Below are 57671 nucleotides of genomic sequence, written 5' to 3'. Positions count from 1 at the left end.
TGCCATAAGACCGGCTCACCGAATTGTCGCTGTGCAGCCAGTGCAGCTTCTGCGGGTGATAACCCGGTGGCTTCGCAGATGTCCTCGTTGGACATCTCGCTGAAATGGGTGAATTCACCGGCAAAATCCGGTTTGACCTTTTCGAGTAATTTCAGCCAGTACATTTTCGATGAGGTGAAAGATTTGCACCAAAATCCATCCTGCCACACGGTACCGGCTGGCTTTTTCGCGAAAAAACCATGAGGAATGTATGCTGCTGCGCCGTTTTCTACGATAAACGGGCCGGTCAGGCCAATGGTTTCCCGCAATTCAAGCAATTCAACAAAGGTCTTGCTGGTGGTAGGGATGACGGGAATATTTCGCTCTGACAGTGAGGTCAGCGTAGGCTTTGCAGCTTCAAAACTGTATGTATGGTGGTCAAGCAACGTACCGTCCATGTCAGTGAAAATGAGTGTATTCGCTGTGTCCATGACTACTTCCTGATGACGTTTTTAATGACTCTGTTTTCATCTAACTCAAATACCTGATTACACTTTGCAGGCAGGGAATTAAACGCATGTTCTGTGAGTCTCTGATAATGTTGTATGAAACGAAGGATTTGTTCATCGCTCATTATACCGCTTCCGGTTTTTCCGGTTTTCGCGGCCAGTTTGTGTTCCTGTTCACACCGCCATTTGTAAACATGCTCAAAAGACGGACCTTTTAACATTACCCAATACTGCATTTCATCGTATAAAGATTCATAATCTGCAGCAATTTTATCATTCACATATCCCCGCCATGTGCCATCCGGGTCTTCGGTACGCTCAAGATCATTAACCGGCTCTTTAAGTGCGTCCTCAGATTGCGCTGACACGCCCCAACACCAGCCTTCAATTAACACAATATCAGGTGGAGAGGTGATTACCGGCCACGCAGATCCTTCAAAAGGATCATCGTTGGCTTTATTAAAGCGGGGCAGAGCAACGCTGCCTGCAGATTTTAACGCTGTGAAAGTGCTATCAGCCAGAACCGTATTGTGCGTACCGGGTACGCCTCTGGTGCAAAGCAAGGGATGTACGTTGGCAGCAAGTTCTTGTCGTCTTGCACGGGAGAGATAGAAATCGTCAAGGGAGATCGTGACGGCTGACAGCCCGTGCTGGTGGGTGAAGTAGTGGATAAGAAAGTCGCATAATGTGGATTTCCCTGATCCCTGGCAGCCATTAACACCGACGAAAAATGGCCCTTCTGCACCATTTTTGTGCGAAAGGATTTCGTCTGCTAACGGTATGAACCATTCTTGTGCAATGGCCTGGTAAGTGTCCGGTAACTGGTGCTCGTTCAGAAAGCCCGTAATATCCATGTTACTACCTGTGTGACGTGCTGTTTCAGCACAGTTTATAAAGTAGTAACTACAACAATTATGCCAATCCGGGTCAGGAATGCTCGCAGACCGGTGCCAGGAATTGGCAACAGTCTGCAAACGAACAGGACATAAAGTTACTTTTTCGTGGCTATCAGCACTGCACGTTGTGGTGCAGGATAACCTTCAATGGTTCTGCTGATGTCATCAGGATCCAGAAAATCTTTTAAAGACTGAGACGTCATCCATTCTGTGGTGCGCTGCTCATCAAGAGACGTGGTGTTGATATCAGCGACCTTAATATTTTCAAAACCCAGCCTGCTCAGCCACACAGTGAGTGCCTTTACACTTGGCAGAAACCAGACGTTGCGCATCTGTGCATAACGTTCGCCTGCCATCAGTACGGTTTGTTCATCACCTTCCACTACCAGTGTTTCAAGCACCAGTTCGCCGCCTTTGCGTAACTGATCTTTTAGTTGGGTGAGAAACTGTACCGGATCTTTTCTATGGTATAGCACACCCATTGAGAACACAGTATCAAATGCTTTTAATGCCGGCATCTGCTCAATGCCCAGGGGTAAAAAATGGATATTGGCGGCAGGAATAAAATGCCTGATAGCCTGAAACTGAATTAAAAACAGTTGAGTCGGATCGATGCCATAAACGCCGGCAGCATCTTCTCCCAGCATACGCCACATGTGATAGCCGCTACCACAACCCACATCCAGAACATGACGGTTGGCAAGCGGGCTGATATGAGGCAGTACCCGATCCCATTTCCAGTCTGACCGCCATTCTGTATTAATATGAATGCCGTGAATGTGATAGGGGCCTTTTCGCCAGGGCATAAACTGTTTCAGCAGACCTTCTATCTGTTTCTGCTGATATTCGCTGATGTCAGCGGCGCTACCCGCAGTAACACTGTGTTTCAGTTCTTTTGAACTGACAGTGGTCTCAGGAAGTTTTTCCAGCAATTTACACCATTTACTGAATTCTCCGTGAAGGTGTCCCCTTTGCCATTCGCTGATTTGTGCCGGCAGCGTTTCAAGCCAGTGTGCCAGAGGCGTGTCCAGCAACTGACGGTAACATTCAGTGAACCAGGGATCAGAAATACGTCGCATCAGGCAATGTCTCCACCAGCCTTAATGGCCACCATTGAGGTAAAGTTATAGCATTTGAACCACATCACCACATCTTCAAACCCTACTTTTTTCAACCGGTTTTCGTGAGTCTGATAGCTGTCGGTGAGCATCACATTTTCAAGCGCTGCCCGTTTCTGGCTGACTTCCAGTTCACTGTAACCATTATTGCGCTTAAACTGATGATGCAGGTCGATAAGCAGATGATTTCCCTGTTCACTGGGATGCTGAATTTTCTCTGACAAAACGAGGATCCCACCCGGGTTAAGGCCGTTGAAAATTTTGCTCAGCAGCGTTTCTCTTTGCTCCGGCGGAATAAATTGCAAGGTGAAATTCATGATCACCATAGATGCATTTTCTATTTTGGTGTCCAGAGCAGATTCACAATGGAGTGTGACAGGGTTAGGTAAATGAAAACTGGAAATTACCCGTTCACAGCGCTCAATCATTGCCGGAGAATTATCAATACCGGTTATCTGACAGGACAAATGATCCGTGTTGCGTGCAACAGAAAGACTGGCAGCCCCCAGAGAACAGCCGAGATCATACACATTGCTGCCATCAGTAACTCTGGCTCTGGCCAGTTCTCCGATGGTATGCAGAATCGTCTGATAACCCGGTACTGAACGTTGAATCATATCGGGAAATACGTCAGCTACGTGTTCATCAAATCGGAAATCATTGACGGTTGTCATATGGCTGGCAAAAATATTATCCGGCTTTTGCACTGAAAGACCTTACTGATTAGCTAAAAAACGGGGCAGATTTTAAAGGATTGCCACGTTTTTTTCATTTAAAAGGAAAAATTTCTTGATTATAAAGCGCCTTAAGTTAATTTGACTTTATATCATTAGCCTAAAGTATTACCCTATAGTAACAGGAAAAATTACATAATTCGGGCACCGCATTATATGACTCGTATATTAGTTGCAGATGATCATCCACTGTTCAGGGAAGCATTAAGTGCTGCACTGGAACCGTATTTCAAGGACGCTGAAATTCTTGAAGCGGACAGTCTTGAATCCATGATGACCGTGTTAACTGAAAATCACCACATTGATTTACTGTTATTAGATTTAAATATGCCGGGAGGCGAATACTTCAACGGTCTTATTTCCGTTAAAGATGTTTATCCGGAATTACCCGTCGCGGTTATCTCTGCCAATGAAAGCATTGATGTTGTCGCTCAGGTTATGGGATTGGGTGCACAGGGCTTTATTCCCAAATCATCGCCCACAAAGCAAATTGCTGAAGCAATCGTGACCATTAAAGGTGGTGAAAACTGGGTACCGGAAGAGATGAAAGCGGACCTGGAAAACGTTGATGAAGAACTCACTCAACTGTTGAAACGATTCCGTGAACTGACGCCGAAACAAATTCAGGTGCTGAGCTTCCTGCGTGCAGGTTTAATGAATAAGCAAATTGCCCACGAAATGAATGTGACCGAAGCGACTATCAAGGCACACATCAGTGCAATTTTACGCAAGCTTGAAATTAACACCCGGACTCAGGCTGTACTGCTGATGGACAAATTGCAGTTCAGTTAATTCTCCCGAGGAATAAAAAAGGCCGCATCATTTTGATGCGGCCTTTTAGTTTCAGGCAGTATTTAAGCCATTGTATTCACTTTTGCAATGAGTTCTTCGTTGTCGAAATCATCTACATTGATAGTACGCAGGCGGCCGGCTTCGGCTCTGGTAAGTAACTCAGCTTCTTCTTCGTCAATAATACCCTCTGATAATGCTGCATCAGCCAGTTTATCCAGACCGGTAAAGGGAAGACGGGCTTTTCTGGCCTTACAAATTTTATCGAATACCGGCTCAGCAGCCAGCACGTCATCCAGTGTTTGCTCCAGATCACCAAACAGACTGCCTTCCTCCCGTGTGAGGTACTGTCCGTCACCGAGTCGGGTACGCACTGTGCCGGGCGTTTGCAGAATGGTTGCGATCTGGTGCTCCAGTTTGTCATCGGGACGTTTACAACGTCTGCCAAAGGGTAATATCAATACTCTTAATGCCACAGCCATTGCTTTGTTAGGGAAGTTACTGATAAAGGTATCCAGTGCTTCTTCAATGTCGAACAAGGTGTTTTGCAGTGCCCAGTGCATCAGCGGAGCATCTTCCTGTAACCGGCCTTCTTCATCAAAACGTTTCAGCGTTGCACTTGCCAAATATAAGCCACTGAGAATATCCCCCAGTCGGGCAGATAAACGCTCTTTACGTTTCAGTTCACCACCAAGCAGACCCATTGACACGTCAGTCAGAAATGCCAGGTTAGCACTGTAACCCTGGAGTAACTGGTAATAGCGACCGGTGTCGTCATTAAACGGCGTGCGGTGAAATAAACCACCTGTGAGTGAGAACCACAGGCTTCTTACTTTATTTGCAGCGGCGAATCCCAGGTGACCAAATACCGCTTTATCAAATTCCCGGAGTTGTTCAGATTTATCCGTCATTGCCGCAGCCTGAATTTCAGACAGTACATACGGGTGACAACGCATAGCGCCCTGACCGAAAATCATCATATTGCGGGTAAGAATATTGGCACCTTCCACGGTAATGGAAATGGGCGCGCCCTGGTAACCGCGGCCAAGATAATTATTTGGCCCGAGCATAATGCCCTTACCACCGTGAATATCCATAGCGTCGTTTATGACCTGGCGCATTTTCTCCGTCAGGTGATATTTGCTGATGGCAGATATCACGGACGGTTTTTCGCCTAAATCTACACCTACCGTGGAGAACCGGGTGACGGCATCCATCAGGTAAGCATTACCGCCGATACGGGCAAGCATTTCCTCCACGCCTTCCATATGACCAACGGGAATGCGGAACTGACGGCGTATACGTGCATAGGCGCCGGTTGCCAGTGCCACTGATTTTGCACCGCCTGCGCCGGTAGAGGGCAGGGTAATGCAACGACCCACTGATAAACACTCCATCAGCATGCGCCAGCCTTTGCCCGCCATTTTCGGTCCACCGATAATGAAGTCCAGGGGCACAAATACGTCTTCACCTTTAAGCGGCCCGTTCTGAAAGGGGGTATTCAGCGGGAAATGACGACGGCCAATTTCCAGTCCTTTCGTTTCTCTTGGGATCAGAGCACAGGTTATGCCTGCGGTTGTCTGACCTTCCAACAGCCCTTCAGGATCTTCCAGCTTAAATGCCAGTCCGATAACCGTTGCCACCGGTGCGAGAGTGATATAGCGCTTATTAAAATTAAGACGCATGCCCAGAATTTCTTTTCCTTCCCATTCACCACGGCAAACGACGCCGGTATCTGGGATGGCGCCGGCATCGGAACCTGCTTCAGGCCCGGTAAGTGCAAAACAGGGAATTTCTTCTCCGTTAGCCAGCCGGGGCAGATAATAATCCTGCTGCTCTTTAGTGCCGTAATGTTGCAGCAATTCGCCGGGACCAAGAGAATTCGGAACGCCTACTGTACTGGATAACACTGCAGAGCAACCCGCCAGTTTCTGCAATACTCTCGATTGCGCGTAGGCTGAAAATTGTAAACCGCCATATTTTTTCTTAATGATCATGGCGAAGAATTTATGCTCTTTCAGATAGGCCCAGATTTCCGGCGGCAGATCAGCGTTCTGATGATTAATTTGCCACTCATCAACCATATGGCATACACGGTCTACCGGACCATCAAGAAATGCCTTTTCTTCCGCGGTCAGACGGCCTTTAGGAATTGCATGGAGTTTGTTCCAGTCAGGTTTGCCGGAGAACAACTCACCGTCCCACCACACTGTACCGGCATCAATGGCTTCCTGTTCAGTTGCGGACATTTCCGGACTGACTTTTTTGTAAAAAGCGAGCAGGCGTGATGAAATGAATTTTCTGCGTACATCCGGCATAGACAGTGGAACAGCAATGATGAGGAAGAGTAGCCAACTGAAGAAACCGATGCTTCCGGTGATTGTGCCAAGCACCATAATGCCCGCCAGTAAAGACACGGTAGACGTTAAGCTCATACGCTTATACGCGGCTACACAAACGGCCACCATGAATATGATAAACCACGCGAGTTCACCCATACATTGCTCCTTAACAGTATGAAATATGCTGAATCAGTAAGTTGGACTGAGGTCAGACCAGAGTATGATGCTAAAACTAATGTCTGTCACATCAAAGGTCAAGAAAGAGAACACAAAAATTTTACAACTTAACGTAGATTAAAGATGACGGTAAGCACTGAGCTTGATATCACCCTGTTCATCACCGTCTTTAAATTGCTGCAGGCGGACCAGATTATAATCCAGAGCGGGGGCAAACCAGGCAAATGTTTCCCGGCTGCTATTATTGTCGCGAAGAATTTTTACCTTAACAGTGTCAAGTTCGCCGTAAGGCAGTGACAGTTTTTCTTCACCGGTAACTTCAATACCATAATTTTTCCGTTCGCCACGGTAGTTAATGAAATCATAAGACAGGGTTGTTTTGCCTGCGGCCAGTTGTCTGGCGAGATCAATACGGTAAAGTTGATTATCGGTTTCTCCCTGCCATGGCAGAGTCTCACCACCTTCGATTTCTATCTGCTTGTCAGGGAAACTGGCAAACTTAACCGAAAGCTGTTTATCGGGTCCGGTACCCGTGCGCTTATAGTAGTAGGAGAAAGGCAGAATTGTATCTTCCGAGGCAAAAAACACGGAGTGTTCAAAACGTTCGTCAGATAAGAAGAATTTGGAAACGTCTGAAGAATAGGTGAGGGAGTATTGTTCGTCGCTCAGATATTCAAGCTTGATTTTGGCTTCACCCACATCATCACCCCATTTATAAGCGGTATAATGCGCTTCAAAAGGAGTAATAACAGGTTTGTCTTCTGCAGATGCCGGTACAGAAACCAGCATCAACAAAAGTGACAGCAGAAACCCTGCCGGTTTAGTCGTTGGCGTAACCTTCCGGCGGAAGAATTTTATCATCAAGCACAGCCTTATTATCTTTCATTGTCAGACGACCGGCGACAAACCACTTCAACACTAACGGATAAATCCGGCGTTCCTGTTCCTGAACCCGTTCAGCCAGTTCATCTGCGGTATCATCTTCAAATACCGGTACTCGACTCTGGATGATTACCGGACCACCGTCCAGTTCAGGAGTCACAAAATGCACACTGACACCGTGTTCTTTGTCGCCGTTATCAATCGCACGTTGATGGGTATGTAACCCTTTGTACTTTGGCAACAAAGACGGGTGGATGTTCAATAATTTACCGGAAAAATGTTCAACAAATTCAGGCGTAAGAATACGCATGAATCCGGCCAGTACCACGCCATCCGGGCTAAAACTATCAATCAAAGATTGCAGTTTCGCGTCAAACTCATCGCGGTCTGAAAAATCTTTATGATTCAGGCAATGTGCAGGGATGCCGGCTTTTCCGGCTCTTTCAAGGCCAAATACATCGGGGCGGTTTGAGATCACCGCCACAATTTCAGCCTGCAACTGACCGGCTTCGATACTGTCGATCATAGCCTGCAGATTAGACCCGTTACCGGAAATCAATACGCATAAGCGGGGTTTAGCGGTAGTCATTACTTAATTTCTACCTGTTCTTCGTCGCCGCTGCGATCTTCAATATGACCCAGCAACCAGGCTTGTTCTCCGCCTTCATTCAGAATACGGACGGCTTCATCTGCATCGTTTTCATCGACAACGAGGATCAAACCAACGCCACAGTTGAAGGTACGGTACATTTCATGTTGCGTAACGTTACCGTTTTCCTGCAACCAGTTAAATACGACAGGCCATTGCCAGCTTGACTCATCTACTACAACTTTGGCGTTTTCAGGCAGCACACGGGGAATATTTTCCCAGAAACCGCCACCGGTGATGTGAGAGATGGCCTCTACTTTTACTTTTTCCAGCAGTGCCAGTACCGGCTTCACATAAATACGGGTTGGCGCAAGAAGATGATCGATAAGCGGCTTACCATCAAGGTCTGCATTCACGTCTGCTTTGCTGACTTCAACGATTTTACGGACCAGTGAGTAACCGTTTGAATGGGGGCCGGACGAAGCCAGAGCAATAATTTTCTGACCAGCTTTTACGCCGCTGCCGTCAATCACTTTATCAGCTTCTACAACACCTACGCAGAATCCGGCAATATCGTAATCGCCGTCGTGGTACATGCCGGGCATTTCTGCTGTTTCACCGCCAATGAGTGCACAGCCAGCCTGTTCGCAGCCTTCACCGATACCGGTGACCACGTCTGCAGCCACATCTACGTCCAGTTTTCCTGTAGCGTAATAGTCGAGGAAGAATAACGGCTCTGCACCCTGAACAATCAGATCGTTAACACACATAGCAACCAGATCGATACCCACGCTGTCATGACGGTTGGCATCCATCGCTACGCGCAGTTTAGTTCCTACACCGTCGGTGCCGGATACCAGTAACGGACGTTTATACTTCGCGGGCAGTTCACATAACGCACCAAAACCACCAAGGCCACCACGGACTTCCGGACGGGTTGTTTTTTTAGTAACAGATTTAATACGTTCAACCAGCTGATTTCCGGCATCAATGTCTACGCCTGCATCTTTATAACTAAGTGACTGTTTGTTTTCGCTCACGAGTATGGCCCTGGTGCGGTGATTGGAAAGACGCGGATTCTACCAGTAAGTTGCAGTAAGTCCAACAGGGCGCAGGGGGGAATTCGGCTGCTGATCTGTCCTGATGCTATTCTTTTACATTTTAGTGGTGAAATATTCCGGTAAATAACACACAATACGTTTTCGCATAGTCCAGGTACGGGTTTCACGGAGCGGCGTTAATTCTTCATGCTTTTTCAATTATCTTCCTTTTCTTTAGTGTTCATTGTTGTTTCTCTGTTTGCCGGAGCTTTCTCAGGATCCGTTCAGGCCAGTACAGTGGTATCAGTTAACGAGGCCAGTGTGGCTGTGTCCGATCAGTCATCATCGACCCAGAAGAAAGCGGCCCGTCAGGCACTGGAACAGGTAGTCATAAAAATTACCGGTCAGCGTGCAGCTACTTCAAACAGTGCAGTAAGGGCCATGTTGTCTCAACCTGAACGGTATTTGCGGGCGTACCGCTTTGATGTGGTTAACGGTCAGTTGTCTTATGTCGCTGAGTTTGATTCCCGGTCAGTTATAAAGGTGATCAGGGAAGCCGGATTACCCGTCTGGGGACAGCGCAGACCGGATACTTTATTGTGGCTTGCCACCGAAGATGAAAATGGAAACCGCCAGATCATCGATGACGGTGCTAAAGGACAGGTAAGCCGTCGTCTGCGTGAACTGGCTGTTGAAAGAGGCGTGCCTGTCGTGTTCCCGCTGATGGATTTAGATGACAGCGTGAATATTTCCGTTTTTGATGTTTGGGGACGGTTTGCCAGAACGTTGCAAACTGCTTCGGTCAGATATCAGCCTGATTACATTGTCGGCGCGCGGTTATACAAAGTAAAGATGAATGCTGTGCCTGACATTGAAGAAGAACAGCAAACGCGGGAGCAGGCATCAGCATTTCGCTATGACACCTACCGGCCTGCTTTTTCCAATAATGGTTTACAGGATTTGAATACCTACCTGGTGGATGATCTTGTGGAAGAAGCCCGTTCTCCGGCGTTCACCCGCAGCGAATTCGAAGCAATGTCACAAAAGCATACGCAAGGTGACTGGGCCCTTGACTGGGTAGTGATCAAAAATAACGACATTCAGTTCGGTACCCTTTATGCAGATGATGAAGACAGCCTTACCGCGTTGTTTTTTGAAGAATACAGCGATTATCTTGGCCAGCATTTTTCAGTCCGTAGCGGTGATGAACAAACAGAAGTGAATAACATTTCTATCTCTGTTGCCAATGTGGACTCGCTGGAAAAGTACGTGCATGCCAGAGAATACATGGAACAGATGAGCATGGTGAGTCATGTGTCGCTGGTGAGTCAGAAAGGGTCTGTGGCGACGTTCTCACTGTCGCTGTTGTCGCAAACCAGTGACTTTTTCAAACTGGTGAGCCTGGATTCAAAACTCAAGCCGGTGTCTGACGTGTCAGGTAACCCCCTTGACGGACTGAACTTTTACTGGAACGAATAACACAGCGCCTATGCAGTTACCTCTGGCGGTATCGTTACCTGATGATGAAACCTTCGCAAGCTTTGAGGCTGGTGAAAACAGCGGCCTTGCAGACTTTCTCTCTGCATTGAGCCAGAGTGGCAGCCGCTGGCGGGATAACACGGCATTCAGTTCGCTGGACAATAGTCCGCTGGCGGGTGTCGGTATTACCGGTGCTGCGGGGCGGGGCAAGAGTCATTTACTTTATGCCGTATGCCACCAACTTGCCTTTCACCAGACACGGCATATTTATTTAAACTTACGGGAATATGCTGACTGGACGCCGGTGATCTTTGATGGCCTGGAGCGCCTGCCTTATGTGTGTCTGGACAATATTGATGCCATTGCCGGCATTGATGAGTGGGAAGAGGCGCTTTTTCATTTTATTAATCGTGTGGTAGACAATCATACGTCCATATTTATCTGGACCTCTTCCATCGGCCCGAACCATCCCGCTTTCAAATTACCTGACTTACGTTCACGTCTGAGCTGGGGTATTACCTGGCAACTGGCAGGCCTGACTGATAATGAACGTCTGAATGTGCTGAAAAAGCGCGCGGCGCAACGGGGTATGCGTTTTTCCGAACAGGCTCTGGCGTTTTTACTCACCCATTGTGACCGTGATTTACCGGCGTTGCTTGCTATGCTCGACCGGCTGGACACCCGCTCTTTACAGGAACAGAAGAAACTGTCTGTGGCTATGATTAAGCGGGAACTGGAAAAAGAATAACCTTTCTGTGTGTCATGGTGTCTTTATTCCGTTTCTTCGAAGCGCTGCTTCTCTTCCTTCATGACATCTTTCAGTTTTTTAAGTCCGAGACCCAATTCCCGACCCCGTAATCTGGCAAACAGGCTGCAACCGGCAAACATGCCCGTGGCAAGTATCAGTTCCGTTATGGCATAACCCAGTTCCTGCGGTGCCGCGTAACCGGCTGTAATGCCGTGGATCACATAAAACAGTACAACAAAGTTTGCCCAGGCGTGGGTATAGGGTTTCCCTGCAATGATGCCGCGAAGTGGCAGGAGTAAAGGCAAAATATAAATTATGGCGATGAAGAGCGTGCCGTAGACCCTTTCTTCAACCAATACAAATTGCCACAAGGTTACCCAGGCGAGTAATCCGAGATAACTGAGTAACGCCAGCCAGCGTGCTTTTTTAGTTGCCGGTGCCATTTCTGTCATGATTTCTTCCGTGCTAATTGCCGTACCAGTTCCCCGAGACGCTTTCCCTGGGCAAAAGCCAGCGCTGATTCATCATCAGTCAGTTTACCGTCACTGTGGCCTGACACATGTCCGGCACCATAAGGCGAGCCGCCGGAAGCAGTATCGTGTAATTGCGATTCAGTGTAAGGAATACCAAAGAGCACCATGCCATGATGGAGCAGGGGCAGCATCATGGTAAGCAGGGTTGACTCTTGTCCGCCATGCATACTGCCACCGGAGGTGAATACACAGGCGGGTTTATCAATCAGTACGCCTTTCAGCCATTCCTGAGAAGTACTGTCGAGGAAATGTTTAAGCGGAGCGGCCATATTTCCGAACCTGACCGGACTCCCCAGTGCCAGACCGGAACATTCTGTCAGATCAGAACGGGTAACGAAGGGCGCGCCTGCTTCGGGAACATCCGGCCATGGTGTCATATATTCAGGGATCGCCGGCACGGTACGCACCCGTGCTTCGGCTCCTGTACTTTCAATGCCTCTGGCGATATGTGTTGCCAGTTGCCGGGTTGTCCCGTTTCTTGAGTAATACAACACCAGTACCGGCGACATCAGAGTATGTCCAGAACACTTTCAGGTGGACGACCTATGCGGGCCTTATCACCTTTAATGACCACCGGACGCTCAATTAACTTCGGAACAGAAACCATGGCATCGAATAATTGTTCGTCGGTAACAGAGCTCTCACCTAATGCCAGCTCTTTATATTCAGCTTCTTTTGTCCGCATCATGTCACGGGGGGACGAAACACCCAGCTTTGTAGCAATGGCTTCAAGCTGTTCCCGGGTTAACGGGTGTTTAAGGTATTCGGTGACTTCAACATCAATACCCTTTTCCTGTAATAAAGTGAGGGTCTGGCGACTTTTGGAGCAACGGGGGTTATGAAGTATTTGTACTGAAGACATAGGCTTTTTATTCAATGTGTTATAAATTTCACTGAGATGAATTCTAACAAGTATTAATGTAAGAATAATATGACCGGACGCAATTAATCATGAAAAAATCATTAATGATTGTCAGTGCGGCTGTGGTTGCACTGATTGCCGGCTGGCAACTTCAGCAATATACCCGCGCAGATGCCGTTACACTTTCTGGACAGCCGGTTCGCTGGGCAGACAATGGCGGAGAATGGCATATCATCAACTTTTTCGCCCCCTGGTGTTCTCCCTGTTTACGGGAGATCCCGGCTCTGAACAGGCTGATTAATCGCCTGCCTGACCATGTGAAGATAACCGGTGTCAGTTTTGATGACAAAAATGAGCAGGAACTGCGTGCCTTAACACAACAGCTAAATATTGAGTTTGCTGTGATAAACACCGCAAAAGAAACCATTTTTCCCATGCCGTATCCGGACTATCTGCCCGCAACGTATCTGATTTCACCTAAGGGGGAGGTTGTGAAAGCGTTGTACGGTGAGCAGGACGATGACTCCCTGGACGGTTTAATTCAGTATACAAACGCGGAGGCGGGTACCTCCGCTCACTGAATTAAGGGAGGCATTTACAGTCGTTTCAGCCGCTCTTCCTCGTCCCGCAGTTGTTTAATCCTTGCGCGGATCCGCTGCTTGTCAAGGTGCTTGTCGGCAGTAAAGTTATAAGCAAACTGTAATTCATCCACAGCGCGACGGTAAGCACCGTTCAGTGCCATCACTTCTGCTTTACTTTGATGCATGCCCTGAAAATCTTTGTTGTTTTTATATGCTTCAGTGAGTAACTGCCAGGCGATTTCATAGTCAGGATGCACCAGCAACAAGTCTTTCAGTAACTGAACAGCTTTGTCATTTTCATTGGCGGCAATAAGCGCATTGGCCTGATTCAATGCCAGTACCTGATTGCGTGGTGTTAATTGCAGGTGCGGTGCCAGACGTTCTGTTGCTTCCTGCGGTTTACCCATTGCCAGAGAAAGATCAGTGGCTGCATCAAGGTAAAACAGATTATCCGGTTCTTCATTAAGTAATGTATCGATCACCTTCGCTGCTTCCGGAATCTTCTCATTGCGCATGAGTGCCAGCGCTAGACCATACATTGCCGCTTCACGGACTACATAGTTCTTACGGTCCACCGCATCCTGGTAGTATTCCAGGCTGTATTTTTTATTGAACGTGTACCTGGACATCACTCTGGCCTTTGCCAGATGAAAAGAAATACTTTCTCTTAACCGCACAGGTGGAAAATCACCGGCTCTGGCGCGGGCATCGGCAACACGCGTTTCCGTTAACGGGTGAGAAAGCAATCTTGCAGGCGGACGGGATACCATGCGGTATTGTTCCAGCAAGGTTGAGAAGAAGCTGGCTGCCGCGTCAGGATCAAATCCGGCACGGTATAACATGCCTATCCCAATCCGGTCAGCTTCCTGTTCATTAGAACGGGTATAATCAATCTGCATTTGCGCTGAAGCGGCCTGACCGGCGGAAATGGCTGCCATACCGGCCTGAGGATCTGCCATCGCCAGTAAAACACCGCCTAATATACTGGCAATGGCCAGTGGCGTAGCACGCTGTTGTGCCTGCATGTGGCGGGCAAGGTGACGCTGGGTAACGTGAGAGATTTCGTGGGCCAGCACTGACGCAAGCTCACTCTCATTTTTCGCATTATGAATAAGGCCGGTATGCACACCAATGTGGCCGCCAAAGAAAGCAAAGGCGTTGATGGCATCGTTGTTGACCCAGAAGAATTCAAAAGGAAACTTGGTATTGTCGGCATGAACAACAAGGCGGTTGCCCAGATCCTGCAAATACTCATCCAGTACCGGGTCGCCGATAATCGGGGCCCCGCCGCGCATTTGCCGCATAACGGCATCGCCAATCAGCATCTCTTTGTCAAGGGAAAGGGCGTCAGACGCTACCACACCTATTTCCGGTAACGTATTACGATCGCTGTATTTACTGGTTTGTGCAATGGCAGAAAAACTCATTGCCAGCAAACACAAGCCTATTTTAATTCCGTTTCGCGCTAAATATCTCATTGAACCTGTTACTGTTGAGTACCACTGAAGCGTTTACAGATAGAGTGGCAAACTCCATGATTAGTTTCATTTTTCCATCGCATTATTTTAGCATTGTGCCGTACAATACAGGCGATTGCTATATCGCTTCATGCATAATGTAGCCCGGAAGTTTTCATTTAGCCTGTAATACCGCGGAATCCGGGTTGCAGAGCAGTCAGTGATTCTCCTATGATGCATTTTTTTCCGTTCCGACTGAGCAGAATTTATGAGTTTAATCAGTGTATTCGGCCGCTGGTACCGCCGGAAGTTCTCTGACCCCGATGCAGCCATGTTGCTGATCTTAATCCTGTTGACGGCAACTGTGTTCGTCTTCTGGGGTGGGCTTATCATGCCTGTTCTGGTGGCAGCGGTAATTGCTTATCTGCTGGACTGGCCGGTGAACCGGCTGGTAAATATTGGTGTCAGCAGGACCATTTCCTGCAGCGTTGTGATGCTGGCGTTTGTAGCTGTCACCATACTGATGATTGTCGGATTATTACCTACTGTGAGCCGTCAGAGTGTGAATCTGATTCAGGAGACGCCGTTAATCTGGCAAAACGCACAGGATTGGATCCTGCGGTTACCGGATAAGTATCCTGACTATGTACAGGTTTATCAAATTCAGCAAATGATGGAGAGTCTCAATGATCATCTGGTGGATTTGGGACAGCAACTTTTGTCAGCGTCTGTCAGTTCAATCGGTAATGTGGCAGCGTTACTGGTATATATGATTCTGGTGCCGTTGATGGTGTTCTTCATGCTGAAAGACAAATTGTTTTTCCTTGATGGCATTTCGTCATTGTTACCAAAAGAGCGCCGGTTGATTACGCAGGTCGGGCATGAAATGAATACCCAGATAGCAAACTATATCCGCGGCAAAGTTATCGAAATTCTGATAGTGGGATCGGTATCCTGCGTTGTCTTTGCCCTGATGGACTTGCGCTATGCCATTCTGCTCGGCGTACTGGTTGGCTTGTCAGTGCTTATCCCCTATATCGGTGCAGCCGTTGTCACCATTCCGGTGGCTGTTGTGGCATTGTTTCAGTGGGGTCTGACCCCTGATTTCTGGTATCTGATGATTGCCTACGGCATTATCCAGGCACTGGACGGTAACTTACTGGTACCACTTTTGTTTTCCGAAGCGGTGAGCTTACATCCTCTTTATATCATCGTGGCGGTTCTGTTCTTCGGCGGATTGTGGGGATTCTGGGGAGTGTTTTTCGCCATCCCGCTGGCAACACTAGTCAAAGCGCTGATAACAGCATGGTCCGGCGGACCGGATGAACCGCCGCCCTGTAACACTTAAACACTTATTGACGGTACGTCCGAACAAAAAAGCCCTGTTCTGACAGGGCTTTTTGCTTTGTGAACGACGGGGTAAACCGGGTTATCAACCAGCCTGATTCAGATAATCCAGTACAACCTGATGATGGTCTTTGGTTTTAAACTTATTAAACACGTGTTCAACAGCACCGTTTTCATCGATAAGAAAGCTTAAACGATGAATGCCGTCGTATTCTTTGCCCATGAATTTTTTTGGACCCCAGACGCCAAAAGCATCAGCCACAGCGTGGTCTTCGTCCGAGAGCAGGGTGAAGTTCAGGTTTTCTTTCTCAATGAACTTTGGCAGGCGTTTAACTGCGTCCGGACTGATCCCCAGTACCACAACATTGAGTTCATCCAGTGATGTTTTGCTGTCGCGAAGGTTCTGTGCCTGCACGGTACAGCCCGGTGTCATTGCTTTAGGGTAAAAATACACCAGTACTTTCTTACCTTCAAAATCTGCCAGATTAACGGCTTCGCCATTTTGATCCGGCAGGGTAAATGCCGGTGCTTTATCACCTGCTTTTAAGGTGTTCATAATTCTCCTTTATTTTTGTCTAAAATCTTGCCACTCAGATTCAGGGAGCCGAACAGGGCATCAGCCTCAGAACGAAGCTGCGTGATATCAACGGAATCCGGCGTACTGACAACAAATTTGCAGCGCATCATTTCTTTCCCGGTTTTTTTATCTTTAAAGGTACGCTGACGAAACGCACTGATGGAGACGTGCCGTTTCGCAAAAAAGCCGGTTACCGACTTCAGCAGGCCATGACTGTCTTCGCCGCTGAACTCCACATCGTAAAGATAATCTAAATTTTGTTTCTCATGATGGCTGGTTCGCTTCATCATAGAAAGCAGGCCGAACTTCTGACACATGGGGGGAATGGCCAGCTCCGCCCGTGTGATTGCCTGATGGGAACCTTCGATGATCATGGTCAGGGAAAATTCTTTCCCGTATATCGCCTGCCTGCTGTCGAGAATATTGCATTGAGCTTCCGACACGGTGCCGGCAATTTCGCTCAGCATGCCGCTCTTGTCGGTACCCAAAATCGTGACTATTAACTGATGATTCATGTCGTTACTTATAAAACCGGAGCCACATTTATACTAACACATCAGGATTTTTTGATGCCACGTTCCGGCATCATAAAGTGAGCTTAAGCACCGCGTCAGTTCGAAAAACAGTCTGATGTAAGGGTTTTATCCCCAATTTTTGACGGAATAGTGATTATTTAGAATAAGGTTGTCGATTAACGTCTAAAAAGCCCTTGCGATAACTTGTTTTTAGGGCTGTACCTCATTACCATGTGCGCTCACAAAACGCGGGAGATAATATGTTTAAAGGCAGTTACGTTGCACTTGTCACACCCATGACCAACGCGGGTGACATTGATTACCCTGCACTTGAGAAACTTATTGAGTTTCATATAGAGCAGGGCACACACGGTATTGTTTCAGTAGGAACAACCGGTGAATCCGCCACATTGCCTTTTGAAGAACATATTGAAGTGGTCAAACAGACCGTTGCTATGACAGCAGGGCGTATTCCTGTGATTGCCGGCAGCGGTGGAAACGCAACGGATGAAGCCATCTTCCTCAGTGAACAAATGGCGGGTTTAGGGATCGATGGTTTTCTCAGCGTTGTACCGTATTACAACAAGCCGCAACAACGGGGTATGGTTGCACACTTTAAAGCAGTCGCTGATGCGACTGACTTACCTGTGCTGCTTTATAATGTACCCGGCAGAACCGTAGCGGACATGTTACCTGAGACAGTGGCAGAACTGGCCACACACAAAAACATTGTCGGTCTTAAAGATGCAACCGGCAGTATTGAACGTCTCAAAGCCACACAGAAGCTGGTGCCTGAAGAATTTCTGTTGCTTAGCGGTGACGACGGTACCAGTGCAGAATTTTTATGTCAGGGCGGACACGGGGTTATTTCAGTAACGGCTAACGTGGTTCCCGGCGCAATTTCCAAAATGTGCGAAGCAGGCCTGGCCGGCAACGCTGAGGAATGTCGCCGTATTAATGCTACTATTGAAACCCTGCATAACGGCATGTTTATTGAGCCAAATCCGGTAATGCCAAAGTGGGCGTTATACCGTATGGGGCTGATCAACAGTGCCGAATTACGATTACCTATGGTTTTACCGGAACTTGCGAGCCAAAAAGCACTCGAAGAACTATTACAAAAACACGCTTTGATTTCTGGTTAATAAGGAACACCGATGAAAAACACTCTGGCTTTGCTCAGTGGCTTATCTGTAATAGCCCTGACAGGTTGTTCAAGCCAACAGGATTATGAGACTGCATCGGGCAGTTATGACTACCTTGAAGTTTCCCAGCGGGCCTCTGTGAAAGTGCCTGAAGGTTTAGATTCGCCTGAATTTACATCTGATTATGATCTTCCGGAATTAAGTCAGAATGCAGACACCCGTCTTACCGGCCGCAAACTGACGATTCAGTCTCCGGCGCTTGTCCTGCCCCTTGTGGCGGGTTCACATGTTGAAGAAGGCAAACAGGAAGCAACGGTCTGGTTCGATCAGGTAGATGACAGCAAGCCGCTGAATACCGCTATCTGGGACACGGTGCTGAGCTTTCTTGAGCAAAATCACATCGGTGTAGACAGCTTCGATAAAGAAAATGGCCGACTTGTTACTGACTGGGCCGTTGAAAAGACGACCGAAGAGTCAGCCTGGTACGACTGGACTGAGAATGAAACGTCAGAGGTTTCACGTCGCTTTGTTTTCACCATGGAACTAAAGCCTCACGGCCGGACTGCAGCGTTACGCGCTAAATTGCAGGATTTCAAATTTAATGGTGCAGATGGTGAAACCATCACCATGGATTCCATTGATGCGATGAAAGAACGCAGAGAAGAAATCGGCATCCTGAACGAAGTACTGACTCATTACGAATACCAAATCAGACTCGACGAGAGTAAACGTATTGCTGAAATCCGCAGTGGTCTTAATTTGGAAATGGGTTTTGACGCTAACGGTGATGCAGCCTACGTGGTTGACGCCAGACACGATATTGTATGGCCAAGAATGCTGCTGGTGTTACGCAACCTTGGCTTTGACGTAAAAGATTTAGACAGAACCACAGGCCTGTTATTTGTCACCTATAATGGTGAGGATAATGGTTGGTGGGGCAGCCTGTTTTCTGACGGTGAATCCCTTCTTGAAAAAGGTGATTATCGTTTGAAAGTGGTGCCGGCCGGCGAAAACAGAACGAGTGTGACCTTCATGGATAATGAGAGTCAGCCGTTTGAACCTAATCAGGTTGCCGACATGTACGAGCAATTTGCCCGTGTCATGACTCAGGACAATCTGGATATCTAATTTTTGAGACTGATGATGGAAAAGCGCGAAGAACTTTACCGCGGTAAAGCCAAAACTGTATACCTCACTGATGACAGCGAAAAACTCATCCTTGAGTTCAGAAATGATACGTCTGCATTTGACGGTGAAAAAATTGAACAGCTTGACCGTAAAGGTGAAGTGAATAACAAGTTCAATCATTTCATTATGACAAAGCTGGAAGAAGCCGGCATTGCCACACAAGTTGAGGCGTTGCTGTCAGACACCGATTCTCTGGTGAAAAAGTTGGATATGATTCCGGTAGAGTGCGTCGTTCGCAACGTTGCTGCAGGTTCACTGGTTCGTCGTCTGGGCGTTGAAGAAGGTTTGATGCTAAACGATTCTCCCATTTTTGAATTCTTCCTCAAAAATGATGCGCTGCATGATCCTATGGTTAATGACTATCACATCACTGCATTTGGCTGGGCAACTGAAGCGCAAATTGCAGAGATGAAACGTCTGACTTTTGCCGTTAACGATGTACTCAAAGATCTGTTCGATAAAGGCGGTATGATTCTGGTGGATTATAAACTGGAATTTGGCCTGGACAGTGATGGCAATATTATTCTGGGTGATGAATTCAGTCCTGACGGTTGTCGCCTGTGGGACAAAGAAACCCGTAAGAAAATGGATAAAGACCGTTTCCGTCAGGGCTTAGGTTCTGTAGTAGAAACATACATTGAAGTGGCTGACCGTTTGGGCCTAAAGCTCTAAAGTCGTCTCTTTTTGAAAAGCACCTGCGGGTGCTTTTTTTGTGTCCGGTGTTTACCGGACCGGAGTAACCGGATCTCAAGTACCATTGTAATTGCTCCTTTGTCGTGGGAAGGTGAACAAAATAAAAGGAGCGATTCATGCCTGTATCTACGTTGTTGTACGCCTGCTTAGCCATGGTGGCTTTTGCTGCTAATTCCCTTTTGTGCCGGATGGCGCTGGTAGAGACTGATATCGGGCCGGCTTCTTTCACACTCGTAAGGTTACTCAGCGGTGCTGTGGTGCTGAGTTTGCTTATCCAAATGAAAGGGCATAATCCTGCAAAACAGGGAAGCTGGGCAGGATCTGTCGCACTATTCTGCTATGCAGCAGGTTTCTCTTTTGCCTATCAAAGCGTAACTACGGGCACCGGCGCTCTTTTGCTGTTTGGTGCTGTACAAATTTCAATGATCAGCATCGGCTTTTTAAGAGGGGAACGGTTCAGTTTTATTCAGACAGCCGGCTTTGTAGTAGCTTTTGCAGGTTTAATTTATCTGGTACTGCCCGGCGTTACAGCCCCGCCGCTGCCCGCTGCATTGCTGATGATTACTGCCGGTATCAGTTGGGGAGTGTATTCACTGTTAGGCAAAGGCGTAGCATCGCCACTTTTAATGACGGCAGGAAACTTTGTCCGTACGACGCCGTTTATTGTCGCGCTGTTTATCTTTGTTGATGAGCCACTTTCACTTTCAGAAACAACTATCCGCTACGGTATTATCTATGGCGTATTGTCCGGTGCCATCGCATCGGGTTTGGGTTATGCCTTGTGGTACGCCGTACTCCCTAAAATAGCGGCGACTAATGCCGCCACTTTACAACTCAGTGTACCGGTAATTGCCATCTTGATGGGCTGGGTATTTCTATCTGAAAGCCTTAACGTCAGAGTCATTATTGCCAGTGCTGCAATCATTGGTGGCATTGTACTGGTAATAAGAAAATGGCGCTGACCGGCAGGTTCAACAAACAGGTTTCTCTACATGCGCTTCGCATAGAGAAAGAACTTTGTGTGTTTTAGCTACAGAAAGTCAAAGGATCGGTAATGGAATATGTTAATCATCCAAAATATGGAAATGTCCCGTTAGCTTCAGATGAAGAACACTCACTTGAAGAGATTACCAATGCTCACTGGAGATATTCGTCACTTCAGTTTTTTCCCCAAACAGCGATTAAGGCGGACACGTCGTTACAAAATTTCCGGATGTGCCCGCGTCGCATCTACGTAGATATAGAGGAAACCTGTACGGTCTGCAGCAGGCTTTTCATCTTCTTCGCAAGAGAACAACAATACTGGTTTGAACATTTAAAGTTTTATGTGGACTCACATTGCCGCGAGTGTTTTGAGTGCCGGCAAGTGTCCAAAAGAACTAAATCCATGCAAGCGCATTATCAACTTCTCAGAGAGACTGCTGACCGGACTCCTGAGCAGGATGCGGAACTTGAAGACATTGCCCTGGCGCTGTATCAGCTTGGTATTATTAAAGACGAAAAGTTACTCCGCGTTGGTAAGTGAAGTGGCACAAATTCTGTGCTTATAACCAAACAGCGTTTCCTTAATCTGACGTCGCCGTTTCAATCAGCAAAACAGACATTTAAAACGCTTTCTTACCGACGAGAAATCGCGGAAAATAGAGGCTTTCCACTCCTGATCGGGCCTGTTGGTCTGATTTACTAATACAGGGAACCGCCATGCCTAAGGCAAGTGAAATTAAAAAGAATAACACCATCATTTTTGACGGTAAGACATGTATTGTCAGAGATATTGACCGTTCTGTACCACAGGGCCGTGCAGGCGGCAGCATTTATCGTATGCGTATGTACGATGTGGTAAGCGGTGCAAAATATGATGAAACATTTAAGGATTCTGACATGCTGGAAATGGCTGATTTAGTGCGCCGTCCAGCAATGTTCTCTTACATCGACGGCGATGAATATGTATTCATGGATAAAGAAGATTACACACCTTACCATCTGAATAAAGACAGTATTGCTGATGAAGCTTTGTTCATTAACGAAGAAACTGACGGTATTCAGGTTCTGGTTGTAAGCGAAGTGCCGGTAGCGCTTGATTTACCCATGAGTGTTGAACTGGAAGTGGTAGAAACGGACCCTTCCATTAAGGGAGCCTCTGCGACGTCCCGTACCAAACCCGCTACTCTGTCTACCGGTCTGGTTGTTCAGGTGCCGGAGTACATCAGTACCGGCGAGTGGATCAAAATCAACACCGAAGAACGTAAGTTTCAGAGCCGTGCCGATAAGCACTGACAGCATACGGTTCAGTAGCCATAAAAGTCAGGTGGCTGTTGTTACCTTGTAATATTGTGTTATTTTTAACCAGTCCTGCAGGTATTGATTGCCCACAGGATTAACATCAGTACACACTCAACTGCGTAAAAGGAAAGACATATGAAAATGACAAAACAACTCTCATCATTACTATGCATTGGTCTGTTTACCTGCGTTCTTGGCGCATGTAGCGAAGAAAAACAGGAACAGGCTGAAGACTCAATGACTAAAGCAAAAAGTGCCGCCAGCAGTGCATTTGATGATGCAAAAAATGCAGCATCTGATCTGGCAGATAAGACAGAGGAATTTGCTGAAGATGCAGCAGATAAGGCGGAAGACTGGACAGACGGTGCCAAAGATAAAGCTGAAGAGTGGGCCGACGATGCCGGTAATGCTATTGAAGACGGCTGTGAAAAAATGAAAGATAAAATGGATCTGGAAGATAAGGATTGCTAAAGATTCATTCCTGATAATGCGTTAAGTCAGGTAAGTTAAAGCGGAACATCTATTTTGATGTTTGTTACCGGCTTACAGCAACAGGGCAGTATTTCATCGTCGTCAATAAAGGCGAGGGGGTCTGTGGTATATTCCACCGACCCTTCTATCAATTTAGTCCGGCAGGCTCCGCAGAATCCGTCGCGGCAATGATAATGACAAGCGACACCTGCGGATTCTAAAGATTCCAGCAGTGTTTTATCCGGTACGGCATCAACACACCCCGTATCGACAATATCGATACGAAGTGTGGATTCAGGTTTTCCCATTAACGGGGAAGGTAGGAATTACAATTCAAAATCGGCGAAGTCATCTTCGCTGACTGAAGAGTCAATCTGACCAACCAGATAGGAACTGATCTCTGATTCCTGAGGCGCAACCTGTACATTATCTGAGTTCAGGTAGTTGTTCATCCACGGCAGTGGATTACTTTTCACTTCGTATGGTGCGTCAAAGCCAATAGCGGTCATACGCTGATTCGCGATGTATTCCACGTACTGACACAGAATTTCCTTATTCATACCGATCATTGAGCCGTTCTTGAACAGGTAATCAGCCCATTCCTTCTCCTGCTCAACAGCGCTGATGAAGATCTGGCGTGCCTCTTCATGGCACTCTGCAGCGATTTCTGCCATCTCAGGATCGTCCTTGCCTCTGGCCCACAGGTTCAGCACGTGCTGAGTAGAGGACAGGTGCAGGTTTTCATCACGGGCAATCAGACGGATAATTTTTGCGTTACCTTCCATCAGCTCACGCTCAGCAAACGCGAAGGTGCAGGCAAAGGACACATAGAAGCGAACCGCTTCCAGGGCATTAACTGAATTCATGCACAAGTACATTTTCTTCTTTAGAACACGCATGTTCACTTCGTACACTTCGCCGTCGACGGTATGAACGCCTTCACCTTGTGTCTGCCACAACTGTGTGTGGAAAATCAGATCATCGTAGTATTTAGAAATATCAGCAGCACGGCGCTTGATTTGCTCGTTAACCACGATGTCTTCAAAAATTGCACTCGGATCGGAAAACAGGTTACGAAGAATATGAGTGTAAGAACGGGAGTGAATCGTCTCAAAGAAAGACCAGGTTTCAATCCAGGTTTCCAGCTCCGGTAATGACACGATGGGCAGGAATGCAATATTCGGACTGCGGCCCTGAACGGAATCCAGCAAAGTTTGATATTTCAGGTTGGAAATAAAAATATGCTGCTCAGGCTCTGTGAGTTTCTGGAAGTCTACACGGTCACGCGTAACGTCAACTTCTTCCGGTCGCCAGAAGAAACTGATTTGTTTTTCAATGAGTTTTTCGAAAATGCTGTGCTTCTGCTGATCGTAACGGGCTACGTTAACAGGGTTACCGAAAAACATAGGCTCGACGAGAGGATTGACGCTTTGTTGATTAAACGTTGTGTATTTCATAACTGCGATAGTACTCAGAACAGATTTATCAGTTAAAAACGGAAGAAACCAGGGCAAGCCCTGGTTTATCGTTAAATTTTACATGCACCGCCGGCACAGTCGTCGTCTTCTTCAATCACAGCGGTTTGCGCCTGTGCTTGAGGTTTCGCCTGGCCTTGTTTGACTTCCATTGAGCTGGTGTCGGTGTTGCCGTCACGGGTGTTATGATAATACAGTGTTTTCACACCCAGCTTGTAAGAGGTCAGCAGATCTTTGAGCAGCAACTTCATCGGTACCTTACCGCTTTCATATTTGCCCGGATCGTAACTGGTGTTAGCAGAAATAGTCTGGTCAATGAATTTCTGCATAATACCAACCAGTTGCAGGTAACCGTCATTGGACGGAATATCCCACAGCAGTTCATAGGCATCTTTCAGATTTTCATATTCAGGAACAACTTGCTTCAGTACACCATCTTTACTGGATTTAATGCTGATATGACCACGGGGCGGCTCGATACCATTGGTTGCATTGGAAATCTGCGAAGACGTTTCAGACGGCATCAGCGCAGACAGCGTAGAATTACGTAGTCCGTGCTCCATCATTTCAGCGCGCAGGCCTTCCCAGTCCATGTGTAAGGGTTCATTACAAATGGCGTCCAAATCTTTTTTGTAGGTATCGATAGGCAGAATACCTTTAGAGTAGGTGGTCTCATTAAATTTAGGACACGCACCTTTCTCTTTTGCCAGATTCACAGACGCTTTCAATAAATGATACTGCATCGCTTCAAACGTACGGTGAATAAGCGGGTTTGCGCTGAAGTCAGAGTACTTCACGCCGTTCTTCGCAAGATAATAAGCGAAGTTGATAACACCTATACCCAGCGTACGACGATTCATAGTGGCATGGTATGCCGCCGGAACAGGGTAATCCTGATAGTCGAGCAGGCTGTCCAGTGCACGCACAGCAAGGTCGGATAATTCTTCGAATTCATCCAGAGATTTAATCGCGCCTAAGTTAAATGCTGACAGCGTACACAGTGCGATTTCGCCGTTTTCGTCGTTTACGTGCTCCAACGGCTTGGTCGGCAGCGCGATTTCAAGACACAGGTTGCTCTGACGGACAGGGGCAATAGCCGGGTCAAACGGGCTGTGAGTATTACAGTGGTCAACGTTTTGCAGGTAGATACGGCCGGTTGAAGCACGCTCCTGCATAAACAAACTGAACAGTTCCATGGCTTTAATTTGCTTCTTACGAATGGAGTCATCCTGTTCATATTTCACATACAGCTCTTCGAACTTGTTCTGATCAGCAAAGAAAGCATCGTACAGACCGGGTACATCAGACGGGCTGAACAGTGTGATGTAGCCGTCTTTCATCATACGCTGATACATCAGCTTGTTGAATTGCACGCCGTAGTCGAGATGACGTACGCGGTTTTCTTCAACACCACGGTTATTTTTCAATACCAGCAGTGATTCAACTTCCATGTGCCATAGCGGGTAGAACAACGTCGCTGCACCACCACGAACACCGCCCTGAGAGCAGCTTTTTACCGCAGTCTGGAAGTACTTGTAGAAAGGAATACAACCTGTGTGGAAAGCTTCACCACCACGGATTGGACTACCCAGTGCACGAATGCGACCAGCGTTTACACCAATACCGGCACGCTGACTCACGTATTTTACGATGGCGCTGGCGGTGGCGTTGATAGAATCCAGACTATCACCGGTTTCAATCAGTACGCATGAGCTGAACTGACGGGTAGGGGTGCGCACACCGGACATAATCGGTGTAGGCAGAGAAATCTTGAATGTCGATGTTGCATCGTAAAAACGGCGGACATAATCAAGACGGGTTTCTTTCGGGTAGTCAGCGAACAGGCAGGCGGCTACCAGAACATACAGGAACTGGGCACTTTCATAGATGTCGCCGGTAACACGGTTTTGTACCAGATACTTACCTTCAAGCTGCTTAACAGCAGCATAACTGAAGGTCATATCACGCCAGTGATCGATGAAATCATCCATCGCCTCAAATTCAGCCTGGGTGTAGTCAGACAACAGGTGCTCGTCATACTTACCCTGTTCAACCATCTTTTTAACATGATCAAACAATTTAGGCGGCTCAAACTGTCCATATGCTTTTTTACGCAGGTGGAAGATAGCCAGACGGGCTGCAAGATACTGATAATCAGGCGCATCTGTTGAAATAAGATCGGCTGCAGACTTGATCAATGTCTCGTGGATTTCGCCGGTCTTTATACCATCGTAAAATTGGATCTGAGCTTTGATTTCTACCTGAGAAACAGAAACGTTATTTAACCCTTCTGCTGCCCACGTGATCACTTTATGGATCTTATCTAACTCAATGACTTCTTTTTCGCCATTGCGTTTAGTGACATACAAGTTGTTGTTCATTTGTACTGGCCGTTAGTTTGTTAGCGCATGAAGCAAGGGTTGGCACCCTTTTCATCTTTATAAAATTGAATTTGCTAAGCCTTGAAAGCTTGATCCAGCAGAGATCCCTTACTGCCTGGCGGGATCCCGTGTTTTTGTACTACTTTATTGTTCTAAAACACCCGTCGGACAAGACACAAGATAGTGAGGTTTGCGTGGTTTTGCAACCCAATATCTGGTGGTTTATCCAGCGATCAAAACGGTGCCTGAAAAAGGTTAGTGGTAACTCACCTATGAGCGGCATGATTAAGCCAAATCAGACAGATGCAACCATTTTTTACTTTTTTTGATCGCCGGTTAAAAAGTTTTAATCGCTCAAAGCGGGTTGGTTACAAATACGACATATAGCGTAATATTTATTCTTAAATACTATATATAGTGTTTACTGTAGGCTTTTTTGCGTATGGACGATATAGTTCACATCGATGTTTTTGTCCGATAAGTAGAACTGGCGGCTTAGCGGATCCATATGCAGACCTGTGGTGTTTCTGGCAAACAGATCAACCTTATCGGTCATTGCCATTAATTCTGAAGGCTTAATGAAACGGGCATGCTGATGCGTGCCTTTTGGTACCAGCTTGAGGATATATTCGGCACCAACGATGCCCATCAGCCAGGATTTCACATTTCTGTTTAAAGTAGACAGAAATACATGACCACCGGGCTTAACCAGCCTGGCGCAGGCAGCGATGATCGATGCCGGATCGGGAACGTGCTCGAGCATTTCCATACACGTCACCACATCGAACTCTCCGGGTCTTTGTTCTGCAAAGTCTTCTGCAGAAACACACTGATAATCGACTTTTACACCGGATTCGAGACCATGAAGTTTAGCAACCTCTAAAGAAGCAGACGCCAAATCAATACCGGTAACATCAGCACCCAGTTTAGCCATGGATTCTGCAAGAATGCCGCCGCCACAACCAATATCCAGCACTTTCTTTTCAAACAGACCATCACAGTGCTGCTGCACAAAATCAAGTCTTAACGGGTTGATTAAGTGCAGGGGTTTGAATTCACTTTCGGTATCCCACCAACGGGAGGCCAGTTCACTGAATTTGGCAATTTCTTGTTCATCGACATTCGACATACTGGTGCTCGTATTATCAGATAGAGGAGATTGATTTTGATAAATACGATACATGATCAAAGCAGTAAAAGGGACGATTTGTGTATTAAAGTGGATTAATTGCGTGAAAAGTAATCGGTTGGTAATAACAGCCCCATTTGCGGGTATTAAGCGCTACATAAATCTGTCATCCGGTGATACACTCAATGATTACTTGTAAAACCCATAATAAGAAAGCGCTGTTCTTAGCTGCATTTAAAAGTGCGTGACATTGGATACGCTTGAACTTGAATCAAGGGACATAGCAGTTTATGACTGATAACGCTAAAGAAATTCTCCCCATAAATATCGAGGAAGAGCTTAAAAACTCCTACCTTGATTATGCGATGAGCGTTATTGTCGGGCGAGCATTGCCTGACGTAAGGGACGGCCTCAAGCCGGTTCACCGCCGCGTACTCTTCGCGATGAACGAACTCAAAAACGACTTCAATAAACCGTATAAGAAATCTGCCCGTGTGGTGGGTGATGTTATCGGTAAATATCACCCTCATGGTGACAGTGCGGTGTACGACACCATCGTACGTATGGCGCAGCCATTCTCTTTACGCTACATGCTGGTAGACGGGCAGGGGAACTTCGGTTCTGTAGACGGCGACTCTGCCGCGGCAATGCGTTATACCGAAGTACGTATGGCTAAAATTGCCCATGAGTTACTGGCGGATCTTGATAAAGAAACCGTAGATTTCGTACCTAACTATGACGGTACAGAGCAAATTCCTGAGGTTTTACCTACTAAGGTACCAAACCTGCTGGTAAACGGCTCCTCCGGTATTGCCGTTGGTATGGCAACAAACATTCCGCCCCACAACCTCACTGAAGTGGTCAACGGCTGTATCGCAATGATAGAGAATCCTGCCGTTACCATTGAAGAGCTGATGCAGCATATTCCGGGTCCGGATTTCCCTACTGCGGCGATGATCAGTGGTCGTAAGGGTATTGATGATGCTTACCGTACCGGTCGTGGCAAAATCTATCTGCGTGCCAAAGCAGAAATAGAAACCGACAGTAATGGTAAAGAAACCATCATTGTTAATGAGATCCCTTATCAGGTAAACAAAGCCCGTCTGATTGAAAAGATCGCTGAACTGGTAAAAGAAAAACGTATCGAAGGTATTTCTGCCCTGCGTGATGAGTCTGACAAAGACGGTATGCGCATTGTTGTTGAAGTAAAACGCAACGAGTCGGCGGAAGTACTGCTTAACCACCTGTATGCCAATACCCAGCTACAAACAGTATTCGGTATTAATATGGTGGCACTGGATAACGGTCAGCCTAAAGTATTTAATCTCAAGGAAATGCTAGAGGCGTTTATCCTTCACCGTCGTGAAGTGGTTACCCGCCGTACGGTATATGAACTGCGTAAAGCGCGGGACCGTGCCCATATCCTTGAAGGTCTTGCCATCGCACTGACCAATATCGATCCTATCATTGAGCTTATCAAAGCTTCGCCGAGTCCGTCTGAAGCAAAGAAAGCTTTGGTTGCGCAGGGCTGGAACCTGGGTGATGTTGCTGACATGCTTGAGCGTGCCGGTGATGATGCAGCCCGTCCGGACTGGCTGACGCCGGAATTTGGTATCCGTGACGGCAAGTACTACCTGACAGAACAACAGGCACAGGCCATCCTTGATCTGCGTCTTCACAAACTGACTGGTCTTGAGCACGAAAAGATCCTTGATGAGTACAAAGAGTTACTCGCTATCATCGCTGAATTGCTGCACATTCTGCGTAGCCCTGAGCGTCTGATGGAAGTGATTCGCGAAGAGCTCGAAAAAGTTCGTGATGAGTTTGGTGATGAACGTCGCACAGAGATCACGGCTGCAAGTCATGACATTGATATTGAAGATTTGATTGAGCAGGAAGACGTTGTTGTGACGCTGTCCCGTGAAGGCTATGTGAAATATCAGAAACTGACTGAATATGAAGCACAGCGTCGTGGTGGTAAAGGTAAGTCAGCGACGAAGATGAAAGATGAAGATTTCATTGAGCGTCTGCTGGTTGCGAATACCCACGACCACATCCTGTGTTTCTCTACCCGTGGCCGTCTGTACTGGTTGAAGGTTTATCAGTTACCATTTGCCAGCCGGAACGCCCGTGGTAAACCGATTGTGAATATTCTGCCGCTGGAAAATGACGAGCGGATCACTGCCATTCTGCCTATCAAAGAATTTGAAGAAGGCAAGTTTGTACTCATGGCGACAGCCAACGGTACGGTGAAAAAGACTGATTTGAGTCTGTACTCCAGACCGCGCTCCAGTGGTATTATTGCCGTTAACCTTAATGAAGGCGATGAACTGATTGGCGTATCAATCACCCACGGTGATGACGACATCATGCTGTTCTCTGACGAAGGTAAAGTGGTTCGTTTTAACGAAAAACTGCGCGACTCAGAAACAGGTGAAGTAAAACGTGATCCGGAAACCGGTGAAGAGTTGCAGGCTCTGCGTCCTATGGGCAGAACGGCAACGGGTGTTCGCGGTATTAAACTGCAGGAAGGTCAGCGTGTGGTATCTCTGATTGTTCCCCGTGGTGACGGCGCCATCCTTACTGCAACTGAAAACGGTTATGGTAAACGTACGCCCCTTGAAGATTACCCGGCTAAGAGTCGTGCGACTCAGGGCGTGGTGTCTATCAAAGTGTCAGAACGTAACGGTAAAGTTGTCGGCGCTGTACAGGTTGATGAAACCGACGAAATCATGCTTATCAGCAACATGGGCACACTGGTACGTACCCGTGTCGGTGAAGTGTCTACGGTTGGCCGTAACACCCAGGGTGTACGTCTGATCAGAACTGCTGATGATGAGAAAGTAGTAGGTCTTCAACGTATCGAAGAAGTGATCGACGAAGAACTTGAACTGGAAGAAGGCGGGGTAAACACCGCTGAAGAAGCATCTGCTAACAATGATGCCGCTGTCTCAGACAGCGATAAGCCAACGACAGAAGAATAAGCCGGCGCGCTGTTAACTGCAGCGCGTTTTAACTCTTATTCAACAAGCGGCTTTTGCCGCTTGTTGTGTTTACAGGTGTTGAAATAATCTATGAGTAATGTATTTAACTTCAGTGCTGGACCCGCAATGTTACCTGCAGAGGTCATGCAGCAGGCACAGGCGGAATTTCTGAACTGGCGTGATTCAGGCTGTTCTGTCATGGAAGTCAGCCATCGAGGCAAAGATTTTATTGAAGTTGCCGCTACCGCAGAGCAGGACCTGCGCGACTTACTGGCCGTACCGGACAATTACAAAGTACTTTTTGCCCATGGTGGCGGCCGAGGACAGTTTGCCTCTGTGCCGCTGAACATCTCTCAAACCGGTGACACATCTTTGCACATGGTTACCGGCTCCTGGTCGAAAGGGGCCGTTGCTGAGGCATCTAAATACAACAATGCCAAAGTGATTGGTGAAACCATCGAGATTGACGGACTGAAATCAGTCGCAAGAGTCAATGCCGGCGATGTTGACCAGAATGCGGCTTACCTGCATTTTTGCCCCAATGAAACCGTTGATGGTATTGCTTTTGACTGGTTACCTGAGGCAGGTAAGGTACCGCTGGTATCTGATATGTCTTCTTGTATTTTGTCGCAACCACTGGATGTGGCTGCACACGGTATTATTTATGCCGGCGCACAAAAAAATATCGGTCCTTCCGGTTTATCGGTATTAATTGTTCGCGACGACCTTATCGGTAAAGCGCGTAAAGAAACCCCGTCCATTTTCGATTTTGAATTGATGGCTAATCACGATTCAATGTATAACACACCGCCCACTTTCTCATGGTATCTGGCGGGTCTCGTGTTCAAATGGTTGAAGAACAATGGTGGCCTGAGTGCCATGCAAAAACGCAACGATGAGAAAGCAGCGTTACTTTACAGTGCTATCGATAACAGTGATTTCTACTCAAACCCGGTGCATCCTGACAACCGTTCTAAAATGAATGTGCCTTTCCATCTGGCAGATGACGGCTTGAATCAGGCATTTTTAGAACAAGCTGAAGCTGCCGGACTGAAAGCGTTGAAAGGGCACCGCTCTGTGGGCGGGATGCGCGCCAGTATCTACAACGCAATGCCGGTTGAAGGTGTTGTGGCACTGGTTGAATTTATGCAGCAATTTGAAAAGCAAAACGGGTGAGTCAGTGGAGCAGTTAACATTACAACCAATTTCCCGTGTAGACGGAGAAGTCAACGTACCGGGGTCTAAGAGTTTATCTAACCGTGCTCTGTTACTTGCAGCGCTGGCAAAAGGTGAGACAACACTGACTAATTTGCTGGACAGTGATGATATCCGCCACATGCTGGTCGCCCTGGAAAAGCTGGGTGTGACTTACACACTGAGTGAAGATAAGACTGAATGTACGGTTACCGGTATTGGCGGAAAATTCAACGTTGCCGGTGAAACCGAATTATTTCTTGGCAATGCAGGAACGGCAATGCGCCCGTTGTGTGCTGTCCTTGCTGCCAGTGATGTGCTGGTTACACTGACCGGCGAACCACGTATGGAAGAGCGTCCAATCGGCGATCTGGTTGATGCCTTGCTGGAAGCCGGTGCTGATGTCACATATCTTAAAAATACCGGTTATCCGCCGCTTAAAATTGCCGGTAAACCGTTGTCGGCAAAAGAAGTTAGCGTGGATGGAAGCGTATCCAGTCAGTTCCTGACCGCAATATTAATGGCTGCGCCGTTATTCGTTTCTGATACGCTGATAAAAATTAAGGGGGAGCTGGTTTCTAAACCCTATATCGATATTACGCTGGATACCATGGCCAAATTCGGTATTGTCGTCACTAACAATGACTACACCTGCTTCGAGGTTAAGGGAAATCAAACTTACACTTCTCCGGGTCGTTTCATGGTTGAGGGTGATGCATCATCGGCCTCTTACTTCCTGGCTGCTGCTGCAATTAAAGGCGGTACGGTGAAAGTTACCGGCATTGGTCGTAAAAGTATCCAGGGTGACGTACGTTTTGCTGATGTACTTGAAGCGATGGGAGCGAAAGTTGAATGGGCGGATGAGTCAGTGACTGTCACCGGTGCACCGTTAAAAGGTGTGGATATGGATATGAATCATATTCCTGATGCAGCCATGACTATTGCTACCACAGCGCTGTTTGCTGAAGGGCCGACGTCTATCCGTAATATCTACAACTGGCGGGTTAAAGAAACGGATCGCCTGCATGCAATGGCTACTGAGTTACGTAAATTGGGCGCCGAAGTGGACGAAGGACACGATTACATTACCGTGCAACCTTTGAAATCACTGAAGCATGCTGAAATCGATACGTATAATGATCACCGTGTGGCAATGTGCTTCTCTCTTGTAGCACTTAGCGATACGCCGGTCACTATTAACGATCCGCGCTGTACAGCCAAAACCTTCCCAGACTACTTCACCCGATTCGCGACAATTTGTCACTAATTTGTCGCTAACTGTCAGGAAAATGACAGCTTTCTAAGTTAAAACAATGCTGCCTGTTCTTACAGGCAGCATTGCTTATCATGCCAAGGTGCGTATAATTGCGCGCGATTTAATAACCTTTTAACAAGTGGAGCAGGTATGCAACTGATCCCCGTCGTCACGGTTGACGGACCAAGTGGAGCTGGTAAAGGAACCCTGAGCAGTTTACTTGCAAAAGAACTTCAATGGCATTTTCTGGATAGTGGCGCAATATACCGCGTTCTGGCTGTTGCAGCATTACACCACGATTTACCCGTGGATGATGAAGCTTCTGTTGTGCCGCTGGCAACCGGTCTGGATGTCAGCTTTGAAACAAACGGCGAAGCTAACCGCATTATTCTGGAAGGCGAAGATGTGACTGATGACATCCGCACTGAACAGGTAGGCGCTGTAGCATCACAGGTAGCCGCGTTACCCAGGGTCCGTGAAGCATTATTGCGTCGCCAGCGTGCCTTTCAGCAGGCGCCCGGCCTGGTTGCTGACGGCCGTGACATGGGCACGGTGGTGTTTCCTGATGCGGTTGTAAAACTGTTTTTAACAGCCAGCGCTGAAGCCAGAGCTGAACGGCGATATGCCCAGTTGAAAGAGAAGGGCATGGATGTTAATATTGCGCGCCTTTTAACCGATATCAAAGCACGTGATGAACGTGATACGCAGCGGGCAGTTGCCCCTCTGGTACCGGCTGAAGATGCGGTAGTAATAGATTCTACTCACCTGGATATTACGCAGGTGTTTGAAAAAGCGATGGAAGTTGTGAGATCGAAGGTTCGCTGATTTAAGCGCAGCCTCTTTTTTTCGTTCCATTATTTTGATATGTCGACACAGGACGTGACGACTTTTGTTAGCAACCCCACGTTAGCCGGACTGTAATGTGGATGTCAACTTTTAAAATTTACTGAACTTATGACTGAAAATTTTGCACAACTTTTTGAAGAAAGCTTACAAGAACTGGAAACACGCCCTGGTTCAATTGTAAAAGGTACCGTTGTTTCTATCGACAAAGACATCGTTCTTGTTGATGCAGGCTTGAAATCAGAAAGTGCTATCCCAGCTGATCAATTCAAAAATGCTGAAGGCGAATTAGAAATCGCTGTTGGCGACTCTGTAGACGTAGCACTTGACGCTGTTGAAGATGGTTTCGGTGAAACTATCCTGTCACGTGAAAAAGCTAAGCGCCACGAAGCATGGGTTGAGCTGGAAAAAGCTTACGAAGATAAAGTCACTATCAAAGGCGTTATCAACGGTAAAGTTAAAGGCGGTTTCACTGTTGAAGTTAACAGTGTACGCGCGTTCCTGCCAGGTTCTCTGGTTGACGTACGTCCAGTACGCGACACTACTCACCTGGAAGGCAAAGAGCTTGAGTTTAAAGTAATCAAGCTGGATGCTAAGCGTAACAACGTTGTTGTTTCACGTCGTGCGGTTATCGAAGCAGAAAGCAGTGCAGAACGTGAAACTCTGCTGGCTAACCTGGAAGAAGGTCACGAAATCAAGGGTATCGTTAAGAACCTGACTGATTACGGTGCGTTCGTTGATCTGGGTGGCGTAGACGGTCTTCTGCACATCACTGATATGGCCTGGAAGCGCGTTAAGCACCCAAGCGAAATCGTTAATGTTGGTGACGAAATCAACGTTAAAGTTCTGAAGTTCGACAAAGACAAGCAGCGTGTTTCTCTGGGCATGAAGCAAATGGGCAACGATCCATGGCATGACATTTCCCAGCGTTACCCTGAAGGTACTAAGATCTCTGGTCAGGTAACTAACCTGACAGACTACGGTTGCTTCGTTGAAATCGAAGACGGCGTTGAAGGTCTGGTACACGTTTCTGAAATGGACTGGACTAACAAGAACATCCACCCATCTAAAGTTGTTAGCTTAGGTGACACTGTTGAAGTTATGGTTCTGGAAATCGACGAAGAACGTCGTCGTATTTCTCTGGGTCTGAAGCAGTGCATTGCTAATCCTTGGGAAGAGTTCGCGAAGTCACACGAAAAAGGCGACAAAGTATCAGGTAAGATCAAGTCAATCACTGACTTCGGTATCTTCATCGGCCTTGACGGTGGCATCGACGGTCTGGTTCACCTGTCTGACATCAGCTGGAACAAAACTGGCGAAGACGCAGTTCGTGACTACAAAAAAGGTGACGAAATCTCTGCCGTTGTTCTGCAAGTCGACCCAGAGCGTGAGCGTATCTCTCTTGGCGTTAAGCAAATCGAAGAAGATCCTTTCAACAAGTATCTGACAGATAACAAGAAAGGTGCTATCGTTAACGGTACAGTTACTGCTGTTGACGCAAAAGGCGTTACTGTTAACCTGGCTGAAGAAGTTGAAGGCTACATCCGCGTTGCTGACTTGTCACGTGACCGCGTAGAAGACGCTTCTGAAGTTGTTAACGTTGGCGAAAGCATCGAAGCGAAATTTATGGGCGTAGACCGTAAGAATCGCACTGTTAACCTGTCTGTTAAAGCGAAAGATCAGGCTGACGAAAAAGAAGCTATCGACAAAGTTAACCAGCAGGAAGACGCTGGCTTCGCTAACGCGATGGCAGAAGCATTTAAAGCTGCTAAAGGCGAATAATGCAAATACGGGTGTGCTAAACCCACACCCGCTCCGTAGTAGCTGTAAAATAACGTTTTTACGAGAGAGGTTTTAAATGACCAAGTCGGAACTAATTGAACGGCTCGCGGATCAGGCGCGACATATCCCGGCAAAAGATCTTGAGCTGGCGATAAAGGAAATCCTGGAACAGATGGCGCAAACCCTTCAAAAGGGCGAGCGTATTGAAATCCGGGGTTTTGGTAGCTTTTCTCTGCATTACCGTGCACCACGTGTCGGGCGTAATCCCAAGACAGGTGATACTGTGAAGCTGGACGGTAAATACGTCCCTCACTTTAAACCCGGTAAAGAATTACGGGAAAGGGTAGACAGCGCCGTAAACTAATCGTAAAAAGCCGCATCAGCGGCTTTTTTTCTGCCCGCATTTACTACCTTTTATCCTCAAATTTGCACCCCGTAGACCATATTTCCTGAGAAGTCCAATCACTGAGATTAATTCTTGACCATCTTTACATATCCTATATATTAGTGAAGCGCTAACTAATACTATGTGCTGAGATCATGTCAGCCTCGACAGAACAACAAATAATAAAACAATATCAACCATTGATACGGGCTTTGATACCTTACGAGCAGGATAACCGCTTGCTTGAAGGGTTAAATAAGTTCACGGGCAGGGTGCCCGGCAATGTCAGGAAGATCATCAAGGACGAAGTCATGAGGCTTACGTGCATCACTGATGCGCCCGCTGATAACTCCGCCTTCGCAGAATTCCCTGTATTCAAATTTTCTCATTTCGGTGTTGAAATGCGTCTGGATAAAGTTGGCGCACGTATTCTGCAAACCGAATCCCAACTCTATCAGGACAGGTATACTGTTGGTGTATTTGAAACCATCACGAATTCTGATTTCTACCAGGCCCATTTAAAGAAAGAAAACTATAAAAAGATTGTTGATGCATTTACGGTAGAAACCCAGTCTCTTGACGATATTCATTTTGGTAATGATTTAGCTATCGCACCCAATTTCCCTGTATCGTCTCTGGAGTTCGAAAAGGGCAAAACCTGTACTATTTCTTCTTTGGGTTATAAGTCAATGTCGCTGGAAAGTAAGCGGCCCCCAAAAGTCTCAGCAAAAGAAGTGTTTAATTTTCAGTTTCCGGAAGTGCCCGGGCTACCCAAAGGCATGGCAATCAAATACGTTGTCAGCGGCATCAAATTTAACAAGCAAACTGAAAAATACGAAACACAATTCAGGCTCCATCCTTCTACCGATCCCCGTTTAGCGAAAATCCTGCAGAAATACATCGATATGGCATCTTTCCAGCAGCCTTTACAGCGGGAACTGGAAAGTGAAAGAGCCATGCAGGATCTTGAACGGGACAGGGTCCTTGATAACAGCCCCTGGGTACCTTTGTTTATTCAAAAGGTTGATAACGGCGTTAAACCACTTTCTGCTCTGTTCACCGCTGTAAATGAGTCAAACTCAGGCGGTATTGCCAATATCCGTCAGTTGACCAGCATGAAGCTGTTTCCGCGCATATTAAAAGAATTGTTTAAATATAAAGAAACCTTTGTTGTTTCGGGCGTTATTGAAACGAAAAAGGGCGAGTTCAGAATTCTGGCCACGTTAAGAGAGCTTGAATCAGCCGGGTTACTGGCACCGGTCATTCATTTGCTCAATAAAAACGAAAGTTTGCATTGTCTGCAATGCCGATTGTCAGAAGTCGTCCGCGATGACAGGCAAAAGGCCTATGCCATTCACGACCTCATCCAGACTGATTACGAAGAACTCGATGCCATTTCTCACATTCTTTTTTGTAAGAATGTGTCCGCCTCACTGCATGGTCTTGCCGTGACGGAAAGACGTCCGATGCCGGCGATTCCTGAAGAATTACTTGAAGATACTGCTCAATACCCCTTCAGTCTGGTATTTGATGAAGACATGAACCGCAGAAGCGAGGCACGTTATATTATCGACAAAGAAGGGGCGGTAAAAAGTGGCTTGCTGAGTTCAAGTCCCGTGCTGGTGAAAGATATTTCTTCCAGGGGGATGCGTATAGTTTTGTCTGAGCCATTCAGTAAGCCGGAAAAAGAAATTAAAGTTTCCGTCCCCGAGCTGAAGATTAAAAATCAGAAATATGACATCGTGGGATATTCTGCTGCGACCAGAGAGGTAAGACTGCGGTTGCCTTCAAAACGGGATGCGATTGCGGCGGGCATTTTGCAATTTGTGCATAAAAATTATGCCTGGTTCAAAAACAAAGACACCAACCTTTTACACCGTAATACTCACAGGTTCTTATGGGAACTCGCGGTGCGACATCATCCATCAGCGAGTATTTTATGTATTACTAACCGTTATTTACTTAACCGGTTAAAGACAGTTTATCAGACCCCGGCCTGTGATGACCTTTACCCATTTTCAGCCATTGAAAATGTGGTCCCGATGCATGGGTTCTTTGCCGACAAAGATGCGCAAAAACCTAAGTCGAAATTGCTGGTTGATATGTTTCATGGTGCAGTTACCGGTGTATCGGTTGTCCATTGTGTGCGTAAGTCAGACAATAAACTGGTTTACCTTCCGGAAACGGATTTTTTATACGGATCAATGCGTAAGCACGTGCATAACCATATTCAGGAAGATAAAGTTGAGTTATGCGTAACCAAAATTGATGTTGTCCGTTGTCAGTCAGAGTCATCACCAATGACGAAAAAGCGTCTGGCACAACTATCGCGCATTGATAAACCCATGTATGACCGTTTTAATGTCATGCAATCATCGTATTCTCATGTGTTATACCTCACCAGTGAGTCTGTCCTGCAACAGGCAGTGCTGAGAGCCCGGCTCAGGCCGGTAAAACCACAAACAGCAAAGGCCAGCCAGGCCGAATCAGCCTGATAAGGCTTTTTTGCTGATTCTGATGTCATGTTTTCACACAATTTGCTATCCTCTCAGAGAGTTAAAGAACAAAGGTCTTTGTGTTGAAAGGAATAGTTACCTTACTTGTTATTGTGTTTCTCCTCGTACTGGCATTTGCTATCGGGTCGCAGAATGATGCATCAGTGACAGTAAATTACCTGATTGCACAGGCAGAAATACGCATGTCTACGCTGATTGCTGTTACGCTCTGTATCGGTATTATCATCGGATTGCTCATGATGTTGTTGAGCTGGTTAAGTCTGCGCGTGCAGCTGGTTGCAACCCGCAGTCGTTTACGCAAAGCCATCAAAGAATAATTTATGCTCGAACTGTTGTTTCTACTTTTGCCTGTGGCAGCCGGGTACGGCTGGATAATGGGCCGTAACAGTGTGCGTCAGGCACAGCGGAAACAATCGAGTATTCTGTCCAGGCACTATTATCGTGGCCTTAACTTCCTGTTAAGCGATCAACCTGATAAAGCCGTTGATACACTGATTAAGATGATCAATCTGAACAGTGATACGGTGGAAACCCATATTGCCATGGGGAATTTTTTCCGCCACCGGGGAGAAATTGACCGCGCTATCAAAATTCACCAGAACCTGGTTTCCAGAGAGGAAATTCAATCTAACCAGCAGGAAAACGCCTTAAAAGAACTCGGGCGCGATTATATGCAGGCAGGCTTTCTGGAGCGGGCTGAAGGTGCCTATTTGCAATTGATGAACAGTGACAGGCATTATCTCGTTGCCCAGCAACAGTTGTTCAGCATCTATCAGACTACGAAAGAGTGGGAACGGGCCATCGAACTGGCTGAAAAGATGGTTGAATGTCATGGTGACAGTGATGATGTTAGCGAGCGTCTCGCCCATTTTTATTGTGAACAGGCACAACTGGAACAGGATAACGGACAGCAGGGTGAAGCACTTATTCTGTTGCAGAAAGCGGTTAATGCAGATGAGCATGCTGTCCGCCCGTGGTTAATGCTTGGACATATTGCTTTTGACCAGAAGCGCTTCGGTGATGCGAAAGCGTATTTTGTACAGGTGGCAGAGCACGACCTCAACTGGTTCAGTGAAGCGGTCCCCGCACTTGAAGCAATTGCACAGGAAACCGGAGACTGGGACGGCTTTGAAGAAGCGTTGTCTTCTCACTGGCAGGAGTGCGCCACATCGTATCTCGCCATGGTAGATATAAAAATTCATCAGGGAAAGACCTCGGAAGCTGCCGATTACCTGCTCGATCAGTTACGCAAACGCCCGACCATGAAAGGCTTTAAAACGCTCATGGGCTTGTACATTGACCAGCTTAACGATGAAGCATCTGCAAACAGTCTGCGGTTACTGAAAGGACTTGTTGAAGAGCAAATGAAGCAGCGTCCGAAATACCGTTGTACCAGTTGCGGGTTTTCCGGAAGAAAACTGTACTGGCTATGTCCATCCTGTAAAAAATGGAATGTTGTTAAACCCATTAAAGGCTTAGACGGAGAATAAATTCCTCATGCAAGATCCTAAAGTCATTGTTGCCCTGGATTATGATAACAAAGACACCGCCCTGGCGTTTGTTTCGCAGTTAGACCCTGCAATATGCCGCCTGAAAGTCGGAAAAGAAATGTTCACCCTGTTCGGGCCTGAGTTCGTTAAGACACTGGTTAATATGGGGTTTGATATTTTTCTCGACCTCAAGTTTCACGATATACCCAATACCGTAGCGAAAGCCTGTAAAGCTGCTGCTGAGCTGGGTGTGTGGATGGTGAACGTTCATGCTTCCGGCGGCGCAGAAATGATGAAAGCAGCGAAACTGGCTATTGAGTCCAGTTCACATCCCGAAACAAAGCTGATTGCCGTCACCGTGCTGACCAGTATGGACGAAGCTCAGTTACAACGGGTTGTTCCCGGTGTGACGCCGGCACAACAGGTAGAGAAGCTCGCTGCACTGACTTTTGAAGCTGGTCTGGACGGTATTGTGTGTTCAGCGCAGGAAGCGGTATTGCTTCGTAAAACTATGAAGGCGCCATTCTTGCTGGTAACGCCTGGTATTCGTCCGGCAGGCAGTGACGTTGGCGATCAGAAGCGTGTGATGACACCGGTTGATGCGATGAACGCCGGCGTCAGCTACCTGGTAATGGGGCGCCCCATTACGCAGGCTGCTGATCCGCTCAGCGTCCTCAAAGAAGTGAATGCCTCTCTGTGAGGTAAGTTATACAAAAAAGCCCCGTCCTGTATGAACAGAACGGGGCTTTTTAATATCTTTACTGATTACTTCAGCGCTTCTTCAGCCGGTGTATACGTCAGACCCAGTTTTTCACCAAGTGCATCGACTACCGCTTTATACGTTACTTTTCCTTCGTGAACGTTAAGACCGTTCAGCAGGTGTTTGTCATCAAGCATAGCCTGTTTCGGGCCTTTATTAGCCAGCGCCAGACCAAATGGTAATGTCGCATTGTTCAGTGCCATGGTAGAGGTGCGTGCAACACCGCCCGGCATATTGGCAACGCAGTAGTGAACCACGTCGTCAATAATATAAACAGGATCCTGGTGTGTTGTCGCTTTTGAAGTAGCAAAACAACCGCCCTGGTCAATGGCCACATCCACCACAACTGAACCCGGCTTCATCGCTTTAATATGGTCTTCGTTCAACAGTTTCGGCGCTGCCGCACCTGGAATAAGGACTGCACCGACAACCAGATCTGCTTTTGATGAATATTGTTCAATGGCATCTACCGTTGAGAATACTGTTTTAACTTGACCGTTGAAGATATCATCAATCTGACGGAGTCGTGGCAGAGAGCGATCCAGAATGGTTACATCAGCACCCATACCAACAGCCATTTTAGCCGCGTTGATACCTACAACACCGCCACCAATTACCAGTACTTTACCCGGTGCTACACCCGGTACGCCACCAAGCAGAGTACCGCTGCCGCCGTGGGCTTTTTCAAGGTAGTGTGCGCCGGCCTGAACTGACATGCGTCCGGCAACTTCGCTCATCGGTGCCAGCAGGGGTAATCCACCACGGTCGTCTGTTACTGTTTCATAGGCAATACAAGTGGCGCCGGATGCGATAAGTAATTCAGTCTGAACAGGGTCCGGAGCAAGGTGCAGATACGTGTACAGTGTCTGACCCTTTCTCAGCATTTTGCATTCATTGGGCTGAGGCTCTTTTACTTTAACAATCATGTCCGCTTCAGCAAAAATCTGCCCAGCCGTCTGTGAGATGCGGGCTCCTGCAGACACATACATGTCGTCAGTGAAGCCAATGGCAGTACCTGCATGAGTTTCCACAACCACATCGTGACCATGGGTAACAAATTCTTTAACTGCTGCAGGCGTCAGACCAACGCGGTATTCATGGTTTTTAATCTCTTTTGGTACACCAACTAACATAGAACCCTCAAAAATTGTTGTTTTTTGTTTGTTTCAGATGGCGGCAGTATACGTGAGAAAAAAACGAAGTATGTGCTGAAGATTTTCAGGATGCCGTGCTATATTTTGTAAAACAGAGAAAGTGCAGAATTTAATATGCTGGTAAAAACACCAAAACACCTTGACCGGATAGACAGAAATATCCTTACACAGCTACAAAAAGACGGGCGGATATCGAATGTTGAATTGGCTAAAGCAGTGGGGCTGAGTCCCAGTCCCTGTCTTGAAAGAGTTAAGCGCCTTGAGGCTCAGGGTTATGTTACCGGATATCATGCTACACTTGACCCCGAGAAACTGGGCGCTGCCATGCTGGTTTTCGTTGAAATCACTTTAACGAAAACATCGGTGGATATCTTCGCAGAATTTTCTGCTGCAGTGCAGGATCAGGAAGATATTCAGGAATGTCACCTTGTGTCCGGAGATTTCGATTTTCTGCTGAAGGCAAGGGTAGCGGATATGTCCAGTTACCGGAAATTACTGGGAGATACCTTACTTCGTTTACCCGGTGTGAGTGAATCGAGAACCTACGTGGTGATGGAAGAAGTAAAAAGTACCACTGCAGTACGCATCAATATGAAATGACGGTTAAAAGTGGCGTGGTTGCCAGTGCTGCAGAAGGGTGGAAACGGTTAAAACCACTGTATATTAAACTAGGTATCCTTTTTCCCTTTGTGGTAGTCTGTAATATTACAGTTACTGTAGTTTCAGTCGCTGTTCAGCCAGTATTCATCACGGCTGAAGAAATATTAAAATAATAAAAGTGTGTTAAAACAAGTCACCGTTGTTTTCTGTGTGCATGGAAAGGCTTCTGCACTTACGGTGACGGATAAAGATGATTAAGGGTTTATGGCGCGTTTAACAGGTATCCAGCGATTACTTGAAGCAGGCATGATGGTCGCCTGCGTTTTCGCATTCTTTATTTTACTGGCACTGGCTTCTTTTCATCCCGGCGATCCGGGATGGAGTCAGGCAGGCCTACAACTTGATGTGCATAACTGGGTGGGGGCAACAGGCGCCTGGGTCGCAGACTTATTACTTTTCAGTTTCGGCTGGCTGGCCTATCTTTTACCGTTTTGCTTTGCCTTTATTGGCTGGTTCTTATTTCAGCACGTCAAAGATCTCGATGAATTTGATTATCTGACTATCGGCCTGAGAATCATCGGCGGATTACTGATTGCGCTGGGTGTTACCGGCATCGCAAGTATCAATTTTAACGATTTGTATAATTTTTCCGCAGGCGGTTTTGTCGGTGATGTAATCAGTTCTGCACTTATTCCTTATTTTAATACTGCAGGCACAATTCTGTTGTTGCTCTGTTTTTCCTGCACCGGTTTTACATTACTTACCGGTATCAGCTGGCTGGATATTATCGACAGTATGGGCAGTGCAACCATCTGGTTCGGCCGAAAGACCATTTCGGTCCCGCAACAGCTTATCGGTCTTGATATGCCAAAGCTGGCTTTATCTTCAGAAAAATCTGCAGGGCAGGGGAGTGGCGATACTGTAGAGGTAACGACACTGAGAGCTGCGCCACTACCTGAGGATGCACCGCGCAAGAGTGATAAAACAACGTCTTCTCCCTGGTCAGGGAGTCAGCGGGACGAGCCTTCATTTGGTATTCCTGATGAAGTATTCGCCAATGACGATGATGAACCACCTTTTGAAGTTGATGAACCGGTAACCATCGAAGCGGACAAGAAGTCCGGGTTCTCTTTCAGTAGTTTTAAAGAAAAAGTGATGCCGTCTAAAGACAAAGATACGGCTCCGGCTGAAAAATCTGAACCGGTGTTCAGTACGGATGATGCATCAGATGTTTCGGATGACAAACCACAAAACATTGAAACTTCAACGGTTACAGAACAGCCTGTGGCTGCGAAGCCGCTATCACAACCCGCTGCAAAACCAAAAGCGCCGACAACTCTGGCTGAAGCGGTGGCTGCAAAAGAGGCTGAGAAGGCCGAAATTGCAGCATTAGGCCCAATGCCATCCTTTGACTTGCTGGAACGCCCCGACCGTAAAGAAAACCCCATCACTCAGGAAGAGATGGATATGGTGTCCCGCCTGGTGGAAGACAAACTGGCAGATTTTAACATTGAGGCCAGTGTGGTAGGCGTCTATCCCGGTCCTGTTATCACCCGTTTCGAGCTTGATCTGGCGCCCGGCGTGAAGGTAAGCAAAATTACCGGTCTGTCAAAAGATTTAGCCCGTGCTATGTCTGCTATGTCAGTGCGTGTTGTGGAAGTTATTCCCGGAAAGTCTGTGATAGGTCTTGAGCTGCCTAACAAAAAACGTGAAATGGTTCGTCTGAGTGAAGTGATCACCTGTGACGCCTTCCAGAGCAATAAGTCTGCTCTGACCATGGTGTTAGGAGCGGATATCAGCGGTAAACCGGTTGTGGTCGATCTTGCCAAAATGCCTCACTTACTGGTGGCCGGTACAACCGGTGCCGGTAAATCCGTCGGGGTGAATGTCATGATTTTGAGCTTGCTGTATAAGTCCAAGCCGGAAGATGTCCGCATGATCATGATCGATCCGAAAATGCTGGAACTTTCAGTATATGAAGGGATCCCTCATTTGCTGGCAGAAGTGGTCACCGATATGAAGGAAGCCGCTAACGCGTTGCGTTGGTGTGTAGGTGAAATGGAACGCCGCTATAAATTAATGTCTGCTCTCGGGGTCAGAAACCTGAAAGGCTATAATGCCAAGGTGTTACAGGCCATCGAAGACGGCGAGCCGATTAAAGATCCGTTGTGGCGCACTGAAGACAGCATGGAAGAAGAAGCGCCGGACTTACAAAAATTACCGGCCATCGTTGTGGTTGTTGACGAATTTGCCGACATGATGATGATTGTGGGTAAGAAAGTAGAAGAATTGATAGCACGGATCGCGCAAAAGGCCCGTGCCGCCGGTATCCATCTTATTCTGGCCACGCAGCGCCCGTCTGTAGATGTTATCACCGGTCTGATCAAAGCCAACATACCCACCCGTATCGCTTTCCAGGTATCCAGTAAAATCGATTCCAGAACAATATTGGATCAACAGGGTGCAGAAGCGCTGCTTGGTATGGGTGACATGCTGTATTTACCGCCCGGCAGCCCGGTACCAACGCGTGTACACGGTGCCTTTGTGGATGACCATGAAGTGCATGCGGTAGTCAGTGACTGGCAGAAACGGGGCAAGCCTGATTACATTGATGAAATTCTTAACGGTGAAGCCACTGCGGAAGTCTTACTGCCGGGAGAAGCAGCAGAAAACGGTGACGAGGAATATGATGCCTTCTTCGATGAGGCTGTAGCATTTGTAACTGAAACGCGGCGGGCCAGTGTGTCTTCCGTGCAGCGTAAATTCAGAATTGGTTACAATCGTGCGGCCAGACTGGTAGAACAAATGGAAGCAAACGGTGTCGTATCTTCACCAGGTCATAACGGTAACAGGGAAGTGCTTGCGCCCCCTGTACCCAAGGAGTAGTACATTGAACCGTTTTATTTTCACCATCGTTTTATCCGGTATTTTCGCATTTTCCGCGCAGGCGGATGACGCCGCCGGTGCAAAGTTAAAATCTTTGTTGTCCGGTATTAATCAGTTCAAAGCGCAGTATGCGCAGGTTATTACTGATAGCGGTAATAATATCGTTCATGAAACCAAAGGCGAAGTGGTGTTGGCACGTCCGGACAAGCTGCGCTGGGAAACTTACGCACCGGATGACAACGTGCTTATTGCTGATGGCGAAACGGTCTGGAATATCGACCCCTTTGCCATGCAGGTTACCGTGATGGATCAGAAAGGTCAGGTAAAAGATAATCCGTTCATGTTACTAACCTCTGATGATGATACTGTCTGGTCGAAATTCGTTGTCCGTGCTGCTGACGACAATGCATCTGAATATATCGTTACCCCTAAAAACGGTGAAGGTCAGATCCGTGAACTGACCCTGTTGTTTGATGGCAACAGCCTTACAGGTTTGTCTACACTGGATGCACAGGAACAAACCAGCACCATTCTGTTCTCTCAAAGCAGTACCCGCTTTCCTATGGCTGCTGATACATTTCAGGCAGATATTTCTGATCAATTTATGGTAGACGATCAGCGGTGAGTTTGTTTTCGCAGGACGACTACGCCCCGCTGGCTGCCCGCATGCGACCGGCCGGCATCGATGATTATGCCGGTCAGACCCATTTACTGGGCGAAGGGAAACCCTTAAGAAAAATGCTGGAAGCCGGTCATTGCCATTCAATGATTTTGTGGGGACCTCCCGGTACAGGCAAAACCACACTGGCAGAAATGATTGCTGCGTATACACAGGCAAAGGTAGTGCGTCTGTCAGCAGTCACAGCCGGTGTAAAAGACGTCCGGGCTGCGATGGAGCAGGCTGAAATAGATCAGCGTCATGGTCAGCGTACATTATTGTTTGTTGATGAGGTTCACCGGTTTAATAAAAGTCAGCAGGATGCATTCTTACCCTTTGTGGAATCCGGTACGGTTACCTTTATCGGTGCCACCACAGAAAACCCCTCTTTTGAGCTGAATAATGCATTGCTGTCACGGGTCAGGGTTTATGTGTTGCAGTCGCTGGACGACAATGCGCTTAACGGGGTGCTGAACAGGGCGTTATCAGATAAAGATAAAGGGCTTGGCAAACGCGGTTTTGAGCTGAAAGATGATGCCAGAAAGGCGCTTCTTGGCCTGTGTGCCGGTGATGCCCGCAGATTACTGACTTATCTTGAACTGGCCGGGGATTTCGCTGAGGGCGATGTCATCACACTCAGCGATGTTGAGCAGGCAACCGGCGAAAAAGTGGCTGCTTATGACAAACGTGGCGATACGTTTTACGATTTAATTTCCGCTTTTCACAAGTCAGTACGTGGCTCAGATCCTGACGCGGCGCTTTATTGGTATGCGAGAATACTGAACGGCGGTGGTGATGCGCTGTACGTAGCCAGACGTCTGCTGGCCATCGCGTCTGAAGACATTGGCAATGCAGATCCCAGAGCCATGCAACTGAGTGTGAACGCCTGGGATTGTTATCATCGTGTCGGACCGGCAGAAGGGGAAAGGGCCATTGCCCAAGCGGCTGTATATTGTGCACTTGCGCCAAAAAGTAATGCCGTTTATATGGCCTTCAGTCAGGCAAAACAGATGGCAGCTAAAGCGCCGGATTATCCCGTCCCGGTGCATTTAAGGAACGCCCCGACGGCACTGCTTAAAGAGCTCGGGCACGGCGAGGAATACCGTTATGCGCATAACGAGCCCCATGCTTTTGCAGCGGGCGAGGTGTATCTGCCGCCAGAGATTGCGGGTACCCGTTTCTATGAGCCCACAGAACGCGGACTGGAACAAAAACTCAAAGCAAAACGGGATTTTCTCGACACACTGAATCAACAGGCTACGGATAAAAAGGGATAGTCATGCCAACAGGAATTGTCTTGTACTGTTATATCGCAGCAGGCGGCGCAATAGGCGCGTGTTTGCGCTTTTTTGTCACATCTAATATCGATTCCTGGTTTGGAAAAGCGCTGCCCTTTGGTACACTGACGGTGAACGTATTAGGCTCGTTCAGCCTTGCACTGTTATACGGATTCATAGAGCGGCATGAACTGATGGATTCTCCCTATCGTGCTCTGATAGGTGTCGGCCTTTTAGGGGCTTTTACCACCTTTTCCACGTTCTCTATCGAAACACTGACACTACTGGAAAATGGCCTGATAATGAAAGCCATAGCCAATGTGTTATTAAATGTGTGCCTGTGCCTGCTGGCAGGATGGGCAGCAATAGCAATGATGAAAGGATAAAAATAATTACATGTTAGATCCAAAGTTACTTCGGGCAGACATTGAGAACACTGCTAAACGCCTTGCCGACCGGGGCTTTACACTGGATGCAGACGCTTTTAATGCGCTGGAAGAAAAGCGCAAATCCCTGCAGACAAAAACGCAGGAATTACAGAATGAACGTAATGTCCGTAGTAAGTCCATTGGTAAAGCAAAAGCGCAGGGCCAGGACATTGCGCCATTACTGGCCGAGGTTGGCCAGCTGGGCGACGATCTTGACGCAGCAAAAAATGAACTTGATGCATTGCTGGCTGAAATCACTGCACTGACTCAGGGGATCCCGAATCTTCCCCACGAATCTGTGCCGGTGGGTGAAGACGAAAACCAGAATGTGGAAATCAGTAAGTGGGGCACACCTGCTGAATTTGATTTCGAAGTAAAAGATCACGTAGATGTAGCTGAAGCTTTAAATAAAGGGCTGGATTTCGCTGCTGCGACGAAGTTAACCGGTAGTCGTTTCGTTGTAATGCGCGGCCACATTGCCCGCATGCACCGTGCACTCGCTCAGTTCATGCTGGATGTGCATACTGCAGAACACGGTTACCAGGAAATGTACGTACCCTATCTGGTCAATCATGACAGCCTGTATGGTACCGGTCAGTTGCCTAAGTTCGGTGAAGATCTGTTCCATACTCAGCCTGCCACCGAAGAAGGTCAGGGGTTATCGCTGATCCCAACTGCTGAAGTTCCGCTGACCAACCTGGCACGTGACGAGATTTTTGATGCCAAATCCCTGCCGGTGAAGATGACTGCCCATACACCTTGCTTCCGGAGTGAAGCGGGTTCTTACGGTCGTGATACACGAGGTCTTATCCGTCAGCATCAGTTTGATAAAGTTGAGCTGGTTCAGCTGGTTAAACCCGAAGATTCCTTTGATGCGCTGGAAGCACTGACTGGTCATGCGGAAGTGATTTTACAGAAGCTGAACTTGCCTTACCGCAAAATGTTGCTGTGTACCGGTGATATGGGTTTTGGTTCCTGTAAAACGTACGATTTGGAAGTCTGGTTACCGGCGCAAAATACTTACCGGGAAATTTCTTCATGTTCTAACATGCTTGATTTCCAGGCGCGCCGGATGCAGGCCCGTTACCGTAACCCGGAAACGAATAAGCCTGAATTATTACACACGCTGAATGGCTCAGGTCTGGCTGTAGGCCGTACTTTAGTGGCTATTCTTGAAAATTATCAGCAGGCTGATGGCAGCGTAAAAGTGCCGGAAGCACTGGTAAGTTACATGGGTGGTGTGACTGAAATTAAACCGGCTTAATCACACCGGTAAACACTAAAATGGCGTCTTCATAAGACGCCATTTTTGTATTACAGACACTTGGCGGGTTTAGGCAAGCCCGCCAGTTTTGTTGCCTGTTTGGCCGGCCCTTTTTTAAATAACCGCTGAAGATAACGGCTGTTACCTTTTTCCGGACCGTATTCGGCCGCCATTGCTTTCACCAGTGCGCGTACCGCAGGACTGGTTTCAAATTCCAGATAAAAATTCCGGACAAAACGAACCACTTCCCAATGTTCTTCTGTCAGCGAAATGTTTTCCTGCTCCGCCAGTACAGGCACCATGCTCTCGTCCCACTGCGTGTAATCCAGCAGGTAACCGTTCTTATCAGTTTCTATCTTTTTGCCTTGCCATTCAAAGCTTGTATTACCGGCCATTATAGTACTATCCACTTGCCATATTGTTGTGTGAAACGAATAACGTCGCTGTGTGAGATAAGGTCACTCTCTTCACAGTTCACGCCGCGGCATACAGCATCGTCAGCGAGTAGGTAAAGCGGAAAGTCACCACTCTGCAGTTCACTATATTGATAGACGCCGTTTCCCCGAAGAATAACAGGTATGTTCAAGGTTTCAGCATTCCGGAGATAACGTTGCTGCACATCATTACTCTTTGAGCCAGTAATAAATATTATCATCAGAACGTCACCACATGATCAACCCGTTCAATCAGCGCCGGCACCTCATCATCAGTTAACGCCTTAACAGTTTTTAATATATCCCGCCCTCTAATTCTTCTGGTAGCATAATCGGACTGCACGTAGTAACAGTCTTCAATGTCAAAGAATGGCAGCGCTTTAAGCCTTTTAAAGTGATTTTTCACCCCTTGCTGTTGCGGGGCCTGCTCTGTTAACTGGTAGATGCCGTCACCTTCAAACAGTATTGATACTTCGTGGCCGTAGTTCGTTGCTGCCATGGCAAAGTCCAGCCCGTCGGATGCCTGACTGACAGAGTAGGGGGCGGTAGTAAAACGAATAAGTAAATGTGCCATCAGAATTGTACCAGGTGTTCACACTGATGAAGCGAAGTGAAAAAATCACTGAGGCCGGTATGTTCGAAAACCTCTTCTTCGCCGGTGTCGTTTACACCCCGCTTGTCTCCCGCGGTCATGCAAACCCGTAATGACGTTTGTGCTTTTAATTTCAAATCACACCATGCCTGATAGACATTCATTTCGTCATTAGGCGGGTTCATTTGTGGCAGCGCATTGTAAATGCCAGCCTGATAGAAAAATATCTGTTCAATTTCCTGACCGTCAGCAACTAACTGATGGCAGAAGGCCAGAGCGCGTGAGGCTCCGTCGTTGTCGTAGGGTGATGATGTGACAAGTACAGAATAACGGGACATAGAAATAAAAAAACACCCCTTACGGGGTGTTTTCCTCAGGCAGTAAGCCTTTTAATTAATCATCACCACCAAACGCACCCAGTAAGTGCAGGATAGAAGTGAACAGGTTATAGATGTTCAGGTACATTGAAACGGTTGCACGGATGTAGTTTGTCTCACCACCGTTAACAATACGGCTGGTATCAAACAGGATGAAACCTGACATGATGAACACAATAGCAGCACTGATTGCCAGTGATACCGCAGGTACCATGAAGAAGATATTCGCGATACCGGCGACTACAGCAACCACCAGACCTACCAGCAGGAATCCGCCCAGGAAAGAAAAATCTTTTTTAGTGGTAAGTGCATAACCTGACAATGCAAAGAATACCAGAGCTGTCGCACCTAATGCCTGCATAATAAGGCCGGGACCCGCTACACCTAAATAAAAGTTAAGGGTATAACCCAGTGATGCACCCATCAAACCGGTGAATGCAAACACCCAGTAGATACCGGATGCAGATTCAGCCTTACGCTGAACCACGAATAAGGTAATAAACGCACCGATGGTCATGACTAACGACATCATAGGAGAGATGCCAACCGCCATAGCGATACCGGCACACACTGCACTAAATGCCAGTGTCATAGCCAGCAACATATAAGTATTGCGCAATACCTTATTTGTTTGCAGTACTGACTGTTGAGATGCACCTGCATACATCGAACGTTGATCCATTGTTTCCTCCAATAGGACTATAAACACCAGAAAAGCCTGGTAACATTATCTTAGGTCATTTGTATGGGTTTTGGTTCCATTTTTCAAGTGCTTTCAAACCCAAACTGTAAACAGACATGTCACTGTGCTGCATTAATCATCAACTGCCTGTTATTTATTAATACGTTGATTAAAAGCTAACCGGTTAAAGGCTTTTTTAAAATTAACGCTTTACAGGCAAAAAAATATCATTAAGATACGCATCACTTCTCGGAGAGATGGCAGAGTCCGGCTGAATGCACCTGACTTGAAATCAGGCGAAGGGTCAAACCTTCCGGGGGTTCGAATCCCTCTCTCTCCGCCACATTCTGAAAAAGCCCGCTTAACTAAGCGGGCTTTTTTGCTTTCAAATGGCAGTCAATGTTCCATTGTAATTACATAAAGGTATCAGCCTGTTCAGGAAATAATCGCTTTAGCCACAGTGATGTTAAATTCTGAGCAGATTGTTTGCATATTGCGCACTTGGTTGATTTTATTTGAAATAGTGCTTTTCAATCACGATAAAATCATTATGATACGCACCACTTAACGGAGAGATGGCAGAGTCCGGCTGAATGCACCTGACTTGAAATCAGGCGAAGGGTCAAACCTTCCGGGGGTTCGAATCCCTCTCTCTCCGCCAAATTCCAAAAGGGCCCGCTTATTTTAAGCGGGCCTTTTTACTTTTCGCACCGTGTAAACGGTTGAAACTTTCCGGTCACACAATTCCATTACATTTAATTCATTGATCTCAGTGGTACTCTTTCCGTATTCCCACGGTAAGGTCTGGAATTCTGCTACTGTTTTCTGTACAAAAGATCAGATGGCTCCCGCCAGTATTGTCAGGTACCGGCCTCGATTCGTAACAAAGAAATCCATAACAGAGAAACACCTAACAAAAATACACCATCCGGGGTTTGCATGAACGCTCTTCACACACCACATCTGAAACAGGGAACTGTTGAAGAAAAAAGAAAAGAAATCTTGGCTTATTTTCAACAGTCTTTTGACCGTTACGAAAGTCTTTTCTCGTTATTAAAATCAGATGACGCTTACTATCAGCGGCCGGAAAAATTACGTCATCCGCATATTTTTTATTACGGTCACACTGCCACTTTTTTTATTAATAAACTGGTACTGGCGAAACTTATTAATGACCGTATCAATCCTGATTTTGAATCTTTGTTTGCCATCGGTGTAGATGAGATGAGTTGGGATGACCTCAATGACGCTCACTATGATTGGCCTGCCGTTGAAGAAGTCACTGCCTACCGTGCTCAGGTAAGACGCCTGGTCAGCGACTTGATTCTGACAATGGATTTTTCATTACCCATAGACTGGGAAAGCCCTATGTGGCCTGTTCTGATGGGCATTGAGCATGAAGGCATTCACCTTGAAACGTCTTCTGTTCTCATCCGCCAGTTACCTCTGCGATTTGTACAACCCCAACCGGAATGGGCACCGTATCCGGAGTCCGGTGAAGCCCCTGAGAATACTTTGCTTCCCGTGCCCGGCGGAAAAGTCTCAGCAGGTAAACCATTTAACGCAGACTACTATGGCTGGGACAACGAATACGGTGAGCACACTGCAGAAGTAAAACCTTTTTCTGCGTCACAGTACCTGGTCAGTAACGGTGAGTTTCTGGCGTTTGTGAAAGATGGTGGTTACGCTCAGCCTCGTTTGTGGGAGGAAGAGGGTAGACAATGGTTGTCCTATACCGGCGCCAGGCACCCTGTCTTCTGGCGGGAGCAGGGAAATAGCTATGTCTACCGCACGCTGGCAACAGAAATTCCGCTGCCGGAAGACTGGCCTGTGGACGTCAATTACCATGAAGCAAAGGCCTTTTGTAACTGGCTGTCAAAGCGCACAGGTAAGAATATCCAATTACCGGTAGAAGATGAGTGGCTGCGTTTATGTGAACACGCAGGGATGAAAGATACTTTGTGGCGAGAAGAGTGGAACACAGGTCTGCATCATGGTGCATCATCAACACCGGTGAACCTGTTCTCAATGGGGGGCTTTTACGATGTGGCGGGTAATGTATGGCAGTGGACAGAAACGCCCATCTATCCTTTCGACGGTTTCAAGGTGCATCCTCTGTATGATGATTTCACCACGCCGACTTTTGACAATAAACACAATTTATTTAAAGGTGGTTCATGGATTTCGACGGGAAATGAAGCCATGGCACACAGTCGATATGCCTTCCGTCGCCATTTTTTCCAGCACGCGGGTTTCCGTTATGTTGAATCTACCGAGGTAATTAAAGTGAACGATCTCGATTACGAGAGTGACACGCAGGTATCACAGTACAGTGAATTCCACTATGGCAGTACGTATTACGGTGTGCCAAATTTTGGTGCCGCATCTGTAGCTTTTGCCATGCAGTTTACCGGTGCAAAACCCAAAGCCAGGGCGTTAGATTTGGGCTGTGCAACAGGCCGCGCTTCATTTGAGCTGGCTAAGTACTTCGATCACGTTGACGGCATCGATTTTTCTGCACGCTTTATTAAGACCGCTTTTGCCATGCAGGAACACGGTGAGATTCGTTACAACCTGATTGAAGAAGGGGAGCTGACCGAATTTAAAGTAGCAAAACTGGCAGACCTTGGCCTGAGCGAAAATAAAGACAGAGTGCATTTTGCCCAGGGCGATGCATGTAACCTGAAGCCCCAGTTTACCGGTTATGATCTTATCCTTATGAGCAATCTCATTGACCGTGTTTACGAACCCGCCCGGTTACTCGAAAGCATTCGTGAACGGTTAAATCCGGGAGGATTGCTGATCATTGCATCGCCGTTTACATGGTTAGAAGAATATACTGCCAGAGAAAACTGGCTCGGTGGCTATAAAGACGCAAATGGTGAAACACTCACGTCGACGATGGCACTGGAGCAAGCCTTAGGCGATGATTTCCGGCGTGTGGCTGCCCCGCAGGATATTCCCTTTGTGATAAGAGAAACGAAGAGAAAATACCAGCATTCACTATCTGAATTTAATGTCTTTGAACGGATAAAATAGTGCAGGAATTTCAGCAGCGTTTTAACAGTGGTTCGCTAAAATTTAATGATGTAAAAAATCGTTATGGCGCATCTGATAAACCGGTATTTCCCATGTGGGTGGCGGATACGGATTTTCCGCCACCGGAAATGGTCAACCATGGTCTTTCCCGCTTCCTGTCTTCTCATTTTGGTTATCAGCAACTTGCTGTTACTGCCGCTGTCAGTCAGTGGCACTGGCGGAGAGGGGAATATATAGATGAATATTCCATTGTAGATTGCTGTAGTATTATCGCTGCAATGGGCATTGCGCTGGAATGCCTGACGCGCCCCGGCGACAAAGTAGGTATATTCATACCTTCTTACGGGCCGTTTTTCGCCGTGACAGAAAAAACACAACGCAAAGTTTGCCCGCTGACGTTGGATATCAGCGATGGCAATGTTCACATAGATTTATCGTCACTGCCGGATGACTTATCTGCGGTATTGCTCTGTAATCCTCATAATCCAACCGGCCGGCTCTGGCAACGGGACGAACTGGAGGCGCTGGCTGAGTGGTGTACTCAGAGAAACATTCCGTTAATTTGTGACGAAGTTCACCGCGGTTTTATTGCTGAGGGAAACGAATTTGTTTCTCTGGTCAGTATCGGGGAAGCATATCAAAACAATATCATTGTGCTGCAATCGCCATCTAAATCCTACAATCTCGCCCATGTTCCGGCGGCAGCCTACGCTATCATTGTTAATCAGCAATGGCGGGATGCAGTCCGCGCAGCGAGCACCCGTACCCACTTGTTTGCAGGCGCACTGGCAAGACAGGCATTAATTCTGGCATACGACGAGCTTAACGATTTATGGCTGCAGACTATGGGGGAAAAGATCAGTAAAAACCGCGTTCTTCTTACCAGACTACTGCACAACTCATCGTTACTCGCCTGTATACCTCAGTCGACCTTTTTTCTCTGGCTGGATCTTCGCGATTTTCTGAATCATGTTGCTCCCGGCAGCGCCGCTGACTACCTGTTCAAATGTACCGGCATTGCTGCCAATGACGGGGCCGACTTTCGTTCTCCCGGTTTTGTCCGGCTTAATTTTGCCACCTCAAGCGAGGTGATAAAGCATGTTGGCGAATTGCTGCTTACCATTAGTTCTAATAAATAGAACATTTCGTTGTAGATAATGGAGTATTAATCCCGGTTAACAGGACTACACTAGGCCTGTCCAATTTTTCCGGAGTATTAGTATGCGTTACATTCGCAGAGCAGATGCCAGAGGCAAAGCTGATTTTGGCTGGCTGCAATCAAAACATACCTTTTCCTTTGGCCGCTACTATGATGCTGAGCACATGGGAATTTCGGTACTCAGAGTCATAAATGACGATAACGTCGCGCCGGGACGTGGTTTCGATACGCATGGTCACCGCGATATGGAAATTATTTCTTATGTAACCCGTGGTGCGCTGGCACATAAAGACAGCACATGGAACAGTGATACGATTCCGGCCGGAGACATTCAGCGCATGTCTGCAGGTACAGGGATACGGCATTCCGAATACAATGCGTCGCAAACTGACCCGGTACACTTTTTACAAATTTGGGTGCTGCCTGCAGAAACAGGTATCGCGCCGGGTTATGAACAGAAAACCATCGCTCAGGAAGGGGCGCTCACAGCTCTGGTGACACCGGACGGTGCTGACGGTACAGTAAAGGTACATCAGGACATGTCGTTACACCGCTTAATATTAAAAGAAGGTGAGGGCATTACATTGTCAACAGGCAGCCGGCTTGGCTATCTGCATCTGATTAAAGGTGACCTGACACTGGAAGGTGATGAATTTTCAGCCGGTGACGGCATCGGCGTCTATCAGGATGACATGCTTAAACTCACTGCCGGGACTGACACAGAAGCATTGTGGTTTGATTTACCACAGCTTTGATCGCCTTTCTGACGGCAGCATGTTCACAGCCGCAGATATCATGTTATTATGCCCGTGGTGGTAAACAGACCGCTAATCAAATCAATAATAACGATGATTCAGTGAGCAAAAAAACGTGATTAAGATTATCCTGGCAGATGACCATGAACTGGTCAGAACAGGGATTCGACGTATTCTGGACGATGTATCCGACTTCAAAGTCGTAGCCGAGTCGAAAAACGGGGAAGACGCTGTTAAACATTGCAGAACTGATGCGCCCGACATTGTCCTGATGGACGTCAATATGCCCGGCATGGGCGGACTGGAAGCCACTAAAAAAATTGTACGAATGTCTGAGAATACGCGGGTGATTTGTTTGTCTATGCATACAGAACACCCCATTCCCACGCAGGTTATGCAACTTGGTGCATTCGGATTTTTAACCAAAGACGCTGATCCGGAAGAGATGATCCGGGCTATCTACAAGGTACATTCCGGTCAGAAGTATCTGCCTGCGGACATCGCTGAAAGTATTGCTATGCGGCGTATTACTCCGGAAAGCGACAATCCTTTCGATTCGCTTTCTACCCGTGAGCTGAATATTGCTATGCGTCTGACCAAAGGTCAGAAGGTACCTGAAATCGCCAGCGAACTTTGTATTAACCCGAAAACTGTTAACAGTTACCGCTACCGGATGTTTGAAAAGCTGGGGGTATCCACTGATGTGGAACTGACTCACCTGGCGCTACGACACAAACTCATCGATTCTAATTTGCTTTAATTTCAATGCCGGCATTTGATCACAACGCGTTTCTTAAAAACCTGACCAGTCAGCCCGGTGTCTACCGGATGTACAACGAGCAGGGCGATGTGATTTATGTCGGTAAAGCAAAGAACCTTAAAAACCGCGTATCCAGTTATTTCCGCAAAAACGTAGATAACGCTAAAACCCGTTCTCTGGTGGCAAACATTGCCTCAATGGACGTCACTGTGGTGAACAGTGAAACCGAAGCGTTTCTGCTGGAAAATAACTTCATTAAGAAGTACAAACCCCGTTATAACGTGGTCATGCGGGATGATAAGTCTTACCCGTTTATTTTCCTCTCTGCCCACGAGCATCCCAGGTTGTCTTTTCACCGGGGCCCGCAAAAAAAGAAAGGTGAATATTTCGGCCCTTATCCCAGTGCATGGGCTGTACGCGAAAGCCTGCGTACCATGCAAAAGATTTTCCCGGTAAGACAGTGCGAAGACAGTTATTA

The 57671-nt window shown here is 47.2% G+C and carries 56 protein-coding genes and 2 tRNA genes (2 of these 58 running past the window's edge); 35 read left to right on the top strand and 23 right to left on the bottom strand.

The genetic code is table 11. From position 1 onward, the window contains the following. The 4 genes from ACXAGC_RS10025 to cmoA form a co-directional block, all read right to left on the bottom strand. Positions 1 to 470, bottom strand: the 5' portion of a protein-coding gene (locus ACXAGC_RS10025) for an HAD-IIB family hydrolase (RefSeq protein WP_474844266.1). The gene continues 346 nt to the left of window position 1, outside the view; the window shows 470 of its 816 coding nt (coding positions 1–470); it begins with the start codon at positions 468 to 470; its stop codon lies beyond the left edge, outside the window. Between the two features lie 2 nt (positions 471 to 472). After that, complete coding sequence (locus ACXAGC_RS10020; RefSeq protein ID WP_474844265.1) at positions 473 to 1342, bottom strand: kinase; 870 nt, start codon at positions 1340 to 1342, stop codon at positions 473 to 475. A 137-nt stretch (positions 1343 to 1479) separates the two neighbouring features. Next, positions 1480 to 2454 carry a tRNA 5-methoxyuridine(34)/uridine 5-oxyacetic acid(34) synthase CmoB gene (cmoB, locus tag ACXAGC_RS10015; protein ID WP_474844527.1) on the bottom strand — a complete coding sequence of 325 codons (975 nt, stop codon included), beginning with the start codon at positions 2452 to 2454 and terminating at the stop codon, positions 1480 to 1482. Positions 2455 to 2462: 8 nt separating this feature from the next. Then, the gene (cmoA, locus tag ACXAGC_RS10010) at positions 2463 to 3209 is read right to left on the bottom strand and encodes a carboxy-S-adenosyl-L-methionine synthase CmoA (RefSeq protein WP_474844264.1); all 747 of its coding nucleotides are present in this window, start codon (positions 3207 to 3209) and stop codon (positions 2463 to 2465) included. A 183-nt stretch (positions 3210 to 3392) separates the two neighbouring features. Between cmoA and ACXAGC_RS10005 the strand changes: the two genes are divergently transcribed. Continuing rightward, positions 3393 to 4028 carry a response regulator transcription factor gene (locus ACXAGC_RS10005; RefSeq protein WP_119501455.1) on the top strand — a complete coding sequence of 212 codons (636 nt, stop codon included), beginning with the start codon at positions 3393 to 3395 and terminating at the stop codon, positions 4026 to 4028. A 62-nt stretch (positions 4029 to 4090) separates the two neighbouring features. Here the strand turns inward: ACXAGC_RS10005 and fadE are convergent, their stop codons facing one another. The 4 genes from fadE to purM form a co-directional block, all read right to left on the bottom strand. Then, complete coding sequence (fadE, locus tag ACXAGC_RS10000) at positions 4091 to 6523, bottom strand: acyl-CoA dehydrogenase FadE (RefSeq protein WP_474844263.1); 2433 nt, start codon at positions 6521 to 6523, stop codon at positions 4091 to 4093. 138 nt (positions 6524 to 6661) lie between these two features. Further along, on the bottom strand, positions 6662 to 7405 hold the full coding sequence (locus ACXAGC_RS09995; RefSeq protein ID WP_474844262.1) for a DUF3108 domain-containing protein: 744 nt from the start codon (positions 7403 to 7405) through the stop codon (positions 6662 to 6664). Beyond that, positions 7365 to 8015, bottom strand: coding sequence for a phosphoribosylglycinamide formyltransferase (purN, locus tag ACXAGC_RS09990; protein WP_474844261.1), 651 nt, complete (start codon positions 8013 to 8015; stop codon positions 7365 to 7367). Before purN ends, ACXAGC_RS09995 begins: the two co-directional genes overlap by 41 nt. After that, complete coding sequence (purM, locus tag ACXAGC_RS09985) at positions 8015 to 9055, bottom strand: phosphoribosylformylglycinamidine cyclo-ligase (RefSeq protein ID WP_474844260.1); 1041 nt, start codon at positions 9053 to 9055, stop codon at positions 8015 to 8017. Before purM ends, purN begins: the two co-directional genes overlap by 1 nt. Positions 9056 to 9262: 207 nt before the next feature. Between purM and ACXAGC_RS09980 the strand changes: the two genes are divergently transcribed. Together ACXAGC_RS09980 and hda are read left to right on the top strand one after the other, a co-directional pair. Then, the gene (locus ACXAGC_RS09980; protein WP_474844259.1) at positions 9263 to 10534 is read left to right on the top strand and encodes a DUF2066 domain-containing protein; all 1272 of its coding nucleotides are present in this window, start codon (positions 9263 to 9265) and stop codon (positions 10532 to 10534) included. Positions 10535 to 10544: 10 nt separating this feature from the next. Beyond that, entirely contained in the window at positions 10545 to 11282 is a 738-nt protein-coding gene (gene hda, locus ACXAGC_RS09975) for a DnaA regulatory inactivator Hda (RefSeq protein ID WP_119501449.1), read from the top strand. A gap of 23 nt (positions 11283 to 11305) precedes the next feature. Here hda and ACXAGC_RS09970 read toward each other — a convergent pair whose 3' ends face one another. From ACXAGC_RS09970 to arsC, 3 genes are read right to left on the bottom strand one after another with little or no spacing between them, the layout of a single operon-like run. Beyond that, positions 11306 to 11725: a DUF2069 domain-containing protein gene (locus ACXAGC_RS09970; protein WP_119503400.1), complete on the bottom strand. Its 420-nt coding sequence runs from the start codon at positions 11723 to 11725 to the stop codon at positions 11306 to 11308. Positions 11726 to 11730: 5 nt separating this feature from the next. Further along, positions 11731 to 12324: an NAD(P)H:quinone oxidoreductase gene (wrbA, locus tag ACXAGC_RS09965; RefSeq protein WP_474844258.1), complete on the bottom strand. Its 594-nt coding sequence runs from the start codon at positions 12322 to 12324 to the stop codon at positions 11731 to 11733. After that, complete coding sequence (gene arsC / locus ACXAGC_RS09960) at positions 12324 to 12677, bottom strand: arsenate reductase (glutaredoxin) (RefSeq protein WP_303574728.1); 354 nt, start codon at positions 12675 to 12677, stop codon at positions 12324 to 12326. Before arsC ends, wrbA begins: the two co-directional genes overlap by 1 nt. Before the next feature lie 89 nt (positions 12678 to 12766). Between arsC and ACXAGC_RS09955 the strand changes: the two genes are divergently transcribed. After that, on the top strand, positions 12767 to 13258 hold the full coding sequence (locus ACXAGC_RS09955; protein ID WP_474844257.1) for a TlpA family protein disulfide reductase: 492 nt from the start codon (positions 12767 to 12769) through the stop codon (positions 13256 to 13258). A gap of 14 nt (positions 13259 to 13272) precedes the next feature. Here ACXAGC_RS09955 and bepA read toward each other — a convergent pair whose 3' ends face one another. Further along, entirely contained in the window at positions 13273 to 14736 is a 1464-nt protein-coding gene (gene bepA / locus ACXAGC_RS09950; RefSeq protein WP_474844256.1) for a beta-barrel assembly-enhancing protease, read from the bottom strand. Positions 14737 to 14983: 247 nt separating this feature from the next. Here bepA and ACXAGC_RS09945 point away from each other — a divergent pair, with 247 nt between their 5' ends. After that, on the top strand, positions 14984 to 16063 hold the full coding sequence (locus tag ACXAGC_RS09945; RefSeq protein WP_119501444.1) for an AI-2E family transporter: 1080 nt from the start codon (positions 14984 to 14986) through the stop codon (positions 16061 to 16063). Positions 16064 to 16147: 84 nt separating this feature from the next. Here the strand turns inward: ACXAGC_RS09945 and bcp are convergent, their stop codons facing one another. Both bcp and ACXAGC_RS09935 read right to left on the bottom strand, forming a co-directional pair. Next, positions 16148 to 16618: a thioredoxin-dependent thiol peroxidase gene (gene bcp, locus ACXAGC_RS09940; protein WP_474844255.1), complete on the bottom strand. Its 471-nt coding sequence runs from the start codon at positions 16616 to 16618 to the stop codon at positions 16148 to 16150. After that, positions 16615 to 17154 carry a glycine cleavage system transcriptional repressor gene (locus ACXAGC_RS09935; protein WP_474844254.1) on the bottom strand — a complete coding sequence of 180 codons (540 nt, stop codon included), beginning with the start codon at positions 17152 to 17154 and terminating at the stop codon, positions 16615 to 16617. The genes bcp and ACXAGC_RS09935 overlap by 4 nt, the downstream gene beginning before the upstream one ends. A gap of 260 nt (positions 17155 to 17414) precedes the next feature. On the opposite strand from ACXAGC_RS09935, the gene dapA reads away from it, so the two are divergent. The 7 genes from dapA (at position 17415) to ACXAGC_RS09900 (ending at position 22934) form a co-directional block, all read left to right on the top strand. Beyond that, positions 17415 to 18299: a 4-hydroxy-tetrahydrodipicolinate synthase gene (dapA, locus tag ACXAGC_RS09930; RefSeq protein ID WP_474844253.1), complete on the top strand. Its 885-nt coding sequence runs from the start codon at positions 17415 to 17417 to the stop codon at positions 18297 to 18299. A gap of 12 nt (positions 18300 to 18311) precedes the next feature. After that, on the top strand, positions 18312 to 19427 hold the full coding sequence (gene bamC / locus ACXAGC_RS09925; protein ID WP_474844252.1) for an outer membrane protein assembly factor BamC: 1116 nt from the start codon (positions 18312 to 18314) through the stop codon (positions 19425 to 19427). Positions 19428 to 19442: 15 nt separating this feature from the next. Further along, a complete protein-coding gene (gene purC, locus ACXAGC_RS09920) occupies positions 19443 to 20159 on the top strand; it encodes a phosphoribosylaminoimidazolesuccinocarboxamide synthase (RefSeq protein ID WP_119503399.1) in 717 nt (238 codons plus the stop codon). A gap of 137 nt (positions 20160 to 20296) precedes the next feature. Then, on the top strand, positions 20297 to 21142 hold the full coding sequence (locus ACXAGC_RS09915; protein WP_474844251.1) for a DMT family transporter: 846 nt from the start codon (positions 20297 to 20299) through the stop codon (positions 21140 to 21142). A 92-nt stretch (positions 21143 to 21234) separates the two neighbouring features. Further along, on the top strand, positions 21235 to 21705 hold the full coding sequence (locus ACXAGC_RS09910; RefSeq protein ID WP_474844250.1) for a zinc-ribbon domain containing protein: 471 nt from the start codon (positions 21235 to 21237) through the stop codon (positions 21703 to 21705). A 176-nt stretch (positions 21706 to 21881) separates the two neighbouring features. Then, the gene (efpL, locus tag ACXAGC_RS09905; RefSeq protein WP_119501438.1) at positions 21882 to 22457 is read left to right on the top strand and encodes an elongation factor P-like protein EfpL; all 576 of its coding nucleotides are present in this window, start codon (positions 21882 to 21884) and stop codon (positions 22455 to 22457) included. A gap of 147 nt (positions 22458 to 22604) precedes the next feature. Next, positions 22605 to 22934 carry a hypothetical protein gene (locus tag ACXAGC_RS09900; RefSeq protein ID WP_474844249.1) on the top strand — a complete coding sequence of 110 codons (330 nt, stop codon included), beginning with the start codon at positions 22605 to 22607 and terminating at the stop codon, positions 22932 to 22934. A 35-nt stretch (positions 22935 to 22969) separates the two neighbouring features. On the opposite strand, the gene yfaE is transcribed toward ACXAGC_RS09900, so the two are convergent. The 4 genes from yfaE to ubiG form a co-directional block, all read right to left on the bottom strand. After that, positions 22970 to 23242: a class I ribonucleotide reductase maintenance protein YfaE gene (gene yfaE / locus ACXAGC_RS09895; RefSeq protein WP_303574717.1), complete on the bottom strand. Its 273-nt coding sequence runs from the start codon at positions 23240 to 23242 to the stop codon at positions 22970 to 22972. Positions 23243 to 23260: 18 nt separating this feature from the next. Next, entirely contained in the window at positions 23261 to 24391 is a 1131-nt protein-coding gene (gene nrdB / locus ACXAGC_RS09890; protein WP_474844248.1) for a class Ia ribonucleoside-diphosphate reductase subunit beta, read from the bottom strand. A gap of 71 nt (positions 24392 to 24462) precedes the next feature. Next, positions 24463 to 26790, bottom strand: coding sequence for a class 1a ribonucleoside-diphosphate reductase subunit alpha (gene nrdA / locus ACXAGC_RS09885; protein ID WP_474844247.1), 2328 nt, complete (start codon positions 26788 to 26790; stop codon positions 24463 to 24465). Between the two features lie 421 nt (positions 26791 to 27211). After that, positions 27212 to 27919 (bottom strand): bifunctional 2-polyprenyl-6-hydroxyphenol methylase/3-demethylubiquinol 3-O-methyltransferase UbiG, encoded by a 708-nt coding sequence (gene ubiG / locus ACXAGC_RS09880; RefSeq protein WP_474844246.1) that lies wholly within the window; start codon positions 27917 to 27919, stop codon positions 27212 to 27214. Between the two features lie 290 nt (positions 27920 to 28209). On the opposite strand from ubiG, the gene gyrA reads away from it, so the two are divergent. The 10 genes from gyrA to pyrF all read left to right on the top strand — a co-directional run bounded on the left by gyrA (position 28210) and on the right by pyrF (position 41068). Next, positions 28210 to 30903: a DNA topoisomerase (ATP-hydrolyzing) subunit A gene (gyrA, locus tag ACXAGC_RS09875; protein WP_474844245.1), complete on the top strand. Its 2694-nt coding sequence runs from the start codon at positions 28210 to 28212 to the stop codon at positions 30901 to 30903. Between the two features lie 90 nt (positions 30904 to 30993). After that, positions 30994 to 32079 carry a 3-phosphoserine/phosphohydroxythreonine transaminase gene (serC, locus tag ACXAGC_RS09870; protein ID WP_474844244.1) on the top strand — a complete coding sequence of 362 codons (1086 nt, stop codon included), beginning with the start codon at positions 30994 to 30996 and terminating at the stop codon, positions 32077 to 32079. Positions 32080 to 32083: 4 nt separating this feature from the next. After that, complete coding sequence (aroA, locus tag ACXAGC_RS09865; RefSeq protein ID WP_474844243.1) at positions 32084 to 33364, top strand: 3-phosphoshikimate 1-carboxyvinyltransferase; 1281 nt, start codon at positions 32084 to 32086, stop codon at positions 33362 to 33364. A 138-nt stretch (positions 33365 to 33502) separates the two neighbouring features. Beyond that, a complete protein-coding gene (cmk, locus tag ACXAGC_RS09860) occupies positions 33503 to 34177 on the top strand; it encodes a (d)CMP kinase (protein ID WP_119501431.1) in 675 nt (224 codons plus the stop codon). A gap of 129 nt (positions 34178 to 34306) precedes the next feature. Continuing rightward, positions 34307 to 35977 carry a 30S ribosomal protein S1 gene (rpsA, locus tag ACXAGC_RS09855; protein WP_119501430.1) on the top strand — a complete coding sequence of 557 codons (1671 nt, stop codon included), beginning with the start codon at positions 34307 to 34309 and terminating at the stop codon, positions 35975 to 35977. 76 nt (positions 35978 to 36053) lie between these two features. Then, the gene (gene ihfB, locus ACXAGC_RS09850) at positions 36054 to 36341 is read left to right on the top strand and encodes an integration host factor subunit beta (protein ID WP_119501429.1); all 288 of its coding nucleotides are present in this window, start codon (positions 36054 to 36056) and stop codon (positions 36339 to 36341) included. A gap of 332 nt (positions 36342 to 36673) precedes the next feature. Then, positions 36674 to 38857, top strand: a complete 2184-nt coding sequence (locus tag ACXAGC_RS09845; protein WP_474844242.1) for a PilZ domain-containing protein — start codon at positions 36674 to 36676, stop codon at positions 38855 to 38857. A gap of 80 nt (positions 38858 to 38937) precedes the next feature. Further along, positions 38938 to 39195 (top strand): lipopolysaccharide assembly protein LapA domain-containing protein, encoded by a 258-nt coding sequence (locus ACXAGC_RS09840; RefSeq protein ID WP_474844241.1) that lies wholly within the window; start codon positions 38938 to 38940, stop codon positions 39193 to 39195. 3 nt (positions 39196 to 39198) lie between these two features. Next, on the top strand, positions 39199 to 40368 hold the full coding sequence (gene lapB, locus ACXAGC_RS09835; RefSeq protein ID WP_474844240.1) for a lipopolysaccharide assembly protein LapB: 1170 nt from the start codon (positions 39199 to 39201) through the stop codon (positions 40366 to 40368). 7 nt (positions 40369 to 40375) lie between these two features. Next, on the top strand, positions 40376 to 41068 hold the full coding sequence (gene pyrF / locus ACXAGC_RS09830) for an orotidine-5'-phosphate decarboxylase (RefSeq protein WP_474844239.1): 693 nt from the start codon (positions 40376 to 40378) through the stop codon (positions 41066 to 41068). A gap of 65 nt (positions 41069 to 41133) precedes the next feature. Here pyrF and ald read toward each other — a convergent pair whose 3' ends face one another. After that, the gene (gene ald, locus ACXAGC_RS09825; RefSeq protein WP_474844238.1) at positions 41134 to 42261 is read right to left on the bottom strand and encodes an alanine dehydrogenase; all 1128 of its coding nucleotides are present in this window, start codon (positions 42259 to 42261) and stop codon (positions 41134 to 41136) included. A 135-nt stretch (positions 42262 to 42396) separates the two neighbouring features. Between ald and lrp the strand changes: the two genes are divergently transcribed. The 6 genes from lrp to serS all read left to right on the top strand — a co-directional run bounded on the left by lrp (position 42397) and on the right by serS (position 49395). Continuing rightward, positions 42397 to 42882, top strand: coding sequence for a leucine-responsive transcriptional regulator Lrp (gene lrp / locus ACXAGC_RS09820; RefSeq protein WP_119501423.1), 486 nt, complete (start codon positions 42397 to 42399; stop codon positions 42880 to 42882). A gap of 264 nt (positions 42883 to 43146) precedes the next feature. Beyond that, positions 43147 to 45768 carry a DNA translocase FtsK gene (locus ACXAGC_RS09815; protein WP_474844237.1) on the top strand — a complete coding sequence of 874 codons (2622 nt, stop codon included), beginning with the start codon at positions 43147 to 43149 and terminating at the stop codon, positions 45766 to 45768. Between the two features lie 4 nt (positions 45769 to 45772). Further along, entirely contained in the window at positions 45773 to 46393 is a 621-nt protein-coding gene (gene lolA, locus ACXAGC_RS09810) for an outer membrane lipoprotein periplasmic chaperone LolA (RefSeq protein ID WP_474844236.1), read from the top strand. 41 nt (positions 46394 to 46434) lie between these two features. Then, a complete protein-coding gene (locus ACXAGC_RS09805) occupies positions 46435 to 47703 on the top strand; it encodes a replication-associated recombination protein A (RefSeq protein ID WP_474844525.1) in 1269 nt (422 codons plus the stop codon). A 2-nt stretch (positions 47704 to 47705) separates the two neighbouring features. After that, the gene (crcB, locus tag ACXAGC_RS09800; RefSeq protein WP_119501420.1) at positions 47706 to 48089 is read left to right on the top strand and encodes a fluoride efflux transporter CrcB; all 384 of its coding nucleotides are present in this window, start codon (positions 47706 to 47708) and stop codon (positions 48087 to 48089) included. 10 nt (positions 48090 to 48099) lie between these two features. Continuing rightward, entirely contained in the window at positions 48100 to 49395 is a 1296-nt protein-coding gene (gene serS / locus ACXAGC_RS09795; protein ID WP_474844235.1) for a serine--tRNA ligase, read from the top strand. A gap of 50 nt (positions 49396 to 49445) precedes the next feature. Here serS and ACXAGC_RS09790 read toward each other — a convergent pair whose 3' ends face one another. The 4 genes from ACXAGC_RS09790 to ACXAGC_RS09775 form a co-directional block, all read right to left on the bottom strand. Next, the gene (locus ACXAGC_RS09790) at positions 49446 to 49790 is read right to left on the bottom strand and encodes a TusE/DsrC/DsvC family sulfur relay protein (protein WP_474844234.1); all 345 of its coding nucleotides are present in this window, start codon (positions 49788 to 49790) and stop codon (positions 49446 to 49448) included. A gap of 259 nt (positions 49791 to 50049) precedes the next feature. After that, positions 50050 to 50403 (bottom strand): DsrE family protein, encoded by a 354-nt coding sequence (locus ACXAGC_RS09785; protein WP_474844233.1) that lies wholly within the window; start codon positions 50401 to 50403, stop codon positions 50050 to 50052. Next, positions 50403 to 50759, bottom strand: coding sequence for a sulfurtransferase complex subunit TusD (tusD, locus tag ACXAGC_RS09780; RefSeq protein ID WP_474844232.1), 357 nt, complete (start codon positions 50757 to 50759; stop codon positions 50403 to 50405). The genes ACXAGC_RS09785 and tusD overlap by 1 nt, the downstream gene beginning before the upstream one ends. A 55-nt stretch (positions 50760 to 50814) precedes the next feature. Continuing rightward, a complete protein-coding gene (locus ACXAGC_RS09775; RefSeq protein ID WP_303574701.1) occupies positions 50815 to 51480 on the bottom strand; it encodes a Bax inhibitor-1/YccA family protein in 666 nt (221 codons plus the stop codon). A gap of 251 nt (positions 51481 to 51731) precedes the next feature. On the opposite strand from ACXAGC_RS09775, the gene ACXAGC_RS09770 reads away from it, so the two are divergent. From ACXAGC_RS09770 to uvrC, 7 genes are all read left to right on the top strand, one after another. Then, positions 51732 to 51823: transfer RNA gene (locus tag ACXAGC_RS09770), tRNA-Ser, on the top strand. A gap of 226 nt (positions 51824 to 52049) precedes the next feature. Next, positions 52050 to 52141: transfer RNA gene (locus tag ACXAGC_RS09765), tRNA-Ser, on the top strand. 278 nt (positions 52142 to 52419) lie between these two features. Further along, positions 52420 to 54519 (top strand): 5-histidylcysteine sulfoxide synthase, encoded by a 2100-nt coding sequence (ovoA, locus tag ACXAGC_RS09760; protein WP_474844231.1) that lies wholly within the window; start codon positions 52420 to 52422, stop codon positions 54517 to 54519. After that, the gene (locus ACXAGC_RS09755; protein WP_474844230.1) at positions 54519 to 55658 is read left to right on the top strand and encodes an aminotransferase class I/II-fold pyridoxal phosphate-dependent enzyme; all 1140 of its coding nucleotides are present in this window, start codon (positions 54519 to 54521) and stop codon (positions 55656 to 55658) included. Before ovoA ends, ACXAGC_RS09755 begins: the two co-directional genes overlap by 1 nt. Positions 55659 to 55740: 82 nt before the next feature. Further along, positions 55741 to 56433, top strand: a complete 693-nt coding sequence (locus ACXAGC_RS09750) for a pirin family protein (RefSeq protein WP_474844229.1) — start codon at positions 55741 to 55743, stop codon at positions 56431 to 56433. A gap of 115 nt (positions 56434 to 56548) precedes the next feature. Continuing rightward, positions 56549 to 57193: a UvrY/SirA/GacA family response regulator transcription factor gene (gene uvrY, locus ACXAGC_RS09745; protein WP_119501410.1), complete on the top strand. Its 645-nt coding sequence runs from the start codon at positions 56549 to 56551 to the stop codon at positions 57191 to 57193. 5 nt (positions 57194 to 57198) lie between these two features. Next, positions 57199 to 57671 carry the start of an excinuclease ABC subunit UvrC gene (gene uvrC, locus ACXAGC_RS09740; RefSeq protein ID WP_474844228.1) on the top strand. Its footprint extends 1345 nt past the window's final position, so 473 of the gene's 1818 nt are visible here — the first part of the coding sequence; it begins with the start codon at positions 57199 to 57201; its stop codon lies beyond the right edge, outside the window.

Source organism: Alteromonas sp. AWJ4_197 (assembly GCF_056160285.1).
Note: the sequence above shows the minus strand (reverse complement) of the source record. Positions and strands in the feature narration are given on the sequence as shown.

What these genes read in the sequence shown, in the direction of transcription:
- nrdA (WP_474844247.1), bottom strand. Translation starts at nt 26,790, where the DNA reads ATGAACAACAACTTGTATGTCACTAAACGCAATGGCGAAAAAGAAGTC.
- ACXAGC_RS09970 (WP_119503400.1), bottom strand. Translation starts at nt 11,725, where the DNA reads ATGGCACCGGCAACTAAAAAAGCACGCTGGCTGGCGTTACTCAGTTAT.
- bamC (WP_474844252.1), top strand. Translation starts at nt 18,312, where the DNA reads ATGAAAAACACTCTGGCTTTGCTCAGTGGCTTATCTGTAATAGCCCTG.
- ACXAGC_RS09785 (WP_474844233.1), bottom strand. Translation starts at nt 50,403, where the DNA reads ATGGCACATTTACTTATTCGTTTTACTACCGCCCCCTACTCTGTCAGT.
- dapA (WP_474844253.1), top strand. Translation starts at nt 17,415, where the DNA reads ATGTTTAAAGGCAGTTACGTTGCACTTGTCACACCCATGACCAACGCG.
- bepA (WP_474844256.1), bottom strand. Translation starts at nt 14,736, where the DNA reads ATGAGATATTTAGCGCGAAACGGAATTAAAATAGGCTTGTGTTTGCTG.
- efpL (WP_119501438.1), top strand. Translation starts at nt 21,882, where the DNA reads ATGCCTAAGGCAAGTGAAATTAAAAAGAATAACACCATCATTTTTGAC.
- serC (WP_474844244.1), top strand. Translation starts at nt 30,994, where the DNA reads ATGAGTAATGTATTTAACTTCAGTGCTGGACCCGCAATGTTACCTGCA.
- ACXAGC_RS10020 (WP_474844265.1), bottom strand. Translation starts at nt 1,342, where the DNA reads ATGGATATTACGGGCTTTCTGAACGAGCACCAGTTACCGGACACTTAC.
- rpsA (WP_119501430.1), top strand. Translation starts at nt 34,307, where the DNA reads ATGACTGAAAATTTTGCACAACTTTTTGAAGAAAGCTTACAAGAACTG.
- hda (WP_119501449.1), top strand. Translation starts at nt 10,545, where the DNA reads ATGCAGTTACCTCTGGCGGTATCGTTACCTGATGATGAAACCTTCGCA.
- pyrF (WP_474844239.1), top strand. Translation starts at nt 40,376, where the DNA reads ATGCAAGATCCTAAAGTCATTGTTGCCCTGGATTATGATAACAAAGAC.
- fadE (WP_474844263.1), bottom strand. Translation starts at nt 6,523, where the DNA reads ATGGGTGAACTCGCGTGGTTTATCATATTCATGGTGGCCGTTTGTGTA.
- nrdB (WP_474844248.1), bottom strand. Translation starts at nt 24,391, where the DNA reads ATGAAATACACAACGTTTAATCAACAAAGCGTCAATCCTCTCGTCGAG.
- purC (WP_119503399.1), top strand. Translation starts at nt 19,443, where the DNA reads ATGGAAAAGCGCGAAGAACTTTACCGCGGTAAAGCCAAAACTGTATAC.
- lapB (WP_474844240.1), top strand. Translation starts at nt 39,199, where the DNA reads ATGCTCGAACTGTTGTTTCTACTTTTGCCTGTGGCAGCCGGGTACGGC.
- ACXAGC_RS09915 (WP_474844251.1), top strand. Translation starts at nt 20,297, where the DNA reads ATGCCTGTATCTACGTTGTTGTACGCCTGCTTAGCCATGGTGGCTTTT.
- ACXAGC_RS10005 (WP_119501455.1), top strand. Translation starts at nt 3,393, where the DNA reads ATGACTCGTATATTAGTTGCAGATGATCATCCACTGTTCAGGGAAGCA.
- ACXAGC_RS09790 (WP_474844234.1), bottom strand. Translation starts at nt 49,790, where the DNA reads ATGGCCGGTAATACAAGCTTTGAATGGCAAGGCAAAAAGATAGAAACT.
- ubiG (WP_474844246.1), bottom strand. Translation starts at nt 27,919, where the DNA reads ATGTCGAATGTCGATGAACAAGAAATTGCCAAATTCAGTGAACTGGCC.
- wrbA (WP_474844258.1), bottom strand. Translation starts at nt 12,324, where the DNA reads ATGTCGCCGGTACTGGTGTTGTATTACTCAAGAAACGGGACAACCCGG.
- lrp (WP_119501423.1), top strand. Translation starts at nt 42,397, where the DNA reads ATGCTGGTAAAAACACCAAAACACCTTGACCGGATAGACAGAAATATC.
- ACXAGC_RS09980 (WP_474844259.1), top strand. Translation starts at nt 9,263, where the DNA reads ATGCTTTTTCAATTATCTTCCTTTTCTTTAGTGTTCATTGTTGTTTCT.
- bcp (WP_474844255.1), bottom strand. Translation starts at nt 16,618, where the DNA reads ATGAACACCTTAAAAGCAGGTGATAAAGCACCGGCATTTACCCTGCCG.
- ACXAGC_RS09805 (WP_474844525.1), top strand. Translation starts at nt 46,435, where the DNA reads ATGCGACCGGCCGGCATCGATGATTATGCCGGTCAGACCCATTTACTG.
- gyrA (WP_474844245.1), top strand. Translation starts at nt 28,210, where the DNA reads ATGACTGATAACGCTAAAGAAATTCTCCCCATAAATATCGAGGAAGAG.
- ACXAGC_RS09775 (WP_303574701.1), bottom strand. Translation starts at nt 51,480, where the DNA reads ATGGATCAACGTTCGATGTATGCAGGTGCATCTCAACAGTCAGTACTG.
- ACXAGC_RS09945 (WP_119501444.1), top strand. Translation starts at nt 14,984, where the DNA reads ATGAGTTTAATCAGTGTATTCGGCCGCTGGTACCGCCGGAAGTTCTCT.
- ACXAGC_RS09900 (WP_474844249.1), top strand. Translation starts at nt 22,605, where the DNA reads ATGACAAAACAACTCTCATCATTACTATGCATTGGTCTGTTTACCTGC.
- ACXAGC_RS09910 (WP_474844250.1), top strand. Translation starts at nt 21,235, where the DNA reads ATGGAATATGTTAATCATCCAAAATATGGAAATGTCCCGTTAGCTTCA.
- ACXAGC_RS09995 (WP_474844262.1), bottom strand. Translation starts at nt 7,405, where the DNA reads ATGATAAAATTCTTCCGCCGGAAGGTTACGCCAACGACTAAACCGGCA.
- ald (WP_474844238.1), bottom strand. Translation starts at nt 42,261, where the DNA reads ATGTTAGTTGGTGTACCAAAAGAGATTAAAAACCATGAATACCGCGTT.
- cmk (WP_119501431.1), top strand. Translation starts at nt 33,503, where the DNA reads ATGCAACTGATCCCCGTCGTCACGGTTGACGGACCAAGTGGAGCTGGT.
- tusD (WP_474844232.1), bottom strand. Translation starts at nt 50,759, where the DNA reads ATGTCCCGTTATTCTGTACTTGTCACATCATCACCCTACGACAACGAC.
- ACXAGC_RS09815 (WP_474844237.1), top strand. Translation starts at nt 43,147, where the DNA reads ATGGCGCGTTTAACAGGTATCCAGCGATTACTTGAAGCAGGCATGATG.
- ihfB (WP_119501429.1), top strand. Translation starts at nt 36,054, where the DNA reads ATGACCAAGTCGGAACTAATTGAACGGCTCGCGGATCAGGCGCGACAT.
- ACXAGC_RS09955 (WP_474844257.1), top strand. Translation starts at nt 12,767, where the DNA reads ATGAAAAAATCATTAATGATTGTCAGTGCGGCTGTGGTTGCACTGATT.
- crcB (WP_119501420.1), top strand. Translation starts at nt 47,706, where the DNA reads ATGCCAACAGGAATTGTCTTGTACTGTTATATCGCAGCAGGCGGCGCA.
- ovoA (WP_474844231.1), top strand. Translation starts at nt 52,420, where the DNA reads ATGAACGCTCTTCACACACCACATCTGAAACAGGGAACTGTTGAAGAA.
- yfaE (WP_303574717.1), bottom strand. Translation starts at nt 23,242, where the DNA reads ATGGGAAAACCTGAATCCACACTTCGTATCGATATTGTCGATACGGGG.
- ACXAGC_RS09935 (WP_474844254.1), bottom strand. Translation starts at nt 17,154, where the DNA reads ATGAATCATCAGTTAATAGTCACGATTTTGGGTACCGACAAGAGCGGC.
- arsC (WP_303574728.1), bottom strand. Translation starts at nt 12,677, where the DNA reads ATGTCTTCAGTACAAATACTTCATAACCCCCGTTGCTCCAAAAGTCGC.
- purN (WP_474844261.1), bottom strand. Translation starts at nt 8,015, where the DNA reads ATGACTACCGCTAAACCCCGCTTATGCGTATTGATTTCCGGTAACGGG.
- ACXAGC_RS09750 (WP_474844229.1), top strand. Translation starts at nt 55,741, where the DNA reads ATGCGTTACATTCGCAGAGCAGATGCCAGAGGCAAAGCTGATTTTGGC.
- ACXAGC_RS09845 (WP_474844242.1), top strand. Translation starts at nt 36,674, where the DNA reads ATGAGGCTTACGTGCATCACTGATGCGCCCGCTGATAACTCCGCCTTC.
- serS (WP_474844235.1), top strand. Translation starts at nt 48,100, where the DNA reads ATGTTAGATCCAAAGTTACTTCGGGCAGACATTGAGAACACTGCTAAA.